The sequence below is a fragment of the Pseudomonas sp. ANT_H4 genome, from assembly GCF_008369295.1.
Lineage (GTDB): Bacteria > Pseudomonadota > Gammaproteobacteria > Pseudomonadales > Pseudomonadaceae > Aquipseudomonas.
Genome location: NZ_VOBG01000003.1, coordinates 55,204 through 112,645 on the forward strand (window position 1 = coordinate 55,204; position 57,442 = coordinate 112,645).

The 57,442-nt window shown below is 59.6% G+C and carries 49 protein-coding genes and 4 pseudogenes (1 of these 53 cut by a window edge); 35 read left to right on the top strand and 18 right to left on the bottom strand.

Annotation, left to right across the window (positions count from 1 at the left end; all coding sequences use genetic code 11):
• Positions 1-69: 69 nt before the first annotated feature.
• Entirely contained in the window at positions 70-1,596 is a 1,527-nt protein-coding gene (gene gpmI / locus FQ182_RS04875; protein WP_149411311.1) for a 2,3-bisphosphoglycerate-independent phosphoglycerate mutase, read from the bottom strand.
• 151 nt (positions 1,597-1,747) lie between these two features.
• On the opposite strand from gpmI, the gene FQ182_RS04880 reads away from it, so the two are divergent.
• From FQ182_RS04880 to secB, 3 genes are read left to right on the top strand one after another with little or no spacing between them, the layout of a single operon-like run.
• Positions 1,748-2,161, top strand: a complete 414-nt coding sequence (locus FQ182_RS04880; protein ID WP_149411310.1) for a rhodanese-like domain-containing protein — start codon at positions 1,748-1,750, stop codon at positions 2,159-2,161.
• A 1-nt stretch (position 2,162) separates the two neighbouring features.
• The gene (gene grxC, locus FQ182_RS04885) at positions 2,163-2,417 is read left to right on the top strand and encodes a glutaredoxin 3 (protein ID WP_133101258.1); all 255 of its coding nucleotides are present in this window, start codon (positions 2,163-2,165) and stop codon (positions 2,415-2,417) included.
• A gap of 42 nt (positions 2,418-2,459) precedes the next feature.
• Entirely contained in the window at positions 2,460-2,945 is a 486-nt protein-coding gene (gene secB / locus FQ182_RS04890) for a protein-export chaperone SecB (protein WP_133101259.1), read from the top strand.
• A 43-nt stretch (positions 2,946-2,988) separates the two neighbouring features.
• Here secB and FQ182_RS04895 read toward each other — a convergent pair whose 3' ends face one another.
• Positions 2,989-3,444, bottom strand: coding sequence for a tRNA (cytidine(34)-2'-O)-methyltransferase (locus FQ182_RS04895; protein ID WP_149411309.1), 456 nt, complete (start codon positions 3,442-3,444; stop codon positions 2,989-2,991).
• Here FQ182_RS04895 and FQ182_RS04900 point away from each other — a divergent pair.
• Positions 3,443-3,883, top strand: a complete 441-nt coding sequence (locus FQ182_RS04900) for a hypothetical protein (RefSeq protein WP_149411308.1) — start codon at positions 3,443-3,445, stop codon at positions 3,881-3,883. The genes FQ182_RS04895 and FQ182_RS04900 overlap by 2 nt on opposite strands.
• A 468-nt stretch (positions 3,884-4,351) precedes the next feature.
• On the opposite strand, the gene ntrC is transcribed toward FQ182_RS04900, so the two are convergent.
• From ntrC to glnA, 4 genes and pseudogenes are all read right to left on the bottom strand, one after another.
• On the bottom strand, positions 4,352-5,788 hold the full coding sequence (gene ntrC / locus FQ182_RS04910; protein WP_149411307.1) for a nitrogen regulation protein NR(I): 1,437 nt from the start codon (positions 5,786-5,788) through the stop codon (positions 4,352-4,354).
• Positions 5,785-6,870, bottom strand: a complete 1,086-nt coding sequence (gene glnL, locus FQ182_RS04915) for a nitrogen regulation protein NR(II) (RefSeq protein ID WP_149411306.1) — start codon at positions 6,868-6,870, stop codon at positions 5,785-5,787. The genes ntrC and glnL overlap by 4 nt, the downstream gene beginning before the upstream one ends.
• Positions 6,871-7,121: 251 nt before the next feature.
• Positions 7,122-7,558: pseudogene (locus FQ182_RS04920) on the bottom strand (chorismate mutase); the annotation flags it as partial.
• Between the two features lie 147 nt (positions 7,559-7,705).
• Positions 7,706-9,112, bottom strand: coding sequence for a glutamate--ammonia ligase (gene glnA, locus FQ182_RS04925; RefSeq protein ID WP_149411305.1), 1,407 nt, complete (start codon positions 9,110-9,112; stop codon positions 7,706-7,708).
• A 333-nt stretch (positions 9,113-9,445) separates the two neighbouring features.
• Between glnA and thiI the strand changes: the two genes are divergently transcribed.
• Together thiI and typA are read left to right on the top strand one after the other, a co-directional pair.
• Entirely contained in the window at positions 9,446-10,900 is a 1,455-nt protein-coding gene (thiI, locus tag FQ182_RS04935) for a tRNA uracil 4-sulfurtransferase ThiI (RefSeq protein WP_149411304.1), read from the top strand.
• 139 nt (positions 10,901-11,039) lie between these two features.
• On the top strand, positions 11,040-12,860 hold the full coding sequence (typA, locus tag FQ182_RS04940; protein WP_133101267.1) for a translational GTPase TypA: 1,821 nt from the start codon (positions 11,040-11,042) through the stop codon (positions 12,858-12,860).
• Between the two features lie 114 nt (positions 12,861-12,974).
• Here the strand turns inward: typA and FQ182_RS04945 are convergent, their stop codons facing one another.
• Entirely contained in the window at positions 12,975-13,409 is a 435-nt protein-coding gene (locus tag FQ182_RS04945; protein ID WP_133101268.1) for a YkgJ family cysteine cluster protein, read from the bottom strand.
• A gap of 223 nt (positions 13,410-13,632) precedes the next feature.
• On the opposite strand from FQ182_RS04945, the gene FQ182_RS04950 reads away from it, so the two are divergent.
• From FQ182_RS04950 to FQ182_RS04980, 6 genes are all read left to right on the top strand, one after another.
• A complete protein-coding gene (locus FQ182_RS04950) occupies positions 13,633-16,083 on the top strand; it encodes a glycogen/starch/alpha-glucan phosphorylase (RefSeq protein WP_149411303.1) in 2,451 nt (816 codons plus the stop codon).
• Positions 16,084-16,253: 170 nt separating this feature from the next.
• Complete coding sequence (locus FQ182_RS04960) at positions 16,254-19,790, top strand: DUF2339 domain-containing protein (protein ID WP_149411301.1); 3,537 nt, start codon at positions 16,254-16,256, stop codon at positions 19,788-19,790.
• Between the two features lie 35 nt (positions 19,791-19,825).
• Positions 19,826-21,133 carry a DUF3999 domain-containing protein gene (locus tag FQ182_RS04965; RefSeq protein ID WP_149411369.1) on the top strand — a complete coding sequence of 436 codons (1,308 nt, stop codon included), beginning with the start codon at positions 19,826-19,828 and terminating at the stop codon, positions 21,131-21,133.
• 113 nt (positions 21,134-21,246) lie between these two features.
• Complete coding sequence (locus FQ182_RS04970; RefSeq protein WP_149411300.1) at positions 21,247-22,257, top strand: class 1 fructose-bisphosphatase; 1,011 nt, start codon at positions 21,247-21,249, stop codon at positions 22,255-22,257.
• Positions 22,258-22,411: 154 nt separating this feature from the next.
• On the top strand, positions 22,412-22,666 hold the full coding sequence (locus FQ182_RS04975) for an outer membrane protein assembly factor BamE (RefSeq protein WP_149411299.1): 255 nt from the start codon (positions 22,412-22,414) through the stop codon (positions 22,664-22,666).
• 30 nt (positions 22,667-22,696) lie between these two features.
• Positions 22,697-23,266, top strand: a complete 570-nt coding sequence (locus FQ182_RS04980) for a lipocalin family protein (protein ID WP_149411298.1) — start codon at positions 22,697-22,699, stop codon at positions 23,264-23,266.
• Positions 23,267-23,302: 36 nt separating this feature from the next.
• Here the strand turns inward: FQ182_RS04980 and FQ182_RS04985 are convergent, their stop codons facing one another.
• Positions 23,303-24,667, bottom strand: a complete 1,365-nt coding sequence (locus FQ182_RS04985; RefSeq protein ID WP_149411297.1) for a formimidoylglutamate deiminase — start codon at positions 24,665-24,667, stop codon at positions 23,303-23,305.
• A 146-nt stretch (positions 24,668-24,813) separates the two neighbouring features.
• On the opposite strand from FQ182_RS04985, the gene hutC reads away from it, so the two are divergent.
• The 20 genes and pseudogenes from hutC (at position 24,814) to FQ182_RS05085 (ending at position 47,336) form a co-directional block, all read left to right on the top strand.
• Positions 24,814-25,524, top strand: a complete 711-nt coding sequence (hutC, locus tag FQ182_RS04990; RefSeq protein ID WP_178114394.1) for a histidine utilization repressor — start codon at positions 24,814-24,816, stop codon at positions 25,522-25,524.
• On the top strand, positions 25,521-26,081 hold the full coding sequence (locus FQ182_RS04995) for a HutD family protein (protein ID WP_149411295.1): 561 nt from the start codon (positions 25,521-25,523) through the stop codon (positions 26,079-26,081). The genes hutC and FQ182_RS04995 overlap by 4 nt, the downstream gene beginning before the upstream one ends.
• Positions 26,082-26,432: 351 nt before the next feature.
• Positions 26,433-28,118, top strand: coding sequence for a urocanate hydratase (gene hutU / locus FQ182_RS05000; RefSeq protein WP_149411294.1), 1,686 nt, complete (start codon positions 26,433-26,435; stop codon positions 28,116-28,118).
• Positions 28,119-28,279: 161 nt separating this feature from the next.
• The gene (locus FQ182_RS05005) at positions 28,280-29,248 is read left to right on the top strand and encodes an ABC transporter substrate-binding protein (RefSeq protein ID WP_149411293.1); all 969 of its coding nucleotides are present in this window, start codon (positions 28,280-28,282) and stop codon (positions 29,246-29,248) included.
• Positions 29,249-29,319: 71 nt separating this feature from the next.
• Entirely contained in the window at positions 29,320-30,171 is an 852-nt protein-coding gene (locus FQ182_RS05010) for a proline/glycine betaine ABC transporter permease (RefSeq protein WP_149411292.1), read from the top strand.
• Positions 30,168-30,992 carry a glycine betaine/L-proline ABC transporter ATP-binding protein gene (locus FQ182_RS05015; protein WP_149411291.1) on the top strand — a complete coding sequence of 275 codons (825 nt, stop codon included), beginning with the start codon at positions 30,168-30,170 and terminating at the stop codon, positions 30,990-30,992. Before FQ182_RS05010 ends, FQ182_RS05015 begins: the two co-directional genes overlap by 4 nt.
• Before the next feature lie 90 nt (positions 30,993-31,082).
• Positions 31,083-32,606: a histidine ammonia-lyase gene (gene hutH, locus FQ182_RS05020; protein WP_149411290.1), complete on the top strand. Its 1,524-nt coding sequence runs from the start codon at positions 31,083-31,085 to the stop codon at positions 32,604-32,606.
• Between the two features lie 127 nt (positions 32,607-32,733).
• Entirely contained in the window at positions 32,734-34,272 is a 1,539-nt protein-coding gene (hutH, locus tag FQ182_RS05025; protein ID WP_149411289.1) for a histidine ammonia-lyase, read from the top strand.
• 141 nt (positions 34,273-34,413) lie between these two features.
• Positions 34,414-35,820 (top strand): amino acid permease, encoded by a 1,407-nt coding sequence (locus FQ182_RS05030; protein WP_149411288.1) that lies wholly within the window; start codon positions 34,414-34,416, stop codon positions 35,818-35,820.
• 19 nt (positions 35,821-35,839) lie between these two features.
• Complete coding sequence (gene hutI, locus FQ182_RS05035; protein WP_149411287.1) at positions 35,840-37,045, top strand: imidazolonepropionase; 1,206 nt, start codon at positions 35,840-35,842, stop codon at positions 37,043-37,045.
• Positions 37,046-37,056: 11 nt separating this feature from the next.
• Positions 37,057-37,857 (top strand): N-formylglutamate deformylase, encoded by an 801-nt coding sequence (hutG, locus tag FQ182_RS05040; protein ID WP_149411286.1) that lies wholly within the window; start codon positions 37,057-37,059, stop codon positions 37,855-37,857.
• 19 nt (positions 37,858-37,876) lie between these two features.
• Positions 37,877-38,107, top strand: a pseudogene (locus FQ182_RS05045) (alpha/beta hydrolase fold domain-containing protein); the annotation flags it as partial.
• A gap of 103 nt (positions 38,108-38,210) precedes the next feature.
• On the top strand, positions 38,211-39,182 hold the full coding sequence (gene pip / locus FQ182_RS05050; RefSeq protein ID WP_149411285.1) for a prolyl aminopeptidase: 972 nt from the start codon (positions 38,211-38,213) through the stop codon (positions 39,180-39,182).
• Positions 39,179-39,616, top strand: a complete 438-nt coding sequence (dtd, locus tag FQ182_RS05055) for a D-aminoacyl-tRNA deacylase (protein WP_149411284.1) — start codon at positions 39,179-39,181, stop codon at positions 39,614-39,616. The genes pip and dtd overlap by 4 nt, the downstream gene beginning before the upstream one ends.
• Before the next feature lie 267 nt (positions 39,617-39,883).
• The gene (locus FQ182_RS05060) at positions 39,884-41,620 is read left to right on the top strand and encodes a glucan biosynthesis protein G (protein WP_149411283.1); all 1,737 of its coding nucleotides are present in this window, start codon (positions 39,884-39,886) and stop codon (positions 41,618-41,620) included.
• Positions 41,613-44,188 (top strand): annotated as a pseudogene (mdoH, locus tag FQ182_RS05065) (glucans biosynthesis glucosyltransferase MdoH). Before FQ182_RS05060 ends, mdoH begins: the two are co-directional and overlap by 8 nt.
• Before the next feature lie 72 nt (positions 44,189-44,260).
• Positions 44,261-44,452: pseudogene (locus FQ182_RS05070) on the top strand (transporter substrate-binding domain-containing protein); the annotation flags it as partial.
• A gap of 221 nt (positions 44,453-44,673) precedes the next feature.
• Positions 44,674-45,471: a transporter substrate-binding domain-containing protein gene (locus FQ182_RS05075; protein WP_133101290.1), complete on the top strand. Its 798-nt coding sequence runs from the start codon at positions 44,674-44,676 to the stop codon at positions 45,469-45,471.
• Positions 45,472-45,649: 178 nt separating this feature from the next.
• Complete coding sequence (locus FQ182_RS05080; RefSeq protein ID WP_149411281.1) at positions 45,650-46,609, top strand: amino acid ABC transporter permease; 960 nt, start codon at positions 45,650-45,652, stop codon at positions 46,607-46,609.
• Positions 46,602-47,336, top strand: coding sequence for an amino acid ABC transporter ATP-binding protein (locus tag FQ182_RS05085; protein WP_149411280.1), 735 nt, complete (start codon positions 46,602-46,604; stop codon positions 47,334-47,336). The genes FQ182_RS05080 and FQ182_RS05085 overlap by 8 nt, the downstream gene beginning before the upstream one ends.
• A 216-nt stretch (positions 47,337-47,552) precedes the next feature.
• Here the strand turns inward: FQ182_RS05085 and FQ182_RS05090 are convergent, their stop codons facing one another.
• The 10 genes from FQ182_RS05090 to ubiE all read right to left on the bottom strand — a co-directional run bounded on the left by FQ182_RS05090 (position 47,553) and on the right by ubiE (position 55,651).
• Positions 47,553-49,469 (bottom strand): methyl-accepting chemotaxis protein, encoded by a 1,917-nt coding sequence (locus FQ182_RS05090; RefSeq protein ID WP_149411279.1) that lies wholly within the window; start codon positions 49,467-49,469, stop codon positions 47,553-47,555.
• A 122-nt stretch (positions 49,470-49,591) separates the two neighbouring features.
• On the bottom strand, positions 49,592-50,299 hold the full coding sequence (locus tag FQ182_RS05095) for a 16S rRNA (uracil(1498)-N(3))-methyltransferase (protein ID WP_149411278.1): 708 nt from the start codon (positions 50,297-50,299) through the stop codon (positions 49,592-49,594).
• Positions 50,296-51,102: a twin-arginine translocase subunit TatC gene (gene tatC, locus FQ182_RS05100; protein ID WP_149493974.1), complete on the bottom strand. Its 807-nt coding sequence runs from the start codon at positions 51,100-51,102 to the stop codon at positions 50,296-50,298. Before tatC ends, FQ182_RS05095 begins: the two co-directional genes overlap by 4 nt.
• Positions 51,099-51,548 (bottom strand): Sec-independent protein translocase protein TatB, encoded by a 450-nt coding sequence (gene tatB / locus FQ182_RS05105; protein WP_149411276.1) that lies wholly within the window; start codon positions 51,546-51,548, stop codon positions 51,099-51,101. The genes tatC and tatB overlap by 4 nt, the downstream gene beginning before the upstream one ends.
• Positions 51,549-51,558: 10 nt before the next feature.
• Positions 51,559-51,837 carry a twin-arginine translocase TatA/TatE family subunit gene (locus tag FQ182_RS05110; protein ID WP_149411275.1) on the bottom strand — a complete coding sequence of 93 codons (279 nt, stop codon included), beginning with the start codon at positions 51,835-51,837 and terminating at the stop codon, positions 51,559-51,561.
• Between the two features lie 27 nt (positions 51,838-51,864).
• The gene (locus FQ182_RS05115; protein WP_149411274.1) at positions 51,865-52,197 is read right to left on the bottom strand and encodes a phosphoribosyl-ATP diphosphatase; all 333 of its coding nucleotides are present in this window, start codon (positions 52,195-52,197) and stop codon (positions 51,865-51,867) included.
• A gap of 2 nt (positions 52,198-52,199) precedes the next feature.
• The gene (hisI, locus tag FQ182_RS05120) at positions 52,200-52,592 is read right to left on the bottom strand and encodes a phosphoribosyl-AMP cyclohydrolase (protein ID WP_149411273.1); all 393 of its coding nucleotides are present in this window, start codon (positions 52,590-52,592) and stop codon (positions 52,200-52,202) included.
• Between the two features lie 64 nt (positions 52,593-52,656).
• The gene (gene ubiB / locus FQ182_RS05125) at positions 52,657-54,261 is read right to left on the bottom strand and encodes a ubiquinone biosynthesis regulatory protein kinase UbiB (RefSeq protein ID WP_149411272.1); all 1,605 of its coding nucleotides are present in this window, start codon (positions 54,259-54,261) and stop codon (positions 52,657-52,659) included.
• Positions 54,258-54,881: an SCP2 domain-containing protein gene (locus FQ182_RS05130; protein ID WP_149411271.1), complete on the bottom strand. Its 624-nt coding sequence runs from the start codon at positions 54,879-54,881 to the stop codon at positions 54,258-54,260. Before FQ182_RS05130 ends, ubiB begins: the two co-directional genes overlap by 4 nt.
• Positions 54,881-55,651 carry a bifunctional demethylmenaquinone methyltransferase/2-methoxy-6-polyprenyl-1,4-benzoquinol methylase UbiE gene (ubiE, locus tag FQ182_RS05135; protein ID WP_133101302.1) on the bottom strand — a complete coding sequence of 257 codons (771 nt, stop codon included), beginning with the start codon at positions 55,649-55,651 and terminating at the stop codon, positions 54,881-54,883. The genes FQ182_RS05130 and ubiE overlap by 1 nt, the downstream gene beginning before the upstream one ends.
• A 144-nt stretch (positions 55,652-55,795) precedes the next feature.
• Between ubiE and FQ182_RS05140 the strand changes: the two genes are divergently transcribed.
• From FQ182_RS05140 to FQ182_RS05150, 3 genes are all read left to right on the top strand, one after another.
• Positions 55,796-56,071 carry a polyhydroxyalkanoic acid system family protein gene (locus tag FQ182_RS05140; protein WP_149411270.1) on the top strand — a complete coding sequence of 92 codons (276 nt, stop codon included), beginning with the start codon at positions 55,796-55,798 and terminating at the stop codon, positions 56,069-56,071.
• A gap of 150 nt (positions 56,072-56,221) precedes the next feature.
• Positions 56,222-56,644: a phasin family protein gene (locus tag FQ182_RS05145; protein ID WP_149411269.1), complete on the top strand. Its 423-nt coding sequence runs from the start codon at positions 56,222-56,224 to the stop codon at positions 56,642-56,644.
• A gap of 12 nt (positions 56,645-56,656) precedes the next feature.
• Positions 56,657-57,442, top strand: partial view of a phasin family protein gene (locus FQ182_RS05150; RefSeq protein ID WP_149411268.1) — the 5' portion only. The gene runs 42 nt beyond the window's last position; the window shows 786 of its 828 coding nt (coding positions 1-786); the start codon lies at positions 56,657-56,659; its stop codon lies off the right edge, out of view.

Below are 57,442 nucleotides of genomic sequence, written 5' to 3' on the forward strand. Positions count from 1 at the left end.
AAAGCCAACTGCTTTGAGGCGTTCGTCATAAAAAGCCGTTTATGGCGGTTTCATCGGTCGGTTTTGCGGTTAAACCAATATCGAAGTGCCAGTCATCTCTTTCGGCTTCTCCAACCCCATCAACATCAGCATGGTCGGTGCCACGTCTGCCAACACGCCGCCTTCACGTACTTTCAGGTCGCGCTTGCCGACGTAGATGAACGGTACTGGCTCGGTGGTGTGGGCGGTATGTGCCTGGCCGGTGGATTCGTCGGACATTTGCTCGCAGTTGCCGTGGTCGGCGGTGATCAGCGCTTCGCCGCCGACTTTTTCCAGGGCCTCGACGATGCGACCCACGCACAGGTCCAGGCATTCCACTGCTTTGACTGCCGCTTCCAGGTTGCCGCTGTGGCCGACCATATCGCCGTTGGCGTAGTTGACGACGATCACGTCATAACGCTGGTGCTCGATGGCATCGACGATCTTGTCGGTGACTTCTGGTGCGCTCATTTCCGGCTGCAAGTCGTAGGTGGCGACTTTTGGCGACGGGATCAGGATGCGTTCTTCGCCCGGGAACGGTTCTTCGCGACCGCCGGAGAAGAAGAAGGTCACGTGGGCGTATTTCTCGGTTTCGGCGATACGCAGTTGGGTCTTGCCGTTTTTTGCCAGGTAATCACCCAGCACGTTCTCCAGGCTGCCTGGGGCAAAAGCCGACGGGGCCGGGATGTTGGCGGCGTATTGGGTCAGCATGACAAAGTGGGCTTTTGGCTGACGGGCGCGCTCGAAGTCCTTGAAGTGCTCATCGACAAACACATGGCTCAGCTCGCGGGCGCGGTCGGCGCGGAAGTTCATGAACACTACGGCGTCGCCGTCTTCCACTTTGACCGGCTCACCGATGGTGGTGGCCTTGACGAACTCGTCGCTCTCGCCACGGGCATAGGCGGCTTCCAGGCCTTCCTGGGCGGTGGCGGCGTTGAACTCGGCGTTGCCGTCGACAATCAGGTTGTAAGCCTGGGAGACGCGATCCCAGCGGTTATCACGGTCCATGGCAAAGTAACGGCCTACCAGGCTGGCAATACGGCCCTTGCCGAGGGTCTTGAAGGCTTCGTCCAGCAGTTCGATGGACGATTGCGCGCTTTTCGGTGGGGTATCGCGGCCGTCGAGGAAGGCGTGCAGGTAGATATTTTCGGCGCCGCGCTTGAAGGCTAGTTCGGCCATGGCGATGAGGTGGTCCTGATGACTGTGTACGCCACCGTCCGACAGCAGGCCCATGAAATGCACGGCTTTACCGGCAGCGACGGCTTTATCCACCGCTGCGCAGATGGTCGGGTTCTCGAAGAACTCACCGTCGCGGATGGATTTGGTCACTCGGGTGAAGTCCTGGTATACCACTCGTCCGGCGCCCAGGTTCATATGGCCGACTTCCGAATTGCCCATTTGACCGTCCGGCAGGCCTACATCCATGCCCGAACCCGAGATCAGGCCGTTCGGCACCGTGGCGCTTAGACGGTCCAGTACAGGCTTTTTGGCCGAGTACACGGCGTTGTCGTGGTGGCTTTCACTGTGTCCGAAGCCATCGAGAATTATCAGGACCAAAGGTTTAGGCGTGGTAGTCATAGATCCTCTCGCGGCGGTATTAAAGGAAGGCAATTGAAAAGGGAGTGGCAGTTTAAAGCGAAGTTCCGGTGGCGTCACCGCTTTACGGGGGTTGGCCGGCCATGGTGGCTGTGTATACTTACCGCCATTTTAACGCCCTGGAACCTCCTTGATGGTTGATCACCTGATTGCATTCGCCACTTCCCACTATTTGCTCGTCGGTGCCTTCGTCATATTGCTGGCGCTGCTGATCGCTCACGAAATGAGCCGCGGTGGCCGCAGCCTCAGTACTGCTGAGCTGACCGCGCTGGTCAACAAGGATGAGGGCGTTGTGGTCGACATTCGTCCGGCCAAGGATTTCGCCGCCGGTCACATTGTTGGCGCGCTGAACATTCCCCAGGACAAGCTGATTGCACGCCTCGGCGAACTGCAAAAGCACAAGGACAAGACCATCATCCTGGTCGACGCCCAGGGCCAGCACTCCGGTGGTCACGCCCGCGAGATGCTGAAATCCGGTCTCACCGCCGCCAAGCTGTCGGGCGGTATCTCCAGTTGGCGCGCCGATAACCTGCCATTGGTGAAGTGATATGAGCCAGGTTGTCGTGTATTCCAGCGATTGGTGCCCTTACTGCATGCGGGCCAAGGCCTTGCTGGAAAAGAAGGGCGTTGCCTTCGAAGAGATCAAGGTCGATGGCAAGCCACAGGTGCGCGCCGAAATGGTCCAGAAAGCGGGACGCACGTCCGTGCCGCAAATCTGGATCGGCGCCCGGCACATCGGTGGATGCGACGACCTGTTCGCCCTGGAGAGCGCTGGTAAATTGGATGCGCTGCTTCACGTCTGACTCCTAAACCCTAAAAGACCCCAAGATCAAGAAGGATCTGTGATGACTGACCAACAGAACACCGAAGCGGCAGCAGAAGAGGCTCAAGGCCCACAATTTTCCCTGCAGCGCATCTACGTGCGTGACTTGTCGTTCGAAGCGCCAAAAAGCCCGGCGATCTTCCGCCAGGAGTGGACGCCAAGCGTCGGCCTGGATCTGAACACCCGTCAAAAGGCACTGGAAGGCGACTTCCACGAAGTCGTACTGACCCTGTCGGTCACCGTCAAGAATGGCGAAGAAGTAGCCTTCATCGCTGAAGTGCAACAGGCCGGTATCTTCCTGATCCAGGGTCTGGACGAAGCATCCATGAGCCACACCCTGGGCGCGTTCTGCCCGAACATCCTGTTCCCGTATGCCCGAGAAACCCTGGACAGCCTGGTCACCCGTGGCTCGTTCCCGGCGTTGATGCTGGCTCCGGTGAACTTCGATGCCCTGTATGCGCAAGAGCTGCAGCGCATGCAACAGGAAGGCTCGCCGACGGTTCAGTAATACGTCGATGCAGCCAAAAAAAGCGCCGTTGCCGGCGCTTTTTTTATTTGAAGCCCAACTGCCGCCAACCTTCGTAGACGGCGATGGCTACGGTGTTGGACAGGTTCAGGCTGCGGCAGCCTTCGCGCATCGGCAGACGCAGGCGATGGCCATCGGGCAGGGCGTCGAGCACGTCCGCCGGCAGGCCCCGGCTTTCCGGGCCGAACAGGAAGGCATCGCCTTCGGCAAAGCTGGCATCATGAAATGGCCGCGAGCCCTTGGTGGTGAAGGCGAACAGTCGCGGATGGTTCAGGCTTTCCAGGCAGCTGGCGAGGTCTGCGTGGCGTTGCAGGGTGGCGTACTCGTGGTAGTCCAGGCCCGCCCGACGCAGGCGCTTGTCGTCCATGTCAAAGCCCAAGGGTTCGATCAAATGCAGGTGGCAGCCACTGTTGGCGCACAGCCTGATAACGTTGCCGGTATTCGGCGGAATTTCTGGTTGAAAAAGGATGACGTGAAACATGCACGGCTCCGAAGGCAAAGATGCGCTGCATTCTACCCCTGAAGAAGATCCCAGGCCGAAGCTATTGCCACGGGTTTTGGGTTCGTTGGCGATTGTCGGGTTGATGGTGGGTTTGATGATTGGTCGTTTGACCACTGCGGACCCTGTTGAGCTGCAACAGGTGGAGCCGACGGCCGATGGTCTGCTGGTATGGTTCAACAGCGAACCCAAGCTCCATGGCGAACACATTGATGGCACCGTGGCGCTGTTGTTCGACGCGCTGGGCAAGGCTCAGGGCGGACAACTGAAGGTCAGCGACAAGGATGTGAACTGGCGGGTACGCAAGACCGACGGTGGCTTGCTGCTGAACCTGGTGGCGGCTCGGCCATTGCGCGGTGAATGGTCGGGAGAGAAGGTCGATGGCCGCTGGCGGCTCAAGATCCATCTCCAGGAGCAATAAAAGAGGGAATCCCCGGCCTGCCTGTACCAAGGTTCCCAAAACGGGCTGGGGCTACGGGCGAGTCGCCTCATAAGCCCCGGGTGTAAAGAAGGGAGTTCCCGGCCTGCCTGTACCAGGGCTCCCAAAACGGTTTGAAGCGCGACGCGGATCGCATCAAGCACCCCGGATGTAAAGAAGGGGATTCTCGGCCTGCCTGTACCAAGGTCCCCGAAACTGGGTAGTGATAGAGGTATTGCAGGGGGCGTGCCAACGTTGTTCAGGTGTGCCAAAAAAACTCAGCAAGAAGCGAAAAGCCCCGGGTTACGGGGCTTTTGCGTTTTCAGCGCTTAAGAGTTTTTAAGCAGTGCAGGCGTTTAACGCCTGGGGTTTGTGCGCGGTGCTGGATCGTGGTGCATTGAAGCGGTGCACGTTTTGATCGCGGGCAAGCCCGGCTCCACACTGGATCTTCGGTGTGTTGGAGGGCGCAAATCAGCCCTCGTCGCCCTCGTCATCATCCCCGCCATCGACCTTCATCCCCAGCTCCTTGATCTTGCGGGTCAAGGTATTGCGGCCCCAACCCAGCAATACGGCGGCGTCGCGACGGCGGCCGGCAGTATGCTTGAGGGCGGTTTCGATCATGATCCGCTCAAAGGCCGGCACGGCACTGTCCAGCAGGTTCGACTGGCCGCGTGCCAGCGCCTGGTCAGCCCATTGGCGCAGCGCCTGCTCCCAGTTGGTCACGGGTGCTGAATCCTGCGGTAGGCTCAGCAGTTCCGGCGGCAGGTCGCTGATGTGCACTTCGCGCCCGGACGCCATCACCGTGATCCAGCGGCAGGTGTTTTCCAGCTGACGCACGTTGCCCGGCCATGGCAGGTTCTTCAGGTATTCCTCGGTTTCGGTCTTCAGCAGCTTCGGTTCGACTGCCAGCTCCTGCGCGGCGCGGGCGAGGAAGTGGCGGGCCAGGGTCGGGATGTCTTCGCGGCGGTCCGACATCCGTGGGATATGGATGCGGATCACGTTGAGGCGGTGGAACAAGTCTTCACGGAATTTCCCGGCCTGCACCAGGGCTTCCAGGTTTTGGTGAGTCGCGGCGATGATCCGCACATCGACCTTGACCGGCGTATGCCCGCCGACCCGATAGAACTCGCCGTCCGCCAATACTCGCAGCAAGCGGGTCTGGGTATCGGCCGGCATGTCGCCGATTTCATCGAGAAACAGCGTGCCGCCATCCGCCTGTTCAAAACGGCCACGACGCAGGTTGGCCGCACCTGTGAACGCGCCTTTTTCATGGCCGAACAGCTCGGACTCCATCAAGTCCTTCGGGATCGCCGCCATGTTCAAGGCGATGAACGGCGAAGCCGCCCGTGGGCTGTGCCGGTGCAGGGCGTGGGCCACCAGTTCTTTACCGGTACCGGACTCGCCGTTGATCAGCACGGTGATGTTGGAATGGCTCAAGCGCCCGATGGCGCGAAACACTTCCTGCATTGCCGGCGCTTCACCGATGATTTCCGGGGTGCGGGTCAGGGTTGGCACAACCTCTTGGCCTTGCTGTTCCTGGGCGTGCTGGTTGGCGCGCTTGACCAGCGCGACGGCTTCGTCGACGTCAAACGGCTTGGGCAGGTATTCAAAGGCGCCGCCCTGATAGGAGGCGACAGCGCTGTCCAGGTCCGAATGCGCGGTCATGATGATCACCGGCAAGCGCGGGTGCTGCTCGCGAATTCGCGCCAGCAAGTCCAGGCCACTGGCGCCGGGCATGCGGATGTCGGAGATGATCACGTCGGGCTGTTGGCGGACCAGGCGGCTCATCACCCCGTCGGCGCTGTCGAAGCTCTGGGTGGTCATGCCTTCCTGTTGCAAGGCTTTCTCAAGGACCCAGCGGATGGAGCGGTCGTCATCGACGATCCAGACAGTTTCACTACGGCTCATGTCGATGGGGCTCCTTGTTCCAGTGGCAGGAAGATCGAGAACGTGGTGTGGCCAGGATGGCTTTCACATTCGATCAGGCCCTGGTGCTGGCTGATGATGTTCTGGGTAATGGCCAGGCCCAGCCCGGTACCGTCCGGGCGGCCGCTGACCATGGGGAAGAAGATGGTTTCCTGCAATTGGGCAGGAATGCCTGGACCGTTGTCGATGATCTCGACCTTGGTCACCAGGCGATGGCGCACATGGCCGATGGTGAACTGGCGCAGGGCGCGGGTGCGCAGGCTGATGCGGCCCAGGCGCAGCTCGTTCTGGCTGCTGATGGCCTGCATGGCGTTGCGCACGATATTGAGCACCGCCTGGATCATCTGTTCGCGGTCGATCAAGACGTCGGGAATACTCGGGTCATAGTCGCGCACCAAGGTGATGCAGCCCTGGCTTTCAGCTTCTACCAGATGGCAGACGCGCTCCAGCACTTCATGGACGTTGGTCATCGCAAGCGACGGTAGCTTGTTGGAGCCGAGCATGCGGTCCACCAGGTTACGCAGACGGTCAGCCTCTTCGATGATGACGTTGGTGTAGTCCTTGAGGCTCTCGTCCGGCAGCTCACGGGCCAGCAACTGGGCGGCCCCGCGAATCCCGCCCAGTGGGTTTTTGATCTCATGGGCCAGGCCGCGCACCAGCATTTTGCTGGTTTCCTGCTTGGACAGTTGCGCCTCCTCCTTGGTGATCCGCAGCAGGCGGTCACGAGGATGGACTTCCAGCAGCAGCAAGGTAGTGCCGTTGCTCAGGATGGGTGTAACCGCGTAGTCGACCGTCAGGGTCTGGCCGGTGAGGGCGGTGAGCATCGCTTCGCGTTTGGTGAACGGGTGCGCCTGCTCCACGGCCTGACGCAAGGAACTCAGGGCCTCAGCCGACTCAGTGAACAATTCGCTGATGAACTGCCCATGGCTGCGCTGACCGCTGATGGCCAGCAGCATCTCTGCCGCGGGGTTCATGTACTCAAGACGCAGTTCGTCGTTGAGCAGGATGGTCGCGGTGGTCAGGTTGTCGAGTAGCAAACGGTGCAGTGCGTCGCTGATGGTCATTAGGACCTCTTTTGGAGCAAGGCGCAGGCTTGAGGCATGCGCTGATACAAGGAAAATGCAAAAACCAAACCAAGGCTCCGAAAAGAAGCGTTAAAGCCCTGAAATAAGGGTTTAAGGCGCGAAACTGTAGCGTTCTGCCAACCTAGGCGGGAAGTTTCGAACCAAAATGGGCTGGTCATGTGGGAAGAGTGCAGGGCATCGCACCAATATAGTGCGATTTTGTGAGGGCTGCATGAGGTGTCTACGGGTACTTATCCTTTGTAGATACACAATTGCGCGGTGGCGCGGATCATTGCCAGTTGCCGTAATGGATCAAGGGGTTGATGAACAGCCTTTGCCAGCCACTGTGGGCATTGTGGATCGCTACGCTGGGGGGTGAAGTCTGCCAGTTGTTGCAGCAGGCGCTTTTGCAGTTGATCCAGTTGCGGGCGAATCTGCCCGACCAAGTCCGGACGCGGCGCGTTGGGCGCGTTGCCCTGCAACTGCCAATCGGACAAGTGGGCGTACTGCACCAGTTTGTTCGCCTCAATCTGTGCCGAGAAAAATTGCTCGGCCTGCGCCGGCGCCAGTTTGTAGCCTGCTCCCGTGGACGGTCCTCGACGGGCTTGTGGCTGTCCCATTTGCTCAAGGCCACCTGGTCGGCAATCGCCAGACGTTCGGCGATGCTGTCGAGCAGTGGCGCGATGGTCGTTAACGATAACGCGTAAATATTGAAGAAATGCGGCGTCCTTGAGTTTTTCGTGGGCAAGCCTGCTCCCACAGGGTTTTCGGGCAAAAAAAAGACCTCCCGAAGGAGGCCTTTTTTCGTCACGCCACGTTAAGCAGCGCTACCGGATCAGCAGCTGTAGTACAGCTCATATTCCAGTGGGTGTACGAAGGTACGGACCTTGATTTCTTCTTCGCTTTTCAGGGCGATGTAGGCATCGATAAAGTCGTCGCTGAACACGCCGCCTTTGGTCAGGAACGCACGGCCCTTGTCCAACTCTTCCAGGGCTTCTTTCAGGCTGCCGCACACTTGTGGGATCTCTTTGGCCTCTTCAGGCGGCAGGTCGTACAAGTTTTTGTCGGCGGCGTCGCCTGGGTGGATCTTGTTCTGGATACCGTCCAGGCCGGCCATTACCAGGGCAGCGAAGGCCAGGTATGGGTTGGCTGCTGGATCCGGGAAGCGAGCTTCGATACGGCGAGCGCGAGGGCTGGACACGTAAGGAATACGGATCGAAGCGGAACGGTTGCGAGCCGAGTAGGCCAGCATTACTGGAGCTTCGAAACCTGGGACCAGACGCTTGTAGGAGTTGGTCGACGGGTTGGTGAAGCCGTTCAGGGCCTTACCGTGCTTGATGATGCCGCCGATGAAGTACAGGGCAGTGTCAGACAGGCCGGCATAACCTTCGCCAGCGAAGGTGTTCTTGCCATCTTTGGCGATGGACAGGTGAACGTGCATACCCGAACCGTTATCGCCGTATAGCGGCTTAGGCATGAAGGTAGCGGTACGGCCGTAGGCATCAGCCACGTTGTGTACGCAGTACTTCAGGGTCTGAACTTCGTCAGCCTTGGCAACCAGGGTGTTGAACTTCACACCGATTTCGTTCTGGCCGGCAGTTGCCACTTCGTGGTGGTGAACTTCGATGACCAGGCCCATTTCTTCCATGGCGTTGCACATGGAGGTACGGATTTCGTGGTCGTGGTCGAACGGCGGAACCGGGAAGTAGCCGCCTTTGACGCCTGGACGGTGGCCTTTGTTGCCGCCTTCCACGTCCTGGTCGGACATCCACGAACCTTGTTCGGAGTAGATCTTGAACATCGAGCCCGAGATGTCGGACTTGAACTTCACTTGGTCGAAAATGAAGAATTCTGGCTCCGGGCCTACGAATACGGTGTCACCGATACCGGTCGACTTCAGGTATTCCTCGGCACGCTTGGCGATCGCACGTGGGTCACGGTCATAGCCTTGCATGGTCGAAGGCTCGATCACGTCGCAAACCAGGATCAGGGTTGGCTCTTCGGTGAACGGGTCGAGTACGGCGGTGCTGTCGTCCGGCATCAGGATCATGTCGGAAGCTTCAATGCCTTTCCAGCCAGCAATGGAGGAGCCGTCGAACATTTTGCCTTCTTCGAAGAAGGCGTCATCCAGCGCGTCGCGAGCCGGCATGGTCACGTGGTGCTGAGTGCCTTTGGTGTCCGTGAAGCGCAGATCAATCCATTTGACGTCATGATCTTTGATGAGTTGAACCGACTTCGACATAGTGTCCTCCGGGTGGCTTCGGGCTGGGTAGTGGAGTTAGCCCTTAAATGTGGGTGATGCCGGCGCGAATACTCTGCCAAGGCAACCTGCCTCACAAGAGAGCAAATTGCATGCCAGTGCCCCGCCATGGTTTTTTTACCTCAAAAAGGCCCCTATAAAGGTGCAAAGGGCCAAAGCGGGGGGAAATAACGCACTGCAATGTAGCGCATGAAATCACAAATGCACTTATTTGGTGCGCTAAAAGCCGGCTGCATATTAACTGGTTAAACCTTGAGCGATTTCCGCTATAATCCGCGCCCCCCTTTTTCGGCTGGGCCTGCGCGCACTGTTTTCATGAAATTAATCGTTAAAGTCTTCCCTGAGATCATCATCAAGAGCCGACCGGTACGGATGCGTTTCATCCGTCAATTGGCCAAAAATATCCGTGCCGTGCTCCGCGATCTGGACCCGGCGGTGGTGGTGAGCGGTGTGTGGGACAATATCGAACTGGAAACCCGCATTACAGACCCAAAAGCCTTGAAGGACATGACCGAGCGCCTGAGCTGTGTGCCGGGCATCGCGCATTTCCTGCAGGTCGACGAGTACCCGCTGGGCGACTTCGACGACATCACGGCCAAGTGCAAGCAGCACTACGGCGATGTGTTGGCGGGCAAGGTTTTTTCCGTGCGTTGCAAGCGTGCTGGCAAGCACACCTTCAGCTCCATGGATGTCGAGAAATACGTTGGCAGCCAGCTGCGTCGTCAGTGCGGCGCCGCCGGAATTTCCCTGAAAGAGCCGCAAATCGAAGTGCGGATGGAAATTCGCGACCAACGGTTGTTTGTGATTCACAGCCAGCACGACAGCATCGGCGGTTACCCGCTGGGCGCCCTGGAACAGACCCTGGTATTGATGTCTGGCGGTTTCGATTCCACGGTGGCGGCCTACCAGATCATGCGGCGCGGGCTTATGAGCCACTTCTGCTTCTTTAACCTGGGCGGGCGTGCACATGAACTGGGCGTGATGGAAGTCGCGCATTACATCTGGAAAAAATACGGCAGCTCCCAGCGTGTGCTGTTTGTCAGCGTTCCTTTCGAGGAAGTCCTGGGAGAAATTCTCGGGAAAGTCGATAACAGTCATATGGGCGTAGTATTGAAGCGTATGATGTTGCGCGCTGCGTCCCGAATCGCGGATCGGCTGGAAATCGATGCACTGGTTACCGGTGAAGTGATTTCCCAGGTGTCCAGCCAGACCCTGCCAAACCTGTCGTTGATAGACTCTGTGACCGAAAAGCTGGTGTTGCGCCCGCTGATCGCCAGTCACAAGCAGGACATCATCGACCTGGCGACCCAGATCGGCACGGCGGATTTCGCCAAGCACATGCCGGAATACTGCGGGGTCATTTCGGTGAACCCCAAGACCCACGCCAAGCGCAACCGCGTGGAGTACGAAGAACAACAGTTTGATATGGCGATTCTCGAGCGTGCGCTTGAGAACGCTAAACTGGTGCCGATCGATCGCGTAATCGACGAGTTGGGCCAGGATTTGCAGATCGAAGAAGTCAGCGAGGCTCTAGCCGGTCACATCGTCATCGACATCCGTCACCCGGATGCTGCTGAGGACGAGCCGCTGGAAATCGCTGGCATCGACGTACAAACGTTGCCGTTCTATGCATTGAACGCACGTTTCAAGGAACTGGATGACAGCCGTCAGTACCTGTTGTATTGCGACAAAGGCGTGATGAGTCGCCTGCATGCCCACCATTTGCTCAGTGAGGGGCATGCCAATGTGCGCGTTTATCGACCGAGCTAAGAGCCCGGGGCTGTTCGCCTGTGGTCTGCGTCACCGGCCCCCCGACTCTGCCGTCAAGCTGTAACGGCAAGGCCTGACTCTACTGTTAATCGCTGCCACGACCTGTCAGCACACCGAATCCTCTGATCGAGATACACAAGTGATCGAAAATCTACGCAACATCGCCATCATTGCTCACGTTGACCATGGTAAAACCACCCTGGTAGACAAACTCTTGCGTCAATCCGGCACCCTGGAGCGCAACGAGCTTAACGACGAGCGCGTGATGGACTCCAACGACCAGGAGAAAGAGCGCGGTATTACCATTTTGGCGAAAAACACCGCCATCAACTGGAACGGCTACCACATCAACATCGTGGACACCCCGGGCCACGCCGACTTCGGCGGCGAAGTTGAACGCGTAATGTCGATGGTTGACTCCGTTCTGCTGCTGGTTGACGCTCAAGACGGCCCTATGCCGCAAACCCGTTTCGTGACCAAGAAGGCTTTCGAAGCCGGCCTGCGTCCAATCGTGGTGATCAACAAGGTTGACCGTCCAGGCGCACGTCCGGACTGGGTTCTGGACCAGATTTTTGACCTGTTCGACAACCTTGGTGCTACCGAAGAACAGTTGGACTTCAAAGTTGTCTACGCCTCGGCCCTGAACGGCATTGCCGGTCTGGAACACACCGACATGGCTGAAGACATGACCCCGCTGTATCAGGCCATTGTTGACCACGTCCCGGCTCCACAAGTTGACCGTGACGGCCCGTTCCAGATGCAAATCTCGGCACTGGACTACAACAGCTTCCTGGGTGTTATCGGCGTTGGCCGTATCGCTCGTGGTCGCGTCAAGCCGAACACTCAAGTTGTGGCTATCGACATGGACGGCAAGCGCCGTAACGGTCGTATCCTGAAGTTGATGGGTCACCACGGTCTGCACCGTATCGACGTTGAAGAAGCAGCTGCCGGCGACATCGTCTGCATCAGCGGCTTCGACCAGCTGTTCATCTCCGACACTCTGTGCGACCCACTGAATGTTGAAGCGATGAAGCCGCTGACCGTTGACGAACCAACCGTTTCGATGACCTTCCAGGTAAACGACTCACCTTTCTGCGGTAAAGAAGGCAAGTTCGTCACCAGCCGTAACATCAAGGAACGTCTGGACAAGGAATTGCTGTTCAACGTTGCTCTGCGCGTTGAAGAAGGCGATACCGCCGACAAGTTCAAAGTCTCCGGCCGTGGTGAGCTGCACCTCTCGGTACTGATCGAAACCATGCGTCGCGAAGGCTTCGAAATGGGTGTTGGTCGTCCGGAAGTGATCATTCGTCTGGTTGACGGCGTTAAGCACGAACCGTACGAAAACGTGACCATCGACCTGCCGGAAGAATCCCAGGGCGCGATCATGGAACAGATCGGTATCCGTAAAGGCGACCTGACCAACATGGTTCCGGATGGCAAGGGCCGTGTGCGCCTTGAGTACAACATCCCAGCTCGTGGCCTGATCGGTTTCCGTAACGAGTTCCTGACCCTGACCTCCGGTGCAGGCATCCTGACCTCGATCTTCGACCGTTACGACGTGATGAAGTCCGGCGACATGTCCGGCCGTCAAAACGGCGTGCTGGTTTCGGTTGCTACCGGTAAGGCTCTGACTTACTCGCTGGAAACCCTGCAAGCTCGCGGCAAACTGTTCCTGGGTCACGGTGAAGACGTGTACGAAGGTCAAATCGTCGGCATCAACAGCCGCGACAACGACCTGGGCGTTAACCCAACCAAAGGCAAGAAGCTCGACAACATGCGTGCTTCGGGTAAAGACGAAACCATCGCTCTGGTTCCGCCTATCCGCTTCACCCTGGAGCAGGCTCTGGAATTCGTTCAAGAAGACGAATTGTGCGAAGTCACTCCTAAGTCCATCCGTCTTCGCAAGAAGATCCTGGGCGAAAGCGAGCGTACCCGCGCTGCGAAGAAGTCCGGTAACTAAGTTATTTAGTTAGCGGGCAAAAAAAACGCCCCCGACCGCAAGGTCGGGGGCGTTTTTGTTTGTCTGGGCTTTATGGTCGGTGAATACCTTGATCCCTCGCCACAAGGTATCGGTTTAGAACTTTTCCAGAACCCGAACCTTGGTATCGCGCACCACTTCCTTGGGCTTGTACGCACAATACCCAGGCCGCGGGCCAATCTTGGGGTGATTGCGGCAAGTATCCGGACGCTTGTCATAAATAGTACAAAAGCGGCTTTTACGATCCAGGTACAGGCAATCGTTATTGCTCATGCGCTGCAGGGTGAAGATCTCGGACTTCTGGTTATAGCGCTCGACGATCCCTTCCTTCTGCAAACGCTTGGCGATGTTCTTTGGCGGATCACCGCGCTCGAACTCATCGACGATGCCAATGCGGATCAAATCCTTGATCTTCACCTCAACTGGCAGCGTGCAGCAGCTGGACACGCAGCCGCCGCACATATGGCTGGAGTACTTCTGCCAAGTCTCGAGACGGTCGAGTTCGGCGGCGGCAATCAGTTGAGGCTTCATCAGGTTTCCAAGAGGGGCTTTGTCCGGGCGCGGGATCATACCGGCATTGGTGGTTTTTTGAACAATATTTCGAAGCTTTCGGCTCAAAGGGCGTTCGGGCACGGCCCCTGCATCCTTTTCGGTAAATGCGAATGAATTAAAAAACTGCCGAACCAGAGCGTCTGCGGTGGGTCAGACCGACTAGGCTCTAGCAACTCCTTCTATCTCGCCCGAGGTCGCATCAATGTCTCAGGAACCGCTTGTACGAGAAGCAGAGGTAGCCGCATTCCGCGATGCTGTCTTGACCAAACTCACCTACGCGGTGGGCAAGGACCCGGATCACGCGTTCGATCATGACTGGTTTGAAGCCATTGCCCTGGCTGCCCGGGACCATATGGTGGAACACTGGATGGATCACACCCGCAACATTTACCGCAAGGGCCAGAAGCGGGTCTATTACCTCTCCCTCGAATTCCTTATCGGCCGCCTGCTCTACGATAGCCTGAGCAACCTCGGCCTGCTGGACGTGGCGCGCGAAGCGATGAGCGAGTTGGGCGTGGACATGGAGCGCATTCGCCTGCTGGAGCCCGATGCGGCCCTTGGCAACGGTGGTCTTGGCCGTCTGGCGGCGTGCTTTATGGAAAGCATGTCGACCCTGGGCATTGCTGGCCACGGTTATGGCATTCGTTATGAACACGGCTTGTTCCGCCAGGCGATTGTCGATGGCTGGCAGCAGGAACAGACCGAGCGCTGGCTGGATTTTGGCAACCCTTGGGAGTTCGAGCGGGCGGAAGTGATTTACCCCATTGGTTTTGGTGGCAGCGTGGAAACGGTGCTGGACGCGTCCGGCAAGTCGATCCAGGTCTGGTCGCCCAATGAGACCGTGCGCGCGGTGGCTTACGACACGCCAGTGGTCGGCTGGCGTGGTGCCAGCGTCAACACCCTGAGGCTGTGGCGTGCGCGAGCGGTGGAAGATTTGCACCTTGAGCGCTTCAACGCGGGCGACCACCTGGGTGCTGTCGCTGAAGTGGCGCGGGCCGAAAGCATCTCCCGAGTGCTCTACCCGGCAGACAGCACCGAGGCGGGGCAGGAACTGCGCCTGCGCCAGGAATACTTTTTCGTCTCCGCCTCGCTGCAGGACCTGCTGCGCCGCCACAAGAACATGCACGGCTCGGTACTGAGCCTGGGCGAACACGCGGCGATCCAACTCAATGACACCCACCCGTCCATCGCCGTGGCCGAGTTGATGCGCCAACTGGTGGACTTGCACGACATAGCCTGGGATGCGGCCTGGCAGGTCACCGTCGAAACGCTGTCTTACACCAACCATACCTTGCTTCCCGAAGCCCTGGAAACCTGGCCCGTGGGCCTGATGGAACGCATGCTGCCTCGGCACATGCAGATCATTTACCTGATCAACGCCCAGCACATCGACTCGCTGCGGGCCAAGGGCATCCACGATTTCGACGTGCTGCGCGCTGTCTCACTGATCGAAGAAGACAACGGCCGCCGCGTGCGCATGGGCAACCTGGCGTTTCTGGGTTCCCACAGCGTTAATGGCGTATCCGGTTTGCACACGCAATTGATGCGCAGCACGGTGTTTTCCGAGATGCACAAGCTTTACCCGGACCGGATCAACAACAAGACCAACGGCATCACCTTTCGCCGCTGGTTGTACCAGGCCAACCCCAAGCTCACGGCGATGTTGGTCGAGGCATTAGGCCCGGATATTCTCGACACTTGCGAGCAGCGCCTGGTGGAGTTGGAAACCTTCGCCGAGAAACAAGCGTTTCGCAAAGCCTTCGCCGAACAGCGCCTGCACAGTAAAAGGGCATTGGCCGACATCATTCATGAGCGCCTGGGGATTTCGGTCAACCCGGCGGCGATGTTCGATGTGCAGGTCAAGCGCATCCACGAATACAAGCGCCAACTGTTGAACCTGCTGCACACCGTCGCTCTGTACCAGGCGATCCGTGCCGAGCCGGAAACCGACTGGGTGCCACGGGTGAAGATCTTCGCCGGCAAGGCGGCGGCCAGTTATCACCAGGCCAAGTTGATCATCAAGCTGACCAACGACATCGCCCGTACCGTCAACAACGACCCGACCGTGCGCGGCCTGCTCAAGGTGGTGTTCCTGCCCAACTACAACGTCAGCCTGGCGGAAAGCATCATTCCCGCTGCCGACCTGTCGGAGCAGATATCCACCGCCGGCTTCGAGGCGTCGGGCACCAGTAACATGAAGTTTGGCCTCAACGGCGCGCTGACCATCGGCACGATGGATGGTGCCAACGTCGAGATGCACGAGCGTGTGGGTGCCGAACACATGTTTATCTTCGGCCTCAGCGCCCAGCAGGTAGAAGCGCGCAAACACGCCGGCGAGTTCAGCGCAGGGCCGGAAATTGCCGCGTCCCATCGCTTGAGCGATGTGCTGCAAGCGATCCGTGGCGGGGTATTCTCGCCGGATGATCCGGGTCGTTATGCCGGCTTGATCGATTCTTTGATCGACTACGACCGCTTCCTGGTATGCGCCGACTTCGATTCCTATTGGGATGCTCAGGCGCGAGTCGAGGCCCATTGGCACGACTCCAAGGAATGGTGGCGCTCGGCGGTGCTTAATACCTCGCGGATGGGCTGGTTCTCATCCGACCGGACCATCAGGGAGTACGCAACAGATATCTGGAAAGCGTTGGATTAGCCTCCTTGTGGAGCGAGGGGACGCCTAGTTCTTGCTCGCGAAAAACGTTAACGATTATGCGTGCATTCTGAATAAACGTGTCGTCCTCAGGTTCTTCGCGAGCAAGCTCGCTCCTACAGATATACTAAGCGCCAGCTTTGCCCGCCTCGGGCTGCTTAGGGATATCGACCATGCAATGGATTTTCATGCTGATTGGCCTGGTGCTCGGCTGGACACTCGATGAGTCGTTCAGTGATGCGGGCATTGGTGCGCTGCTGGGGTTGGGTATTGGCCAGGCGATTCGCCTGTCGATGCTGGCTTCGCGCACCGACGAGCAGGGCCGTCAGTTGGAGACCTCCCAAAAGGCGTTTGAGTCTCTGGAACAACGCCTGGCGCAGTTGGAAAAACCTGAGGCTGTGCTGGTTGCACCCAGTGTATTGGTTGAACCCTCGATTTCCGAGCCGCCACCTTTGCCGACAGCTCCCGAGCTGGTCTGGGAACTGCCCATCGAGTTGGAGCCGGTCTATTCAGCGGCGGCTGAGCCAAGCCGTCCGTTGCCGGATGATGCCTGGAAACCTGCGCCGGCGATGCAACCTGCTGCGCCCGTCATCTCCCGTGGCCCCAACCTGATCGAGCGCGCCATCAGCGGCGCGCGCAGCTGGCTGTTTGGCGGCAATACGGTGCTGCGGGTCGGCGTGGTGTTGTTGTTCCTTGGCCTGGCCTTTTTGCTGCGCTACGCCACCGAAGGCATGGTCGTCCCGGTGGAGCTGCGCTACGCCGGGGTTGCCGCCTGTGCCGTGGGCCTGCTCGGCCTGGGTTGGTGGCTGCGGCTGCGCAACAGCAACTACGGGTTGATGCTGCAAGGCACCGGCATCGCCGTGTTGTACCTGACGGTGTTCGCCGCCATGCGTTTGCATCCGCTGCTCGATCCCGGTGCCGCACTCGGTTTGCTGGTCGCGGTGACCGTGTTCTCGGCGATTCTGGCAATCACCCAGGACGCCCTCGGCCTGGCCTGCGCTGCTGCCCTTGGCGGGTTTGCCGCGCCGATCCTCACCTCGACCGGCGCCGGCAACCATGTGGCATTGTTCAGCTACTTCGCCCTGCTCAACGCCGGCATCCTCGCCATTGCCTGGTTCAAGGCCTGGCGCTTGCTCAACCTGATTGGCTTTGTCGGCACCTTCGGCATTGGCTTCGCCTGGGGCATGCGCTCCTATACGCCTGAGCTGCTGTGGAGCACCGAACCGTTCCTGATTCTATTTTTCCTGATGTACCTGGCCATCGGCCTGTTGTTCGCCCGGCGCAAATTGCTGGAGATGACCGACGCTCCCGAGGATGAAAGCCGTGGCGCGTTGCTGCGTTGGTCGGCGGCCAAGGGTGACTATGTTGACGGCAGCATGCTGTTTGGTCCGCCGCTGGTGGGCTTTGGCTTGCAGTTTGCGCTGGTGCAGCACCAGGAATTTGCCGCCGCCTTCAGCGCGTTGGCGTTGGGCATTATTTATATGGGGTTGGCGCGTCTGCTCAGCGGCGGCCGCGCCTTGCTGCTGGCGCAAACCTGCCTGGCGCTGGGGGTGATCTTTGCCAGCCTGGCGATTCCTCTCGGGCTGGATGCGCGTTGGACGGCAGCGGCTTGGGCTGTCGAGGGCGCTGGGATTTTCTGGCTCGGCTTGCGCCAGCAACGACCATTGGCGCGGGTGTTTGGCTTGCTGTTGCAGATCGGTTCGGCGGTGGCGTTCCTCAGTGAACTACGGGTCGGCGACAACAGCCTACTGGACGGTGCGCCATTGGGTGCATTGCTGTTGGGGGCGGCGTTGTTGTTCAGTTTCTATCAACTGCGCAAGGCCCCGTTGGAGCAGGCTTCAGGTTGGGAGCGTCAGGGTTTGCCGGTACTGGCCAGTGTCGGCCTGGGCTTTGTGTATTTGCTCGCGCCACTGCTGCTGTCGACCCACGGTACTGCCATCAGTTGGGCGCTGGCCGGCCTGGTGACGTTGTTTGTGGGCCTGCGCATTGGCTCGCGCACGTTCCTGTTCAGCGCATTTGCCGTGCAACTGCTGGGCGGCGCACTGTTTTTGCTGCGCCTGCAAGGCGCCAGCGCAGACTCGGCGGCAGTGTTCAATGCCGGTTGGAGCGGATTACTCACGGCCTCGCTGATCGGCCTGGCCCTGGTGGGCGGCATGCTGCTGGCGGCGCGTGACGATAGGGTGCGCAGCGATGTGCGTTTGTTGCGAGGCCTGTCGGTGGTGCTGTTGGCCGGATTGGTGCTGATCAATCTGGCGGTGCTATTTGTATTGCCATGGCAGACCGCCAGCGGCGTGTGGGCGGCTAGCGGTTTGTTGATCATTTGGTTGAGCCTGTACCTGCAACAGCGGGTCAGCTTTGTCTTCGGGCTGTTGCTGCAAGTGATTGGCGGTGGATCGTTTCTGTTGGCGGCGCCGGACCTGCTCGGACCGTTGACCAGCGAAGGCTTGCGGCCTCTGGGCCATAGCGGTTTCTGGACGCCGATGGTGCTGGGGCTGGCGGCGCTGGTGGGCGCCTGGCGTTTGCAGCGCGGCCTGCATGCGCCGGTGTTCGAGGCATTGAAGTTGCAGCGCCTGTCGGACCTGCTACTGGTGTGGGGTGCGGCCTGGTGGGCGTTGGCGTTGATCGGCGAAGTGCTGCGCTTCGCGCCGCTGGCGCTGCAAGGCACCTTGCTGTTGGCTGTAGCGGCGCTGAGCGTGGCGATCTGGGCGGTGTTGGCCTTGCGTCTGCAATGGGCCTCGCTGGGATGGTTGTGCACGCTGCTGATTCCAGCAGCCGGCGTGGTGTTGCTGGCGTCCTGGCATTCGCGCTATCACCCGGCTGCGGATTTTGCCTGGCTTGCCTGGGTCGCGGTGTTCGCCGTGCACTTTGTCTCGCTGCGGCGCCTGGCGCTGACACTGCCGGAAAAAGCCCTGGGCGCGGCACATGTGCTTGGCTGCTGGTTGCTGATCGGCGTGCTGGCGCTGGAGCTGCGTTACGGTCTGTTGCTACTGTCCGAGCAGTACAACGCCTGGCGCTGGCTGGGTTGGGCGATCCTGCCGAGTCTGTATCTGGTGCTGGCCGCCGCGCCGCGCAGTTGGCCGTGGCCGGTGTCGGCTTATCCTCGCCAATACCGTTTCTACGCGGCGCTGCCTCTGGCGGTGCTGATGCTTGGCTGGTTCTGGCTGGCCAATATCTTCAGCGACGGGACTGCCGAGCCGCTGCCTTACGTGCCGTTGCTCAATCCGCTGGATTTGGGCCTGCTGTTTGCGCTGCTGGGCGTCTACCTGTGGGCACGCAGCGCGGTTCCACACATGGGGCCACGTGGCGAGCAGATTGCCCAGGGAATCGCTGGAGTCTCGCTGTTCGCCTTCTTCACCGCGCTGGTGATGCGCACCGCTCACCATTGGAGTGGTGTGCCGTTCCATCTGGATGTGTTGCTGGAGTCGATGCTGGTCCAGGCCGGCTTGTCGATTGTCTGGACCCTGATTGCTCTGAGCCTGATGATCGGCGGCCACCTGCGCCATCGCCGGGAAGTCTGGCTGATCGGCGCGGCGCTGATTGCCGTGGTGGTCGCCAAATTGTTCTTCGTCGAACTGAGCAACCGTGGCGGTCTGGCGCGGATCGTGTCGTTTATCGGTGTGGGTGGGCTGTTACTGGTGGTGGGTTATTTCGCACCGCTGCCGCCCAAGCGCGCCGAACCTGTGATTGAAACTCAAGGAGCTTCCTCTTGATCGGTAAGCTGAGCGTGGCGGTATTGGGCCTGTGTATGACGTTATCCGCATGGGCTCGGGAAGCGCCCGCCGACTTCACCACCCAGGTGCCGCTAACCGTCAGCGGCGAAGGCCCATGGTATCGACTTGAATTACCGCTGGCAGTGCAACTGAGCGCCCGGCAGGTCGACCTCAGCGATATGCGTGTATTCAACGCTGCCGGCGAACCCCAGGCCTACGCCCTGGCACGGGAGTCTGCGCAACGCAGCGAAAGTCGCAGCCTCACCAATGTGAAGTGGTTCCCGCTGTATGCCTTGGCCGATGCCAGCGAAACGGTACCCAGCGTACGCGTGCAGTCGAGCGCCAGCGGCACTCTGGTGGAGGTGCAACCCGCGAGCCAGGTGGAAGCCGGCGAAGAAGTGCTGCGCGGCTGGTTGCTCGACGCCAGTGCGATCAAGAGGCCGTTGCAGCAATTGATCCTCGACTGGACCAGCGAGCGCGACGGCTTTCAGCGTTTCAGCATCGAAGCCAGTGATGATTTGCAGCACTGGCAATCCTGGGGCGAAGGGCAGGTGGCACGGCTGGCGTTTGCCGACGAACGGGTCGAGCAGCATGAAGTCGGCTTGCCGGGGCAATCGGCCCGTTATCTTCGGTTGTTGTGGAAAGGCCAGGCGGCGCCGACGTTGACGTCTGTCCAACTGCAAAGCACCAGCAGCCTGCCCTTGCCCTTGGTGTGGTCCCAGCCTCTGGCGGGCAACCGCCTGAAGACGGGCGAATACAGCTGGCAGTTACCCGCCGGGCTGAACGTTGAGCGCTTGCGCATTCAACTGCGTCAGTCCAACAGCCTGGCGCCCGTGACCTTGTACGGGCGCCGTGAAAGCAGTCAGGCCTGGCAGCCATTGAGCAGCGGCTTGCTCTACCGGCTGACGCAGAATGGCCAGGAAGTGGTGCAGGACGAGTTGCAGTTACCGGGGCAGACCGTTCAACAGCTCAAGCTTGAAGTGGACGAGCGGGGCGGTGGCCTGGGCGCTGAGGCGCCAGCGTTGACCTTTGCGGTGAGGGCCACGCAATTGGTGTTCCTGGCGCGGGGCGAGCCGCCGTTTACCCTGATGCTGGGCAACCCTTCAGTGAAAGCGGCCAACTTGCCGTTGTCGACGCTGATTCCCGATTACAGCGCAAAGCGCCTGGCCAGTTTGGGTCAGGCCAGGATGGTTGGGGAGCTGGTAGTCAACTCCACTGTCGCACCTGCGCCAACGGGGACGAACTGGAAGAAGATAGGCTTATGGGCCGTGCTGCTGCTGGGCGTGGCGGCTCTGGGGGCGATGGCCAACAGTTTGTTGCGCAAGCCTCCGGCCAAGTCTTGACGCAGGCTCTGCATGAACTCTATCGGCGTTATCTCGTCTGATAGGAGGAAATACGCCCCGACTCGCGCTAAACTGCGCGGGTTTTTAGCCCCCCCCATTCTCCGGAGCCGTCCATGTCCCGCGTTACCCTGAGTCGCTATTTGATCGAGCAGACCCGCAGCAACAACACGCCTGCCGATCTGCGCTTCCTTATCGAAGTGGTGGCGCGTGCTTGCAAGGAAATCAGCCACGCCGTCTCCAAAGGCGCGCTGGACGGCGTCCTGGGCAGCATGGGCACTGAAAACGTACAAGGCGAAGTGCAGAAGAAGCTCGACGTGATTTCCAACGAAATCCTGCTTGAAGCCAACGAATGGGGTGGTCACCTGGCCGGCATGGCGTCCGAAGAAATGGACAATGCCTACCAGATCCCGGGCAAATACCCGAAAGGCGCCTACCTGCTGGTGTTCGACCCATTGGACGGCTCGTCGAACATTGACGTCAACGTGTCGGTCGGCACCATCTTCTCGGTACTGCGTTGCCCGAACGAATACCTGACCCAGAACGAAAACCTCAACGAAAAAGCCTTCCTGCAGCCAGGCACCCAGCAAGTGTGTGCCGGTTACGCGATCTACGGCCCGCAGACGATGCTGGTGCTGACCCTGGGCGACGGCGTCAAAGGTTTCACCCTGGACCGCGAAATGGGTAGCTTCGTACTGACCCACGAAGACATCAAGATTCCGGAAGACACCCAGGAATTCGCGATCAACATGTCCAACCAGCGTCATTGGGAAGCGCCGGTGCAGCGTTACGTCAAGGAGCTACTGGAAGGCGAAACTGGCCCGCTGAAAAAGGACTTCAACATGCGTTGGGTCGCCGCCATGGTTGCCGATGTACACCGTATCCTGACCCGTGGCGGCCTGTTTATGTACCCGCGCGACAGCCGCGAGCCGTCCAAGCCAGGCAAACTGCGCCTGATGTACGAAGCTAACCCGATGTCGTTCCTGGTCGAGCAGGCTGGTGGTGTCTCCACCGACGGCCATCAGCGCATTCTCGACATCCAGCCGGAGGGCCTGCACCAGCGTGTGGCGGTATTCCTCGGTTCGAAAGAAGAAGTGGAACGTGTGACCGGTTACCACAAGGACTGATTTTTAAGGTCGGTCTTGAGCTAACAAAAAGCCCCGAAACGTTTCAGCGTTTTCGGGGCTTTTTTGTTTTTGCTTGTCGGGAACCAGATACCCCTTTTCCCTTCTAAGCTTCTGGCAGATACCCACGCTGCTTCGTCTCTCCAGGAGTTATTCCATGTCGTTACGCCGTCTCGCCCTGTTGTGTTTTTGCGTGCTGCTGGCCGCTTGCAGCAAGGTCACCCAGGAAAATTACGCGAAGCTGTCGGCAGGAATGCCCAAGGCCGAGGTGGAATCGCTGCTGGGTAAGCCGACTGATTGTTCCGGCGCGCTGGGCATGTCCAGCTGCACATGGGGCGACAAAAACAGCTTTATCAGCGTGCAATACGCCGGTGACAAAGCTCTGATGTTTTCCGGGCAAGGCCTGAAGTAAACCGGGGCGCAAGCCTGCGGGAGAAAAACAATGATGCGTTTTGTTCTATACCTCTGCGCCAGCCTGTTTTTGGCGGGCTGCGCCAGCCATTCTGGCGATGATCTTCAACCCAAGACCGTTGGCAGCGTCAACCTCAAGCGTTACCAGGGCACCTGGTATGAGCTGGCTCGATTGCCGATGTATTTCCAGCGTAACTGTGCGCAGTCCGAAGCCCGTTACTCCCTGCTGCCCGACGGCAATATGGCGGTGTATAACCGTTGCCTGACCGAAGACTGGAAGTGGGAAGAAGCCAAGGGCACAGCCACGCCGCAGGTCGAAGGCAAGACTGACAAGCTTTGGGTCGAGTTCAATAACTGGTTTACCGCACTGCTACCGGGCATCGCCAAGGGTGATTACTGGGTGCTGTACATCAGCGATGACTACAAGACTGCCATCGTCGGTAGCCCGAGCCGGCGCTACATGTGGCTGCTGTCACGCACACCGACGGTCAGCGCCGAAACCCGTGAAGACCTGCTGAGCAGGGCACGGCAACAGGGTTACGACACCACCCGCTTGATCTGGCGCACGTCGGACAAGCAGATGGCGAAGACTTCGCAGTAAATAAAAAAACGCCGCCTGATTCAGGCGGCGTTTTTTTCAGCCCAGTAAATCCCGCAACACCTGGGTAAATGCCCGGCTGCTGTCTTCTTCGCCAGCATGGCGCCCGTCGCGAATCACCCACTGGCCGTTGACCAGCACATCCCGCACTTGCCGATCACCGCCGGCAAACAACCAACGATTGAGAATCGCGTCTTCATGGGCTGTCGCCAGGTACGGGTCGTTGCCGTCCAGCACCAGCCAATCGGCACGTTTGCCGACTTGCAGTTTGCCAATCGGCTGCCCCAGTGCCTCGGCGCCGCCGTCCAGCGCGGCCTCGTAAAGCGTGCGGCCGACCATCGGCTGATCACTGCGGTACAGCCGGTTACGCCGCTGATCTCGAAGGCGCTGGCCATATTCCAGCCAACGCAATTCTTCCACTACGCTCAGCGAGACATGGCTGTCGGAGCCAATGCCCATGCGCCCACCCTGAGCGAGGAAGTCCACCGCCGGAAAAACCCCATCGCCCAGGTTGGCTTCGGTAGTCAGGCACAAACCGGCAATCGCCCGGCTCCTGGCCATCAATGTCACTTCTTCCGGGTTGGCGTGGGTAGCGTGTACCAGGCACCAGCGTTGATCGACTTCGGTGTTTTCATACAGCCATTGCAGAGGGCGGCGACCGCTCCAGCTCAGGCAGTCGTCGACTTCCTTCTGCTGTTCGGCGATGTGGATATGCACCGGGCACGCCTTGTTGCTGGCGGCCAATACGTCGCTGATTTGTTGTGGTGTTACCGCACGCAACGAGTGGAAGCACAGGCCCAGGTGCTGCGCCGGTTGTGCCGCCAGTTGCGATTGCAGGCGCGCTTGCAGCTGCAGGTAATTCTCGGTGCTGTTGATAAAACGGCGCTGGCCTTCATTGGGTGCCTGGCCGCCAAAACCGGAATGGCTGTACAGCACCGGCAGCAAGGTCAGGCCGATGCCCGCGCTTGCCGCTGCCTGGCTGATCTGCAGCGCCAGTTCAGCCGGGTCGGCGTAGGGCCGGCCGTCGACATCGTGGTGGACGTAATGAAATTCGGCCACCGAGGTGTAACCGGCCTTGAGCATCTCGATATACAACTGGCGGGCGATGATCTGCAACTGATCGGGGCTGATCTTGCCGACCATCCGATACATCAGGTCGCGCCAGGTCCAGAAGCTGTCATTGGGGTTGCCGGCCACTTCCGCCAGCCCGGCCATGGCCCGCTGGAACGCATGGGAGTGCAGGTTCGGCATGCCCGGCAACAGCGGGCCTCTGAGCCGCTCGGCGCCGTCTGCGCTGGCGTTGGCCTCAACTTTTGTCAGCAGGCCATCGGTGCTGACTTCAAGACGTACATCATTGGCCCATCCATTAGGCAGCAGCGCGCGCTCGGCAAAGAAAGCGGACATGGTTCAAGCACCCCATCGTGTGTTATTTGTATATACATATACAGACGTTTGCCTGCTCGGTAAACTCCGGCAAGCTAGGCTTCTTTTTTCACCTGCAAGGATTTCCTGTGCCGACTCCGCCCGCCAAGTCTCCGCTGGCTGCCCACATGGACGAAAGTCCGGCGCCCTTGTATGCCCGCGTCAAACAGATGATCAGCCAACAGATCCTCAGCGGAAACTGGCCGCCGCACTACCGCGTTCCGTCTGAAAGCGAGCTGGTGAGCCAATTGGGTTTCAGCCGCATGACCATCAACCGTGCCCTGCGGGAAATGACCGTCGAAGGCCTGCTGGTGCGCATGCAGGGCGTCGGCACCTTTGTCGCCGAGCCCAAGAGCCAGTCGGCCTTGTTTGAAGTGCACAACATTGCCGATGAAATCGCCTCCCGCGGCCACCGCCACACCTGCAAGGTCATCACCTTGGGCGAAGAGGCCGCCGGTTCCGAACGTGCCGTGGCCCTGGATATGCGCGAAGGGCAGAAGGTCTTCCACTCGCTGATCGTGCATTACGAAAACGATATTCCGGTGCAAATCGAAGATCGTTTCGTCAACGCCCAGGTGGCGCCGGACTACCTGGCCCAGGATTTCACCTTGCAAACCCCTTACGCGTACCTCAACCAGGTGGCGCCGCTGACCGAAGGCGAGCACGTGGTCGAAGCGATCCTCGCTGATGCCCAGGAATGCAAGCTGCTGCAGATCGAAGCTGGCGAGCCGTGCCTGCTGATCCGCCGTCGCACCTGGTCCGGCCGCCAGCCGGTGACCGCCGCCCGTTTGATCCACCCCGGCTCTCGTCACCGCCTGGAAGGACGTTTCAGTAAATGAGTTCGATGAAAGTCTGGCGCGCCACTGATTACGTACGCATGCCGTGGAAGAACGGCGGCGGTAGCACCGAAGAGATCACCCGTGATGCGGGTGAGGGTCTGGACGGTTTTGGCTGGCGCCTGTCGATTGCCGATATCGGTGAGTCGGGCGGGTTCTCCACCTATGCCGGGTATCAGCGGATCATTACGGTGCTGCAAGGAGCGGGCATGGTGCTGACGGTGGATGGCCAGGATACGCATGGGTTGTTACCGCTTGATCCGTTCCCGTTCAAGGGTGAAAGCCAGGTGTCCTGCAAGTTGGTGGGCGGGCCGATCCGCGATTTCAACCTGATCTATTCACCGCAGCGCTATCAGGCGCGGTTGCAGTGGATGGATGGGGCGCAGCGCTTCTTTAGTGAGGCGCAGACCGTGCTGGTGTTCAGTGTGGCGGATGAAGTGGCGGTGCTTGGTGAGGTGTTGGGCCGGCACGATTGCCTGCAATTGGACGGTAACGCTGGCCTGTTGGACGTCAGCGTCGCCGGCCGCTGCTGCGTCATCGAACTGACTGCACGCGGTTAAAAATGTGGGAGCGAGCAAGCCCGCTCCCACAGTTGCTTTCCGTTGGTCTCTCGATCTGTTTCCAGGCTCCGCACCAACTTGTTACCGAATGCCCCAGCATGGCGCAAAGCCCTGCCCTGGTAACAATCCTCCCTCGCTTTAAAAAGTCACTGTAAAAAACTTCATCAAGCCGCCAAGCCTTATTTTCCAAGGCTTGCGCGGCTGTTCGAAAAAAATCTACAACCCTCCCCATCCAAGTTGGCCGCTTGATTGCATATGCTTGTATGTACAAGTAAAGATGTGTGCGTAAGAGTCCATGAACATCCTCTTCGCACCAATCATGTTCGCGCATTGATCGTTGAGGAGTTTTTCGTGACTGATTTTTCCGAGGCTAAGCCTACAAAGTACCGTGACGTCGAAATCCGCGCTGCTCGCGGTAACACGCTCACCGCCAAAAGCTGGCTGACCGAAGCGCCGCTGCGCATGCTGATGAATAACCTTGACCCGCAAGTGGCCGAAAACCCGAAAGAGCTGGTGGTATACGGCGGCATCGGCCGTGCGGCGCGCAACTGGGAATGCTACGACCAGATCGTCGAAAGCCTGACCAACCTCAATGACGACGAAACCCTGCTGGTGCAATCCGGCAAACCGGTTGGCGTATTCAAGACCCACAGCAACGCCCCACGCGTACTGATCGCCAACTCCAACCTGGTGCCGCACTGGGCCAGTTGGGAACACTTCAACGAACTGGATGCCAAGGGTCTGGCCATGTACGGCCAGATGACTGCGGGCAGCTGGATCTACATCGGCAGCCAGGGCATCGTCCAGGGCACTTACGAAACCTTCGTCGAAGCCGGTCGCCAGCATTACAACAATGACCTCAAGGGTCGTTGGGTTCTGACCGCAGGCCTTGGTGGCATGGGCGGCGCTCAGCCTCTGGCTGCAACCCTGGCCGGCGCTTGCTCGCTGAACATTGAATGCCAGCAGGTCAGCATCGATTTCCGTTTGAACAGCCGCTATGTCGACGAGCAAGCCACTGACCTCGACGATGCTCTGGCCCGTATCGCCAAATACACCAAGGAAGGCAAGGCAATTTCCATTGCCCTGCTCGGCAACGCGGCTGAAATTCTGCCGGAGCTGGTCAAGCGTGGCGTGCGTCCAGACATGGTTACCGACCAGACCAGCGCCCACGATCCGCTCAACGGTTACCTGCCGGCTGGCTGGACTTGGGACGAATACCGCGCTCGCGCCAAGACCGAGCCTGCTGCTGTGATCAAAGCCGCCAAGCAATCGATGGCCGTGCACGTTAAAGCGATGTTGGACTTCCAGAAAATGGGCGTACCGACTTTCGACTACGGCAACAACATCCGTCAGATGGCGCAAGAAGAAGGCGTGGAAAACGCTTTCGACTTCCCGGGTTTCGTACCGGCTTACATCCGTCCGCTGTTCTGCCGTGGCATCGGCCCGTTCCGTTGGGCTGCACTGTCGGGTGATCCGCAAGACATCTACAAAACCGATGCCAAAGTAAAAGAGCTGATCCCCGACGACGCTCACCTGCACAACTGGTTGGACATGGCCCGCGAGCGCATTGCGTTCCAGGGGCTGCCGGCGCGTATCTGCTGGGTTGGCCTGGGCCAGCGTGCCAAGTTGGGTCTGGCATTCAACGAAATGGTGCGCAGCGGTGAGCTGTCGGCGCCTGTCGTAATCGGTCGCGACCACCTGGACTCTGGCTCGGTTGCAAGCCCGAACCGTGAAACCGAATCCATGCAGGACGGTTCCGACGCTGTGTCCGACTGGCCACTGCTCAACGCTTTGCTCAACACCGCCAGCGGTGCGACCTGGGTCTCACTGCACCACGGCGGCGGCGTCGGCATGGGCTTCTCCCAGCACTCGGGGATGGTGATTGTTTGTGACGGTACCGATGAAGCGGCTGAGCGTATTGCCCGCGTACTGCACAACGACCCGGCCACCGGGGTGATGCGTCACGCCGACGCTGGTTACCAGATCGCTATTGATTGCGCCAAGGAGCAGGGCCTGAACCTGCCGATGATCAAGTAACCAAAGTGGCATAGCCCGTTTTCTGAACACTTGATCCTGCCGGTAGAGCAGGGCGCTGCACCAACAACAAGCGGGCTGCTGGCACAAGCCTGATGGGACGTGGACAAGGCAGGATGCCTTTTGACTGCCGTAATCCATTTCATGATTGGGAGCGTCACACAATGAAAATGAATAAGACCCTGCTGACCACGTTGTTCGCCACAAGCTTGTTGGCCAGCGCTGGTGCCACTCAGGCAGCAGGCTGGTGCGAGTCGGGCAAGCCGGTGAAATTCGCCGGCCTGAACTGGGAAAGCGGCATGTTGCTGACCGATGTCCTGCAAATCGTCCTGGAAAAAGGCTACAACTGCAAAACCGACAGCCTGCCGGGCAACTCCATCACCATGGAAAACGCCCTCGGCAGCAATGACATTCAGATCTTCGCTGAGGAGTGGGTAGGCCGTAGCGAAGTCTGGAACAAGGCCGAGAAGGCCGGCAAAGTCGTCGGCGTCGGCGCTCCGGTAGTGGGCGCCATCGAAGGCTGGTACGTGCCGCGTTATGTGATCGAAGGCGACGCCAAGCGCAAGCTCGAAGCCAAGGCGCCAGACCTGAAAACCATCGCCGACCTGGCCAAGTATTCCGCCGTGTTCAAGGACCAGGAAGAGCCGGCCAAGGGCCGCTTCTACAACTGTCCGGCCGGCTGGACCTGCGAGCTGGATAACAGCGAAATGCTCAAAAGCTACGGGCTGGAAAGCACCTACACCAACTTCCGCCCAGGCACAGGCCCGGCGCTGGATGCGGCGGTGTTGTCCAGCTACAAGCGTGGCGAGCCGATCCTGTTCTACTACTGGTCGCCTACCCCGCTCATGGGCCAGGTGGATCTGGTGAAGCTGGAAGAAAAACCGGGTGTGAATAAAAGCGTGACCATCAAAGTAGGCCTGTCCAAGGTGTTCCACGAGCAAGCGCCGGAATTGGTAGCGGTACTGGAGAAGGTCAATCTGCCGATCGACCTGCTCAACCAGAACCTGGCCCGTATGACTAAAGAGCGAATCGAATCGCCAAAACTGGCGAAAATTTTCCTCAAGGAACATCCTGAAATCTGGCACGCATGGGTGAGCGACGACGCAGCCAAGAAAATCGACGCGGCCTTGTAGGTTGAGCGTTCCCGGTTGCCCCAACAGGTAACCGGGCGCTTGGCCACAACCCACTGGATCGAGAGCACGATATGTTTCCTGAGAGTTTTACGTTTTCCATCGCTGACTGGGTCAACGGTTGGGTTGATTCGCTGGTGACCAACTACGGTGATGTGTTCCGGCAGATCTCCGACACCTTGTTATGGGCCATCGTCAACCTGGAAGGGTTGCTGCGCGCGGCGCCCTGGTGGTTGATGCTGGCGATTGTCGGTGGCATTGCCTGGCACGCCACCCGCAAGGTCGTAATGACTGCGGTGATCGTCGGCTTGCTGTTTTTGGTGGGCGCGGTCGGGCTGTGGGACAAGCTGATGCAAACCCTGGCGCTGATGATGGTGGCCACGGTGATCTCGGTGTTGATTGGCATCCCCCTGGGGATTCTCTCGGCCCGCAGCAATCGCCTGCGTTCGGTGCTGATGCCGCTGCTGGACATCATGCAAACCATGCCCAGCTTCGTGTACTTGATTCCGGTGCTGATGCTGTTCGGCCTGGGCAAGGTCCCGGCGATTTTCGCCACGGTGATCTACGCCGCACCACCGCTGATTCGCCTGACCGACCTGGGCATTCGCCAGGTCGATGGCGAAGTCATGGAAGCCATCAACGCCTTTGGTGCAAACCGCTGGCAGCAACTGTTTGGTGTGCAATTGCCCCTGGCCCTGCCGAGCATCATGGCCGGGATCAACCAGACCACCATGATGGCCTTGTCGATGGTGGTGATCGCCTCGATGATCGGCGCTCGTGGCTTGGGTGAAGACGTGCTGGTGGGCATCCAGACCCTCAACGTTGGGCGCGGCCTTGAAGCCGGCCTGGCGATCGTGATTCTCGCAGTGGTCATCGACCGCATCACCCAGGCCTATGGTCGTCCACTGCATGAGGCGAGCAAATGACTACCGTCAGCAAGATTGAAGTCAAAAACGTATTCAAGATCTTCGGTTCCCGTTCCAAGGAAGCGCTGGCTCTTATTGGCCAGGGTAAGACCAAGGATCAGGTACTGGCCGAGACCGGTTGCGTGGTGGGTGTGAACGACCTGTCGCTGAGCATCAACACTGGCGAGATCTTCGTGATCATGGGCCTGTCGGGTTCCGGCAAGTCGACCCTGGTACGCCACTTCAACCGCTTGATCGACCCTACCAGTGGCGCGATCCTGGTGGACGGCGAAGACATCCTGCAATTGGACATGGAAGCCCTGCGCCAATTTCGTCGGCACAAGATCAGCATGGTGTTCCAGAGCTTCGGCCTGCTGCCCCACAAGAGCGTGCTGGACAACGTCGCCTACGGTTTGAAAGTGCGCGGCGAGACCAAGCAAGTGTGTGCCGAACGGGCGCTGCACTGGATCGAAATCGTGGGCCTCAAGGGCTACGAGAACAAGTATCCGCACCAGCTATCCGGCGGCATGCGCCAACGGGTGGGCCTGGCCCGCGCACTGGCGGCCGACACCGACATCATCCTGATGGACGAAGCCTTCAGCGCCCTCGACCCGCTGATCCGCGCCGAGATGCAGGACCAGTTGCTGGAACTGCAAAAGACCCTGCACAAGACCATCGTTTTCATCACCCACGACCTCGACGAGGCCGTACGCATTGGCAACCGCATTGCGATCCTCAAGGACGGCAAGCTGATCCAGGTCGGCACGCCCAGGGAGATCCTGCATTCACCGGCGGATGAGTATGTGGACCGCTTTGTTAAACGGCGGGCTGCGGTGGTTTGATCCGATTTTTTTGGTGAGGGCGCTTGTTGTGGCAAGCCCGCTGGCCACAGGGATAGTCATAAATTCAAGATTTGTATGAAGAGGTCAACGATGTCCCAGGCTGAAAAAATCATCATCGCCGACACCCCATTGCGCTGGCAGGACGTGGTCGCCGTGGCTCGCCACGGTGCTGTCCTCGAACTGTCGGGCCAAGCCTGGGCGCGGATCGATAATGCCCAGGCTATCGTCCAGTGCATTGTCAGCAGTGGCGAACGGGCCTATGGCGTCAACACCGGCCTGGGCGCCTTGTGCAATGTTTCCCTCAAAGGCGAGCAACTGAGCCAACTGTCGCGCAACACCTTGCTCAGCCACGCCTGCGGCGTCGGTGCGCCGCTGAGCAACGAGCAAACCCGCGCGATCATCTGCGCCGCCATTATCAACTACAGCCAGGGCAAGTCTGGCCTGCATCCGCAGGTGGTGCATTCGCTGCTGGCCCTGCTCAACCACGGTATCACCCCGCAAGTGCCGTCCCAGGGTTCAGTGGGTTACCTCACCCACATGGCCCATATCAGCATCGCCTTGCTCGGGGTCGGCAACGTCAACTACCGGGGCCAGATCGTCTCGGCGCACGAGGCCCTGGCCGCCGAAAACTTGCAGCCGGTGGTGCTGGGTGCCAAGGACGGGTTGTGCCTGGTCAACGGCACGCCGTGCATGAGCGGCCTGAGCTGCCTGGCCCTGGCCGATGCCCATCGCCTGCTGCAATGGGCCGACGTGATTGGCGCCATGAGCTTCGAGGCGCAGCGCGGTCAGATCGACGCGTTCGACAAAGAAATCATCGCCCTCAAGCCGCATCCGGGCATGCAGCAAGTGGGCAGCAACCTGCGGGCACTACTGGACGGCAGTGAAGTGATCGCTGCAAGCAAAGGCATTCGCACCCAGGATGCCTTGAGCATTCGCTCGATTCCTCAGGTCCACGGTGCGGCGCGCGATCAACTGGAACACGCCACACGGCAGATCGAAACCGAACTCAACGGCGCCACCGACAACCCATTGCTGCTCGGCACCCCGGACAACTACCGCGTGGTGTCCCAGGCCAATCCCCATGGGCAATCGGTGGCACTGGCAGCGGACATGCTGGCCATTGCCCTGGCAGAGATAGGCTCCATCGCCGAGCGTCGCCTTGATCGCCTCATCAACCCCCATGTCAGCGGGCTGCCGGCGTTTCTGGTGAGCAACCCCGGCGTCAATTCGGGGATGATGATCGTGCAGTACGTCGCCGCGTCCCTCTGCGGGCAAAACCGCCAACTGGCGCAACCGGCGGTGCTCGACAACTTCGTCACCTCCGGCTTGCAGGAAGATCACCTGAGCATGGGCACTAACGCCGCGCTGAAGTTGCACCAAGTGCTGGAAAACGTCACCCAGATTCTCGCCATCGAGTACCTGCTGGCGGCCCAGGCTTTCGAATTTCTCCAGGAGCAACGCTTCGGTGCAGGCACCCACACCGCCTGGCGTCTGCTGCGCGAACAGGTTCCGGCCTACGACCAGGACCGCTGGCTGGCGCCGGACATCACGGCGGCCGCAACGCTGCTCAAGAACGCCGACTTGCTGCACAACGCACTACCGAATTTGCGCTGAGCAGATTTGTAATAAAAAATCCCAACAATAACCAGCGTGCCAAGCCGTCAGTCATCTAAAAGAGGACAACGGCGGATAACGGAAGCATCCGGAGCGACTGGTAGTTAACAACACTCTCAAAAGGAGCATGAATGTGACTGCGCTAAACCTGATTCCAGGCCAACTGAGCCTTGCCCAACTGCGTGATATCTACCAGCAGCCGGTCACCCTCACCCTGGATGACAGCGCCTCGGCCCAGATCGAAGCCAGCGTCGCCTGTGTGGAGCAGATTCTCGCCGAGAACCGCACCGCTTATGGCATCAATACCGGTTTTGGCCTGCTGGCCTCCACCCGTATCGCCAGTGAAGACCTGGAAAACCTCCAGCGCTCCCTGGTGCTGTCCCACGCCGCCGGTGTGGGTAAGCCCATCAGTGATGCGTTGGTGCGGTTGGTCATGGTGCTCAAGGTCAACAGCTTGAGCCGGGGTTTCTCCGGGATTCGCCGGCAGGTGATCGACGCGTTAATCGCCCTGATCAATGCCGAGGTTTACCCGCACATTCCACTGAAAGGCTCGGTGGGTGCCTCCGGTGACTTGGCGCCATTGGCGCACATGTCCCTGGTACTGCTTGGCGAAGGCAAGGCTCGTTACAAAGGCGAATGGCTGGAGGCGACGCAAGCGCTGAAAGTCGCCGGCCTGACCCCGCTGACCCTGGCTGCGAAAGAAGGCTTGGCGCTGCTTAACGGTACCCAGGTTTCCACTGCTTATGCCTTGCGCGGCCTATTTGAGGGCGAAGATCTGTTTGCCGGTGCCCTGGCCTGTGGCGGCCTGACGGTGGAAGCGGTGTTGGGCTCGCGCTCGCCGTTTGACGCGCGCATTCATGCCGCTCGCGGTCAGCGCGGCCAGATCGATTCGGCTGCGGCCTATCGTGATTTGTTGGGGGAGAGCAGCGAAGTCTCGCAATCCCACCAGAACTGCGACAAGGTCCAGGACCCGTACTCCCTGCGCTGCCAGCCGCAAGTCATGGGCGCCTGCTTGACCCAACTCCGCCAGGCGGCAGAGGTGTTGGTGGTCGAAGCCAACGCCGTGTCCGATAACCCGTTGGTGTTCGCCGCTGAAGGCGACGTGATTTCCGGCGGCAACTTCCACGCCGAGCCGGTGGCCATGGCCGCTGACAACATGGCTTTGGCCATCGCTGAAATCGGCTCCCTGAGCGAGCGCCGCATCTCGTTGATGATGGACAAGCACATGTCGCAACTGCCGCCGTTTTTGGTAGCCAACGGTGGTGTTAACTCCGGCTTCATGATCGCCCAAGTGACTGCAGCGGCCCTGGCCAGTGAGAACAAGGCGCTGGCCCATCCCCATAGCGTTGACAGCTTGCCGACGTCCGCCAACCAGGAAGACCACGTTTCCATGGCCCCGGCTGCGGGCAAGCGCCTGTGGGAAATGGCCGAGAACGTGCGCGGCATTCTCGCTGTGGAATGGCTGGCGGCCTGCCAGGGGCTGGATCTGCGCGACGGCCTGAAAACTTCGCCGAAGCTGGAAAAAGCCCGTGGCATCCTGCGCGGCAAAGTGCCGTTCTATGAGAAGGACCGCTTCTTTGCACCGGACATCAACGCCGCCACAGAGTTGCTGGCCACGCGCTGCCTGAATGAGTTGGTACCGGCGAAACTGTTGCCGAGCCTGTAACCCGCAATACCCCCTGTAGGAGCGAGCTTGCTCGCGATGGACGTTAACGATGACACAGGGAGCCAGAAGAAACGCGGTGTCCTTGGGTTCTTCGCGAGCAAGCTCGCTCCTACAGAAAACAAGAACAATTAGGGACGAGAAATGCACCAGCAAGAAACGGGTTTGAAACGCGGGCTCTCCGCCCGCCATATTCGCTTCATGGCACTGGGGTCGGCGATCGGCACCGGGCTGTTTTACGGTTCTGCCTCAGCCATCCAGATGGCCGGCCCCGCCGTGCTGCTGGCCTACCTGATCGGTGGCGCCGCGGTGTTCATGGTCATGCGCGCCCTGGGCGAAATGGCTGTGCACAACCCGGTGTCCGGCTCCTTCGGCCAGTACGCCAGCACCTACCTGGTTCCCATGGCCGGTTTTGTCCTCGGCTGGACCTACGCCTTCGAGATGATCATCGTCTGCCTGGCCGACGTCACCGCCTTTGGCATCTATATGGGCTTTTGGTTTCCCGAAGTGGCGCGCTGGATCTGGGTGCTGGGCATCGTGCTCCTGATCGGCGGCCTGAACCTGTGCAGCGTCAAAGTCTTTGGCGAAATGGAGTTCTGGCTATCGCTGCTCAAAGTCGGCGCCATTGTCGCAATGATCCTCGGCGGTTTCGGCATCATGCTGTTCGGCATTCACTCAGCGGGTGACGCACCGGCTACCGGCCTGAGCAACTTGTGGGCCCACGGTGGCTTTATGCCCAACGGCGTCGGTGGTTTGATCGCTTCCTTTGCGGTGGTGATGTTCGCCTTTGGCGGCATCGAAATCATCGGCATCACTGCCGGCGAAGCCAAGGACCCGCAGCGGGTCATTCCCAAGGCGATTAACGCCGTACCGCTGCGCATCCTGCTGTTCTACGTGCTGACCCTGTTTGTGCTGATGGCGATCTACCCATGGCCGCAGATCGGCAGCCAGGGCAGCCCGTTCGTGCAGATCTTCAGCAACCTGGGCATCGGCTCGGCGGCGACCATCCTTAATATCGTGGTGATCTCGGCAGCCGTTTCGGCCATCAATAGCGACATCTTCGGCGCCGGCCGCATGATGTACGGCCTGGCCCAGCAAGGGCAGGCACCCAAAGGCTTTGCGCAACTGTCCCGCCAGGGCGTGCCGTGGATGACCGTGGTGGTGATGGGCGCGGCGCTGCTGGGCGGCGTGGTGTTGAACTACCTGATCCCGGAAAACGTATTCCTGGTGATCGCCTCCATTGCCACCTTCGCCACGGTCTGGGTCTGGCTGATGATCCTCATCACACAAGTGGCGATGCGGCGCTCCATGACCAAAGAGCAAATAGCCGAACTGAAGTTCCCGGTGCCGTTCTGGCCCTACGCGCCGGCAGCAGCCATCGTGTTCATGCTGTTTATTTTCGGCGTGCTGGGGTATTTCCTGGACACTCAGGCAGCCCTTATGGTCGGTGTTGCATGGATCGCCTTGCTGGTCGTTGCCTATTTGTTGTGGGTAAAACCCGCCGCCGGGCAAGCAGCCAAGGTCCATTACGAGCCAGCTTTGTCTCATTGATAACCAACGCAGGTGTTGAATGAAAACGCTTTGGCAACACTGCCACGTCGCAACCATGGCCCAGGGCAAGTACTCGATTATCGAGGACGCCGCCATCGTGACATCAGGCACGCTCATCGAGTGGATCGGCCCTCGCGGCGAACTGCCGGGTGCTGACTATGCGAAGACTCATGACCTGCAAGGCGCATGGGTCACGCCGGGGTTGATCGATTGCCACACCCACACGGTGTTTGGTGGCAATCGCAGCGGTGAGTTCGAGCAGCGGCTGCAAGGCGTGAGTTACGCCGAGATCGCAGCTGCCGGTGGCGGTATTGCCAGCACCGTGCGCGCCACCCGCGCAGCCACGGAAGATGAACTGTTTGCCAGCGCCCACAAGCGTCTGCGCAGCTTGCTGCGTGACGGCGTGACCACGGTGGAGATCAAGTCCGGCTACGGCCTGGATTTGGCCAGCGAACGCAAGATCCTGCGGGTGATCCGTCGCCTGGGCACCGAGCTTCCCGTTAGTGTGCGCAGCACCTGCCTGGCGGCCCACGCCTTGCCGCCGGAATACGTCGATCGTGCCGACGCCTACATCGAACACATCTGCAGTGAAATGCTCCCGACCCTGGCGGCCGAAGGGCTGGTGGACGCGGTGGACGCCTTCTGCGAATACCTGGCGTTCTCCCCGGAACAAGTGGAACGGGTGTTTATCGCCGCGCAGCAACTTGGCTTGCCGGTGAAACTGCACGCCGAGCAACTGTCGTCCCTGCACGGCTCCAGCCTGGCGGCGCGTTATCAGGCGTTGTCGGCGGACCATCTGGAGTTCATGACCGAAGACGATGCCATCGCCATGGCCGCCTCGGGCACCGTCGCGGTGTTGCTGCCGGGAGCGTTCTACTTCCTGCGCGAAACCCAACTGCCGCCCATGGACGTCCTGCGCAAACACGGGGTGAAGATCGCCATCGCCAGCGATCTAAACCCAGGCACCTCGCCAGCGTTGTCGGTGCGGCTGATGTTGAACATGGCGTGCACCTTATTCCGAATGACCCCCGAGGAAGCGCTGGCTGGCGCGACCCAACATGCGGCTACCGCTTTGGGCATGGGTGATACCCATGGTTCGCTGGAAGTGGGCAAGGTGGCGGACTTTGTCGCCTGGCAGATCGATCGCCCCGCCGACCTGGCTTACTGGCTGGGCGGCGAGTTGGATAAACGCGTCGTGCGCCACGGCGTCGACGTCACTGTTTAAGGAGCACCGTTGTGGATAAGGTTTTGAGCTTCAAACAAGGCAGCACACCGCTGCTGATCAGCATGCCCCACGCTGGTTTGCGCCTGACCCCTGTGGTCGAGGCCGGGTTGATCCCCGAGGCGCAAAGCCTGCCGGACACCGACTGGCATATCCCCACGCTTTATGACTTCGCCAAAGAACTGGGCGCCAGCACCCTGGCCGCGGAGTATTCGCGCTTTGTCATCGACCTCAACCGGCCGTCCGACGACAAACCGCTGTACGTCGGCGCCACCACCGGCCTGTACCCGGCGACGCTGTTCGACGGCGTGCCGTTGTTCCGCGAAGGCCTGGAGCCCTCAAAGGCCGAGCGCGCGACCTATCTGGAACAGATCTGGACGCCGTATCACCGCACCCTGCAAGAAGAGTTGGCCCGCCTCAAGGCCGAGTTCGGCTACGCGCTGCTGTTTGATGCCCACTCGATCCGCTCAGTGATCGCGCACCTGTTCGACGGCAAACTGCCCGATTTCAACCTCGGCACCTTCAACGGCGCCGCCTGCGATCCTCAACTGGCGAGCCAACTGGAAGCCATCTGCGCCGCACATCCACAGTACAGCCATGTGCTTAATGGTCGCTTCAAGGGCGGGCATATCACCCGCCATTACGGCAACCCGGCAGACAATATCCATGCGGTGCAGCTGGAGTTGGGGCAGTGCACATATATGGAAGAGTTTGAGCCGTTCCGGTATCGGGCGGACGTGGCTGAGCCGACACGGGTGGTGTTGAAGGAATTGCTGGAAGGGTTCCTGACGTGGGGGCAGAAGCATTATCGGTGACTTGCGGCAGCCATGGGTATTTACACAGCTCTTGAGGTTGCTGATTGCCGTGGCGCAGTTCGACCCATTGCGCGATGACGGCATGCTTTACGCCGAGCGCCTGCAAGCGGCCGGGGTGGCTGCCACGCTGTACCCGGGCAAAGGCCTGATTCACGGTTGTTTGCGGGCGCGGGGCCAGGTGGCCGAGGTGGATCGCCTGTACGAATACCTGCTCAGCTACCTGCGGGAGGTTCTGTTGACCGAGGTCTGATTCGTCAAGGACATGCTCATTGCACCATTCGGGTTTATGATGCCAGACGGCAAAATAATAGATGTCCCACCAGGGATGAACTCGACCCCTTACGGAGCGCGCAATGCAGACTTTGTACCCGCAGATCAAACCCTACGCCCGGCACGATCTGGCCGTCGATGAACCCCATGTGTTGTACGTCGACGAAAGCGGTTCCCCGCAAGGCCTGCCCGTTGTGTTCATCCATGGTGGCCCTGGCGCCGGGTGCGATGCCCAGAGCCGGTGTTATTTTGACCCGAACATGTATCGGATCATTACTTTCGACCAGCGCGGCTGCGGTCGCTCCACGCCTCACGCCAACCTGGAAAACAACACTACCTGGGATCTGGTGGCCGACCTTGAGCGGATTCGCCAACACCTGGGCATCGACAAATGGGTGCTGTTCGGCGGTTCCTGGGGTTCAACCCTGGCCCTGGCCTACGCACAAACCCACCCCGAGCGTGTCCACGGTTTGATCGTGCGGGGCATCTTCCTCGCCCGTCCCCAGGAAATCGAATGGTTCTATCAGGCCGGTGCCAGCCGCCTGTTCCCCGACTACTGGCAGGACTACATCGCGCCGATCCCACAGGACGAGCGTCACGACCTGCTTACCGCCTTCCACAAGCGCCTGATCGGCAGCGACCAGATTGCCCAGATGCACGCCGCCAAGGCCTGGTCGACCTGGGAAGGCCGTACTGCCACCCTGCGTCCAAATTCGTTGGTGGTTGATCGTTTCAGCGAGCCGCAGCGCGCGCTGTCCATTGCCCGTATTGAATGCCACTACTTCACCAACAACGCCTTCCTTGAGCCCAACCAACTGATTCGCGACATGCACAAGATCGCCCACCTGCCTGGCGTCATCGTCCACGGCCGCTACGATGTGATCTGCCCGCTGGATAACGCGTGGGCGTTGCATCAGGCTTGGCCCAACAGCGAACTGCAGGTGATCCGTGATGCTGGCCATGCCGCTTCCGAGCCAGGTATTACTGACGCGTTGGTGCGTGCGGCGAGCCAAATGGCACGACGTCTGCTTGATTTACCTCCAGAAGAAGCATGAAGGGGCTTTTGCAGCGGGTGCGAGGCGCCCGGGTCGAAGTAGCGGGGGAAGTAGTCGGCGCAATAGGCCAGGGTTTGCTGGTGCTCGTGGCCGTCGAGCCTTCAGATACCCAGGCAAGTGCCGACAAGCTCTTGCATAAGCTGCTTAACTATCGGGTGTTCAGCGACGACGAGGGCAAGATGAACCTGTCGTTGAAGGACATCGGCGGCGGGTTGCTGCTGGTTTCACAGTTCACCCTGGCGGCGGATACCAAAAGTGGCCTGCGCCCCAGCTTCTCCACGGCGGCCCCTCCGGCGCTGGCAGAGGCGCTTTTTGAGCACTTGTTGTTACAAGCGCAACAATTGCATGGCACGGTGGCGGCGGGGCGTTTTGGCGCGGATATGCAGGTGCATTTGGTCAATGACGGGCCGGTCACCTTCCTGTTACAGACCTGAATGTACTGAAAACGACTTTTAATGCCCAAAAACACAGGTTTTCACTACAAATACTTCGTTGCCCCTGATGCGTTGTCTTGCGGGCTACTAGATAATCGCGCGCTACGGGGATCAGCGTTAATTGGTCCATTTTTGACTTAGGTAGAGACTTGTCCGATAGCCATTGGGGAATCATTTAGCCCCGTGGGAGTCGGAACAATGCTCGCCAACCTGGCATATAGATAGCTGGCCGTTGGTTTTTTGATCTGTTTTCGGCGAGGGTTGCTCGTGATTGTTAGTCCCTGTAATGCACCAAAATTGTCTGCCAAGCGGTTACGAAACGCACTGGTAACGGGCTCCGCCCTGTTTTGCCTGCTCGGCGCGGGTCAACTGTGGGCATTCAGTCTGGATGATGTGTCGGCCAAGGCAAAAGAGCTGGCCGGGCAGAAATACCAAGCCCCGCGCAGCAATCTGCCAAACGAATTTCGCGAAATGAAATTCGCTGATTACCAGAAAATTCGTTTTCGCCATGAAAAAGCCGAGTGGGCCGATCAGAAAACTCCGTTCAAGCTGTCCTTCTATCACCAGGGTATGCACTTCGATACACCGGTAAAGATCAATGAAGTCACCGCCACTGACGTCCAGGAAATCAAGTACGACCCGGCTCGTTTCGATTTCGGCGACGTCAAGGTTGATCCCAAGGCTACCGAACAGCTGGGTTATGCCGGCTTTCGTGTCCTGTACCCGATCAACAAGGACGACAAGCAAGACGAAATCATGACCATGCTCGGCGCCAGCTACTTCCGCGTCGTTGGCAAGGATCAGGTCTACGGTTTGTCTGCCCGCGGCATGGCCATCGACACCGCGCTGCCGTCTGGCGAAGAATTCCCGCGTTTCACCGAGTTCTGGATTGAGCGTCCAAAACCGGATGACAAGCACTTGGTGATCTTCGCCCTGCTGGATTCGCCACGGGCTACCGGCGCCTACCGCCTGATCCTGCGTCCGGGTACCGACACCATCGTCGATGTCAAATCCCAGATGTTCCTGCGCGACAAAGTCACCAAGCTGGGCATTGCCCCGCTGACCAGCATGTACCTGTTCGGCGCCAATCAGCCGTCCAAGGTCCTCAACTACCGCCGTGAGCTGCACGACTCCAGCGGCCTGTCGATCCATGCCGGTAACGGCGAGTGGATCTGGCGTCCGCTGAACAACCCTAAACACCTGTCGGTCAGCAACTTCAGCGTGGAAAACCCGCGTGGTTTCGGCCTGCTGCAACGCGGTCGCAACTTCAGCCAGTACGAAGACCTCGACGACAACTACGACAAGCGCCCAAGCGCCTGGATCGAGCCTGAGGGCGACTGGGGCAAGGGTTCCGTCGACCTGGTAGAGATCCCGACTGCCGATGAAACCAACGACAACATCGTTGCCTTCTGGAGCCCGGAAAAGCTGCCAGAGCCCGGCCAGCCGCTGGACGTCAGCTACCGCCTGCACTGGACCCTCAATGACGCACCGTTCCATTCCCCTGACAGTGCTTGGGTCAAGCAGACCTTGCGCTCTACGGGTGATGTGAAACAGTCCAACCTGATCCGTCAGCCAGATGGCAGCGTTGCCTACCTGGTGGACTTCGAGGGCCCGTCCCTCAAGGCCCTGCTGCCAGATGCCCAGGTTCGCAGCCAGGTCAGCGTCGGCGACAATGCCGAGTTGGTGGAAAACAGCGTTCGCTACAACCCGCACACAAAAGGCTGGCGCCTGACCCTGCGCATGAAGATCAAGGACGCGGGCAAGCCAACCGAGATGCGTGCGGCCCTGGTCCAGGACGTTGCAGTGCCGGAACCGGAAAAGGCTTCGACCCAAGTGTTGAAAGCGGACAAAGTACTGGCCAAGCAACATGAGAAACAGGCCAAGAAAGACGCCAAAGATAAGGAAGCCAAGCAGCCAGAAGCTGCCCCAGCCACACCGGAGCCGGTCAAAACTGAACAAGTCCTGACCGAAACCTGGAGCTATCAGTTGCCTGCCGATGAGTAACTCTCAAGCCCAGCCAGAGACGCTTGCCGAGTATCTGGCGCATCTTCCGATGACTGATGAGCAGCGCGCCGAACTCGTGGGCTGCAACTCCTTCGCCGAACTGCACGAGCGCCTCTCGTCTTCGACCTTCGACGCCCCGGCCGACGCTGCCCAAGCGTCGGTAGGTCGGCGACTGACCCTCAACACGGCCGAAGAGCTGCAAGATGCTGAGATGCTCGCGCTCGACGCCAGCGGTCGCGTCTGCCTCAAGGCCACGCCGCCGATCCGTCGGACCAAGGTGGTGCCTGAACCTTGGCGCACCAATATCCTGGTACGCGGCTGGCGCCGGCTGACCGGTCGCTCCAATCCTCCGGCACCGCCGAAGGACGAGCGCGTGCTGCCCGCTGCCCGCTGGCGCACGGTCGGTTCGATCCGTCGTTACATCCTGTTGACACTGATGCTCGGCCAGACGATCGTCGCCGGCTGGTACATGAAAGGCATCATGCCGTATCAGGGCTGGTCCTTCGTCGACATGGACGAGATCCGCAACCAGACCCTGATGGCGACCGCTACCCAGGTCCTGCCTTACGCCCTGCAAACCAGCATCCTGATTCTGTTCGGGATACTGTTTTGCTGGGTCTCGGCCGGTTTCTGGACCGCGCTGATGGGTTTCCTGGAACTGCTGACCGGCCACGACAAGTACCGTATTTCCGGGAAAAGCGCTGGCGATGAGCCAATTCCCAAGGAAGCTCGTACCGCCCTGGTCATGCCGATCTGCAACGAAGACGTGCCACGGGTATTCGCTGGCCTGCGGGCGACTTTCGAGTCGGTTGCCGCGACCGGTGACCTGGATCGCTTCGACTTCTTCGTCCTCAGTGACAGTAACGACGCCGATATCTGCATCGCCGAACAGCAAGCCTGGCTTGACGTGTGCCGCGACGCGGGTGGCTTCGGCAAAATTTTCTATCGCCGCCGTCGCCGTCGCGTCAAACGCAAGAGCGGCAACCTCGACGACTTCTGCCGTCGCTGGGGCGGTGACTACAAGTACATGGTGGTGCTCGACGCCGACAGCGTGATGAGCGGCGAATGCCTGACCAGCCTGGTGCGCTTGATGGAAGCCACGCCGGACGCCGGTATCATCCAGACCGCGCCACGGGCGTCGGGCATGGACACGCTGTATGCGCGCATGCAGCAGTTCGCTACCCGCGTCTACGGCCCGCTATTTACTGCCGGCCTGCACTTCTGGCAGTTGGGTGAATCCCACTACTGGGGTCACAACGCAATCATCCGCATGAAGCCGTTTATCGAGCACTGCGCCCTGGCGCCATTGCCCGGTAAAGGCGCGTTTGCCGGTGCCATCCTCTCTCACGACTTCGTTGAAGCGGCGCTGATGCGTCGTGCCGGCTGGGGCGTGTGGATTGCCTACGATTTGCCCGGCAGCTACGAAGAATTGCCGCCCAACCTGCTGGACGAACTCAAGCGTGACCGTCGCTGGTGCCACGGCAACCTGATGAACTTCCGCCTGTTCCTGGTCAAGGGCATGCACCCGGTGCACCGTGCGGTGTTCCTTACCGGCGTGATGTCGTACCTGTCGGCGCCGTTGTGGTTCTTCTTCCTGGTGCTGTCGACCGCTCTGCTGGCGGTCAACACCCTGATGGAGCCGCAGTACTTCATGGCGCCACGCCAGTTGTACCCGCTGTGGCCGCAATGGCATCCGGACAAGGCGGTAGCGCTGTTCTCCACCACCATCGTGCTGCTGTTCCTGCCCAAGCTGTTGAGCATCATCCTGATCTGGGCCAAGGGCGCGAAAGAGTTCGGCGGCAAGTTCAAGGTGACCCTGTCGATGCTGCTGGAGATGCTGTTCTCCGTGCTGCTGGCGCCGGTGCGGATGATTTTCCACACCCGCTTCGTGCTCGCCGCGTTCCTCGGCTGGGCCGCGACCTGGAACTCGCCGCAGCGTGACGACGACTCCACACCGTGGAGCGAGGCGGTCAAGCGTCACGGTCCGCAAACGTTGCTCGGCTTTTTCTGGGCGCTGCTGGTGGTGTGGTTGAACCCAAGCTTCCTGTGGTGGCTGGTGCCGATTGTCGGTTCGCTGATGCTGTCGATCCCGGTTTCGGTGATTTCAAGCCGGGTCAAGCTGGGCCTCAAGTCGCGCGACGAAAGCCTGTTCCTGATCCCTGAGGAATACAATCCGCCCCAGGCACTGCTGTCGACCGACCAGTACACCCACGAAAACCGTTGGCACGCGCTCAATGACGGTTTCGTGCGGGCCGTGGTCGATCCTCAGCAGAACGCTCTGGCCTGTGCCCTGGCGACCTCTCGGCATGGTCACGCGGAGCCGATTGAGTTGCTGCGTATCGAACGTGTTCGTCATGCATTGAGCGTCGGCCCAGCCGGCCTCAATAACGGCGAACGCCTGGCCTTGCTCAGTGATCCAGTCGCCCTGGGACGCTTGCATGAGCAGGTCTGGAGCGAAGGTCACGCGGAATGGCTAGGTGCCTGGCGTGAATCGGTCAAGTCCGACCCCCACGCGCCGTTGCTGCCTTTGCAACCGCTGTCGTCCCAGGCTCAACCAGCCTGATTTAGACGCCCCCGAGGCTAGTCTCGGGGGCATTTGAAACGCCCTTCCTGCAGTGTTTTTCCCTTCTGTCACATTGCGACAACGCCTTGTTATTTCGACACAAAAGACCCTTTACCTACGAACCCCTGGCGTTTGGTTTGAAGAAAGGTGATTACGACAGCCTCAACTGGATCAATCACTTCCTCAATCAAATCGCTCAGGACGGCACCTACGATCGCTTGCATGACAAGTGGTTCAGGGACTCGGACTGGTTGGTGGGAATTGAGTGAAGGTCATAACTGCTTACACATCTAAGGAGTGCCTGGCTCCCGCAGCAGGCGGTCTACCTGTGCTGTTCGCGCAGCCTTTATGGGTTTTTTCTGTCATATCCGCCAACAAATTCCGCCTAGACCTATGTGCCGGTGGGCGAGTGGGTTAGCATCGCTCCCCGAAATGGTGCAGCCCTTTTGCGCACCGACCTCACAATAAAATGAGTTCAGGGGACTTGATGATGAAAAAGTATCTCTCGATGCTGTTGCTTGGCGTTACGGCGCTGGTAGCAGTCAATGCTGCCCAGGCCGGTGCCATCGATGATGCGGTCAAGCGCGGAACGCTGAAAGTCGGGATGGACCCGACCTACATGCCGTTCCAGATGACCAACAAGCGCGGTGAAATCATCGGGTTTGAAGTCGACATCCTCAAGGCCATGGCTAAGTCCATGGGCGTCAAGCTGGAGACGGTCTCCACCGGTTATGACGGCATCATCCCGGCGCTGCTGACCAACAAGTTCGATATGATCGGCAGCGGCATGACCCTGACTCAGGAGCGTAACCTGCGCCTGAACTTCAGCGAACCCTTCATTGTCGTCGGCCAAACCCTGCTGATCCGCAAGGAGCTGGAAGGCACCATCAAGTCTTATAAAGACCTGAATGACGAGAAATATCGCCTGACTTCCAAGCTCGGTACGACTGGCGAGATGGTTGCCAAGAAACTGATCTCCAAGGCCAAGTACCACGGCTACGACAACGAGCAGGAAGGTGTGCTCGACGTGGTCAACGGTAAGGCCGATGCATTCGTCTATGACGCGCCTTACAACGTGGTAGCAGAGAAAAAGGTCGGCAACGGCAAGCTGGTGTACCTCGACCAGCCGTTCACCTTTGAACCCCTGGCGTTCGGCTTGAAGAAAGGCGACTACGACAGCATCAACTTCATCAATAACTTCCTGCACCAGATCCGCAACGACGGCACCTACGATCGCATCCATGACAAGTGGTTCAAGAGCAGTGATTGGCTCAAGGACATGGAATAAGGCTGACTTGTGGCGAGGGGGCTTGCCCCCCGTTGGCCTGCGAAGCAGGCCTAGTCAGGCAGTGAAGTTTTCAGAAATATTGCGGTGACTGGCTTTCAGGGCTGCTTCTCAGCCCAACGGGGGACAAGCCCCCTCGCCACAGAAGGGCATGCCCTCCGATCTTGATGGATGTTAAGCAATGAAACAGAAAAAAGCCCAATGGCCCTGGCACCTGCTGACAATGCTGGTTCTGGTCGGCCTGGCTGGGGCGTTGTACTACGCCACCTCGCTGATGTCCTACGAATGGCGCTGGAACCGCGTGCCGCAATACTTCGCCTACCAGGCCGAGGAATCCCAGCGAGCGGCAGATATTTCCACAGTCGTTGAACTGGTGCGCAAAGGCGATACTGCCGAAGTAACCCTGCGCAATGGCGCCGGTGACGAGCAACATCTCACTGTTGCAGATAACAGCGTGCAAGTGGCTCGCGGCGATGATGTGGCCGAGGGCGATGTGATCGGCGTAACTCGGCATTGGGCGTTGGGCCCGCTGATGTGGGGCTTGTGGACCACCCTGTGGCTGTCGCTGGTGTCAGGCATTCTGGGCCTGGCCATTGGCTTGGCAACCGGCTTGTGCCGGCTGTCGAACAACCCGACCTTGCGGGATCTGTCGACGATCTACGTCGAACTGGTACGCGGTACGCCGCTATTAGTGCAGATCTTCATTTTCTACTTCTTTATTGGCACGGTGCTCAACCTGTCCCGGGAATTCGCCGGTATCGCCGCCTTGTCGCTGTTTACTGGCGCCTATGTGGCGGAAATCGTTCGCTCCGGGGTGCAGTCGATTGCCCGTGGCCAGGGCGAAGCTGCCCGTTCCCTGGGCTTGAGCGCTGGCCAATCGATGCGCCATGTGGTGTTGCCGCAAGCCTTCAAACGAGTGCTGCCGCCCCTGGCCGGGCAATTTATCAGCCTGGTCAAGGACACGTCCCTGGTGTCGGTGATCGCCATTACCGAGCTGCTCAAGAGCGGTCGCGAAGTGATCACCACCTCGTTCTCGCCGTTTGAAATCCTGTTCTGCGTCGCAGGCCTGTACCTACTGATCAACCTGCCGCTGTCGAAAGTCGCCAGCCGGCTTGAGCGGAGGCTCGCGCAAAGTGATTGAAGTCCGCGATCTGGTAAAAGTTTTTGACTCTCGTGGGCACGTGGTCCGCGCGGTGGATAACGTCACCACCCAAGTGGCCAAGGGCGAAGTGTTGGTGGTAATCGGCCCGTCCGGCTCTGGCAAGTCGACGTTTCTGCGTTGCCTCAACGGCCTGGAAGAGTTCGATTCTGGTTCGGTCAGCATCGACGGCCTGCAACTGGCCGACCCGAAGACCGACGTGAACGCCTACCGGCGTGAAGTCGGTATGGTGTTCCAGCACTTCAACTTGTTTCCCCACATGACTGTTTTGGAAAACCTGTGCCTGGCGCAGAAAGTCGTGCGCAAGCGTGGCAAAAAGGAGCGCGAGGCCAAAGCCTTGGCACTACTGGAAAAGGTCGGTATTGCCCAGAAAGCCAACGAGTTCCCGTCGCGGCTGTCCGGTGGCCAGCAGCAGCGCGTGGCAATTGCCCGGGCGCTGGCCATGGAACCCAAGGTAATGCTGTTTGATGAACCCACCTCGGCGCTGGACCCGGAAATGGTCGGCGAAGTGTTGGATGTCATGAAGACCCTGGCCCTGGAAGGCATGACGATGGTCTGTGTGACCCACGAAATGGGCTTTGCCCGGGAAGTGGCGGATCGGGTGTTGTTTTTCGATCATGGAAAGCTGCTGGAGGATGCCGCTCCGGCGCAATTCTTCGATGCGCCCAAGGACCCGCGGGCCCAGGCGTTTTTGCGCCAGGTCTTGTAGACGATGATCGTTCCCATGCGCTGCGTGGGAGCGATCTGGATGCGGGTCTGCCGGTTCATACCTTGACCTTCCCCACCCGCATCTGCAAATCGATTCCCAACCTTGCCAGCTCAATACTCGCCGCCGCTGCCTGCTCACTGGCCGGCTGAAAGTCGCGTAGGAACTTTCCCAAGTTCACAAAGCGCGACGGCCATGATTGGCCGCCGCAGGGGAAGGTCAGATCCGGAAGCGGCCTACCAGGGTTTGCAGGTAAACCCCAAGGCGCGCCAATTCGGCACTGGACGCAGCAGTTTCTTCGCTGGCCGCCGAGGTTTGTTCGGAGACGTCGCGCACGTTCAGCACGCTGCGGTTGATCTCTTCGGCGACCGCGCTTTGTTGCTCAGCGGCAGTGGCAATCTGCTGGTTCATCGCCTGAATGGTCGAGACCGTGCGGGTGATGTTTTCCAGGGCGGTGCCAGCCCGGCGGGTTAGCTCGACGCTACTGTCGGTAAGGCTGCGGCTATTGTCCATGATGGTCGCTACCTGCTGTGTGCCGCTTTGCAGGCCAACGATCAGCTCTTCGATTTCTTCGGTGGACTTCTGGGTGCGTTGGGCCAGGCTGCGTACCTCATCGGCGACCACCGCAAATCCACGTCCAGCTTCCCCGGCGCGAGCGGCTTCGATGGCCGCGTTGAGAGCCAGCAGATTGGTTTGCTGGGCCACGGACTTGATCACGTCCAGCACGCTGCCGATCTTGTCGCTTTCGCGCTTGAGGTGGCCCATGGCTTCGGTAGAGTTGCCGACTTCGTGAGCCAAACGCTCGATTTGGGTGATGGCTTCGCCGACCACCTTGTCGCCTTCGCGAGCCTGCTGGTCAGCGGCAACGGCCGCTTCTGAGGCTTGCTCGGCGTTGCGTGCGACTTCCTGTACGGTGGCAGCCATTTCGTTCATGGCGGTGGCCACCTGGTCGGTCTCGACCTTTTGGCTGTTGACTCCGGCACTCGTCTGTTCGGTAACGGCGGACAGTTCCTCGGCTGCGCTGGCGATCTGGGTGACGCCGTCGCTGATGCCACCGATCAGTTCACGCAGGCCGACGGTCATATTTTGCATGGCCCGTTGCAGTTGGCCCAGTTCGTCCTGTCGTTCTGAAATCAGGTTGTGGGTCAGGTCGCCAGCGGCGACGCGTTCGGCGACTTTCAGCGTCTGGCTCAGCGGGATGACGATTTGCCGGGTGATGGCCCAGGCTGCCACCAGGCCGCAGATCAAGGCCAGGGCTGTAGCGAACAGCAGCAGTTGCTTGGCCTGCGCGGCATCGATGTCGCGGACTACGGTTTGCGAGGTGGTCAGCTTCTTACTGCGGTCCAGCAGGATATCGCCTTGCTCGGCCATGGTTTTCACTGCTGCAGTACTGGCCTCCTGGGAGTCGCGATACTGGCTGACGGCCGCGCGGTAGGCTTGTAGCGAAACGCTGGCCTGCTGCAGGTTGGTCTGGTATTGCTCCGGCAACTGGCCGTTGAGGTTAGTGATCTGTTTCAGCGCGTTGTCAATGGCATCCAGGGCGGGCTGTTGCGCTTCAAGCTTGCCACTGTAGGTGTAGCCGCGTACCTGGAAGCGCGCCTGTTGGATCAGTTTGCTCAGGTCGACCACGCTGTTGAACTGGGTAACGCTGTCGCCTTGCAGCAGCGTCTTCTCGACTTCGCCGACCTTGACCACGGCATTGTCGGCGGTATCGCCGAGCTTGCTGCGCGCATCTTCGCGGTTGGCACCGGCCTGGGTCATGGTGATGAACGAGCGCTTGTACTGGTCTACTGCGGCCAATTGCTCATCGATCATGGCGATGCCGGCAGGCTGTTCGATCAGCGTGCGGGCGGTTTTCAGCCCTGTGTCCAGCTGGCCGAGTAAGTCATTGACAGCTGCTGGGCCTTGTTCGCCATGGCGCATTTCGTAGGCCAAACGCGCCAGACGCAGATCCTTGGTTAGCTCATTGAGGCTGGAAATAAACCCCAGCTTGTCACCTCGACTGATCACGCCACTCAGCCCGGTCCAGCCGGTAAAGGTGATCAATAACGTCAGGATCAGCACCAGGCCAAAGCCTACGCCCAGCTTGCGATTGACGCTTACATTCCCCAATTTCTCGGCTAACCAACGGTACATGCTGCGAACTCCCCTGAAACAAGGCTTGGACTTATTCAGAGCGTATCGGCTCGCAATGCGAATTCTGTAGGCGAGAAGGTTTTGTGGCGAGCGGGCTTAGTTGTAACAGTGAGGTTGCGGGGTCAGAACAGGCGTGAGAGCAGGGCGGTGACGGCGGTTTCAACCCGCAATATCCGCGCGCCAAGCTGCACCGGCTGCAACCCGGCCTTGGCCAGCAAGTCCACTTCATAAGGAATCCAGCCACCTTCCGGGCCGATGGCCAAGGTTACCGGCTCATCCAGGCCGCGAGGGCAGGGCGGATAGTCGCCGGGGTGGCCAACCAGGCCGAGGGTGTCTTGCGCCAAGGTGGGCAAGCGGTCTTCGACAAAGGGCTTGAAGCGTTTTTCGATGATGATCTCAGGCAACACAGTATCTCGTGCCTGTTCCAGGCCGAGTATCAGTTGCTGGCGGACCGCTTCCGGTTCCAGGAATGGCGTCTGCCAGAAGCTCTTTTCTACCCTGTAACTGTTGACCAATACCACCCGTGGCACGCCCATGGACGCTACAGTTTGCAGCACCCGACGGAGCATTTTTGGGCGCGGCAAGGCCAACAGCAGGGTCAGTGGCAGTTTGGCCGGTGGTGGCTGATCGAGGGTGACTTGCAGTTCTGCTTCATGGGATTCCAGGCGCAGCAGCTCGGCACTGCCCATCAACCCACCAATGCGCCCGACCCGCAGACTGTCGCCCACCGCAGCGCGGTGGACTTCCTGCATGTGCACCAGGCGCCGATCACGCAGGATCACCCGGTCGGCCGCGATAAAATCGGCCTCTTCAAGCAGCAGCAGGTTCACGGCTGGGTCGCTGGCGGCTGGTCGTCCGGGCCTTGGTCGGCGTCGGCGGGTTGATCGTCCGGGTGTTCGCCGCGTTTGCTCACCAGGCTGGCAAACAGGATGCCGATTTCAAACAGCATCCACATCGGTACGGCCAGCAAGGTTTGCGAGAAGATGTCCGGTGGCGTCAGAATCATGCCGACCACGAAGCAGCCGATGATCACGTACGGGCGGATCTTGCGCAGGTATTTGACGTCGACCACGCCGATCCACACCAGTAGCACCACCGCCACCGGGATCTCGAAGGCCACGCCAAAGGCGAAGAACAGCGTCATCACGAAGTCGAGGTAGCTGGTGATATCGGTCATCATCTCCACTCCGGCCGGGGTGGCAGCAGCGAAGAATTTGAAGATCAGCGGGAACACCAGGAAGTAGGCGAAGGCCATGCCGGTGTAGAACAGCATGATGCTGGATACCAGCAGCGGTACCGCGATGCGCTTTTCATGCTTGTACAGGCCCGGCGCGATAAAACCCCAGATCTGGTGCAGGATCACCGGGATCGCCAGGAACAGCGAAACCATCATCGTCAGCTTCAACGGCGTGAGGAACGGCGAAGACACGTCGGTGGCGATCATGGTCGCGCCCACCGGCAGGTAATCGCGCAGCGGCGTCGAGACGAAGGTGTAGATCTGCTGGGTAAAGGCAAACAGTCCGGCAAAGATCACGAAGATTGCCGCGACACAACGCAGCAGGCGGGTGCGCAACTCGGTGAGGTGCGAGACCAGCGGCATGTGCTGGTCGTTTTCCGGTTTATCAGCGCTCATGGGGCTCGCGGCGGCAATGTAGGGTCGTGGGGAGCGGGCGACGCAGCGGGCGTCGGCGCGGGTTCTGTCGGGGCAACGGCTGGAGCGGCGGGCGTGAGCTCCACGACGGGCACGGTATCGACTACGGTGGTCAATATTGGCGCGGCGGGTGGCGCGATGCTCTGCTCGGCGACAGGCTCAACCGGGGTAGCAGCCTGCTGTTGCGGCGCGAGAATTTTCCGCGCCTCCTGCTCCAAAGACAGAATGTGTTCGTTGTGCAGTTGCCGGCGAATCTCGTCGGCGCCTATTTCCCGTTCAACTTCCTGTTTGATGGCGTTGAAACTGCGTTTCAGGCGCCCGATCCACAGGCCGGCCGTACGTGCGGCGCCGGGCAGGCGTTCAGGCCCGAGCACCAACAGGGCGATGAGACCGACGAGCAACAGTTCAGAGAAGCTGATACCAAACATTAGTCAGTGCTCACGAGTCTTTGCGGATAGGCTCTTCGACTTTCTCTGCCTGGACGTCGAAGGTGCGACGTTCAGTGATCGGCTGAGTGGCCTGTGGGTGAACAGGCTGCGCCGGTGGAGCCGGGTTGGCGGCAGGGTCGGCCGGTTTTTCGTCGTCGTTCATGGCCTTGCGAAAGCCCTTGATGGATTCGCCGACATCGGTGCCCAGGTTTTTCAGTTTCTTGGTGCCGAACACCAGCACAACCACTACCAGAATGACGATCCAGTGTTTCCAGTCAAAAATGCCCATGCTGCAATTCCTCTGTCAAAAAATTATTCAGGCGGACGGGCGCGAGGCCTTTTCGGTGTGTCCGGACAAGCCGAAGCGACGGTCCAGTTCATCAAGCACGGCCTGCGGATGCTGCCCCAGTTGGGCGAGCATCACCAGGCTGTGAAACCACAGATCGGCGGTTTCGTAGATCACATCGCTGCAGTCGCCGCTGATCTGGGCGTCCTTGGCAGCAATAATCGTCTCGACGGATTCTTCGCCGAGTTTTTCGAGAATCTTGTTCAAGCCCTTGTGATACAGGCTGGCAACGTAGGAGCTATCGGCGGCCGCACCTTTGCGGTCTTCCAGCACCTGGGCCAGACGGTTGAGTGTATCTGTCATGTTCAGTGTCCTGGCGAATAGATAGCGTGCGGGTCTTTGAGCACGGGCTCGACGGTCTTCCACTCGCCGTTTTCAAACACGCGGTAGAAGCAGCTGTGACGGCCGGTGTGACAGGCGATGTCGCCGATCTGCTCGACCTTGAGGATCACCACGTCGGCGTCGCAGTCGATGCGCATCTCGTGCAAGGTTTGCACGTGCCCGGACTCTTCACCCTTGCGCCACAGTTTGCCACGGGAACGTGACCAGTAAATGGCACGCTGCTCGGCGGCAGTCAGGCTCAGGGCCTCGCGGTTCATCCAGGCCATCATCAGTACGCGCCCGGTCTTGTAGTCCTGGGCAATGGCCGGCACCAGGCCGTCACTGTCCCATTTGATCTCGTCCAGCCAGTCTTTCATCTTCGACTCCGACAACCGGGCGTTACCCGCCTCGGCAATTTGCAACAGTGTATAACCGGACTGGCTATCGACGCACGATCAGATACACACCCACGGCGACCATGATGCCAGCCGGCCAGTGACCTAGTTCATTCAATGGACCGCCGGCTGCCAGCACTGCGCCACCGGCCAGGTGCCCGGAGCCCAGCAGGCGCAGGAACCAGTCGTCCTTGCGTTTGTGCCACGGCGCCGCCGTGTCCTTGGCGTGGGGCTGGGACATGCGCTCCAGTAAATCGCGGGTCATGTTGGCCAGGTGCGGCAGCTGTTCGACCTGGCTTTGCAGGTTGCCCAGCAGGGTTTTCGGGCTGACCCGCTCGCGCATCCAGCGTTCCAGGAACGGCTGGGCGGTGTTCCACAGGTCCAGGTCCGGGTACAGCTGGCGGCCCAGGCCTTCGATGTTCAGCAGGGTTTTCTGCAGTAGCACCAACTGCGGTTGCACTTCCATATTGAAGCGCCGGGCAGTCTGGAACAGGCGCATCAGCACCTGGCCGAAAGAAATATCTTTTAACGGTTTTTCGAAGATCGGCTCGCAGACGGTGCGGATCGCCGCTTCGAATTCGTTGAGTTTGGTTTCCGCTGGCACCCAGCCCGAGTCGATATGCAGTTGCGCCACACGGCGGTAGTCGCGCTTGAAGAAAGCGAACAGGTTGCGGGCCAGGTAATCCTGATCTTCCGGGGTCAGGCTGCCGACGATGCCGCAGTCGATCGCAATGTACTGCGGGCTCCACGGGTTCACGGTACTGACGAAGATGTTGCCGGGGTGCATGTCGGCGTGGAAAAAACTGTCGCGGAACACCTGGGTGAAGAAGATCTCCACACCGCGCTCGGCAAGCATTTTCATGTCGGTGCGCTGGTCGGCCAGGGTGGCCAGGTCGGTGACCTGAATCCCGTAGATGCGCTCCATCACCAGCACTTTCGGCCGGCACCAGTCCCAATACACTTGGGGCACGTACAACAGCTGTGAGCCTTCGAAGTTGCGCTTGAGCTGGCTAGCGTTGGCGGCTTCGCGCAGCAGGTCGAGTTCGTCGTAGATTGTTTTTTCGTAGTCCTGGACCACGTCCACCGGGTGCAGCAGGCGTGCATCTGCAGAGAAGTGCTCGGCGGCGCGGGCGAGGATGAACAGCCACGCCAGGTCCTGGCCGATGATGGGCTTGAGGCCGGGGCGGATCACCTTGACCACCACTTCTTCACCGCTTTTGAGCTGCGCGGCATGAACCTGGGCTACCGAGGCCGAGGCCAGTGGCTCAATGTCGAAACGGCTGAACACTTCGCTGATCTTCTTGCCCAACTGTTCTTCGATCAGTTTCACCGCCACCTGTGAATCAAACGGCGGTACGCGGTCCTGCAATAACATCAGTTCGTCGGCGATGTCTTCGGGCAGCAGGTCGCGGCGGGTGGACAGGATCTGTCCGAACTTGATGAAGATCGGGCCCAGGTCCTGCAGCGCCAGGCGCAGGCGGGCGCCACGGGTAAGTGTAAGGGGCTTGCGCGGGAACCAGCGCCACGGCAGCACATAACGCACCGCCAGCAGGAACCACGGCAGAGGCAGGGCGAACAGCAGGTCATCGAGGCGGTAGCGGATTACGACGCGCTGGATACGAAACAAACGGCGGACGGCGAGCAGCTTCATGCGTTATCGCTTGAATCAAGGGATTGGCTCAGGCGCTCGAAGCGCGCCTCAAGACGTTCCAGGTCGAGTTTGGCCTGATCGAGTTCACGAAAGCGCGCTTCGGCTTCCCGTTGTCCGACCAAGGTGCGCGATTCTTCGCTCAGGTATTCGGCGAGGTTCTGGTTCAGGCTGGCGAAGCCCTGCTGGTACCAGCGCGTGCGGCTGCGCAGGTGGCCGCTGATCAACTGCGTGGCCACCGGGCCGACCCAGCGGGACAGCTCGTATTCCCAATCCAGTTCCAGGTCTTGCAGCACGGCGGCCAGGTCCATCAGCACCGCGCTGTCGCCCTCAAGCTCAACGTCAGGGCCGTGGAGGATCGCTGTCTTGTCCCGGCTCAACGCCAGGCGCAGCAGGCTGGAAGCAGGGGCGCGCAGGGTGCAGTCGGAATCGGCGGCCCAATGGGATGCCAGCAGCAGGCCTTCATCGCTGGGCAGGATAAACAGCTGCAAGGCGGGGCTTGTGCAGTCGACGGCAATGATCTTGCCGTTCAAGTGCGCCAGTCGCGCCAGGGCGGTGCTGTCCAGGCGCAGGACACGGTTGAGGCCGTGTTCGACGCTGGCGAGAAGGCCTGTGAACAGCATCAGGGCTTGATGCCGCGGTGCAGGGCGACGATACCAGAAGTCATGTTGTGGTAAGTCACGCGGTCGAAACCGGCTTCTACCATCATCGACTTCAGGGTTTCCTGGTTGGGGTGCATGCGGATCGATTCGGCCAGGTAGCGGTAGCTCTCGGCGTCATTGGTGATCAGCTTGCCCATCAACGGCATGAAGGCGAACGAGTAGGTGTCGTAGACCTTGGACATTAGCGCGTTGGTGGGCTTGGAGAACTCCAGCACCAACAGGCGGCCGCCGGGCTTGAGCACCCGCAGCATGGAGCGCAGGGCGTCTTCCTTGTGGGTGACGTTACGCAGGCCGAAGGCGATGGTCACGCAGTCGAAGTGGTTGTCGGGGAACGGCAGCTTTTCAGCGTCGGCCTGGACGAACTCGACATTGCCGGCCACGCCTTTATCCAGCAGGCGATCGCGCCCCACCTTGAGCATCGAACCGTTGATGTCGGCCAATACCACTTGGCCAGTAGGGCCAACCAGTTTGGAGAACTTTGCCGCCAGATCGCCCGTGCCGCCGGCAATGTCCAGCACGCGGTTGCCGGTGCGTACGCCGGATAGCTCGATGGTGAAGCGCTTCCACAGGCGATGCATGCCGCCGGACAGCACGTCGTTCATCAGGTCGTACTTGGCGGCCACGGAGTGGAACACCTCAGCGACTTTTTCCGCTTTCTGGCTTTCCGGGACGTTCTTGAAACCGAAGTGAGTGGTGGGTTCGGCATCGCTGCCTTTGCGCTGATCAGTCATATCGCTGTCACCAAAAGAGAATGCGGGACATTCTAATCCCCAAGGCATGCTTTGTCTTGGCAAGGGTGAAGGTAAGATAGGTGGCCACCGAGACCTTTTGCCGCATGGGTGGTCAATAAGTCTCTATAAGGAGGAGTCATTCAAATGGCCCGTATACAGGTTGAGCGTGCTCACACTCTCGGTAAGGAAGCTGCCCGGGAAAAGGCTGACAAGTTGGCGCACAAACTCAAGGAACAATATGGCCTGGAGCCGTCCTGGTCCGGCGACACGCTGAACCTCAAGCGCTCCGGCGTCAAAGGCACCGTGAAAGTGGGTGAAGATTCCCTCAGGATTGAGGTTGAACTGGGCCTGTTGATGTCGGCCATGAGTGGCACTATCAAATCTGAAATCGAGAAGGCACTGGATAAGGCGCTGGCCTGATTCACGACGTGTAGTCGCAGTTGATGACTGTGGCTATAAGCGCTTTCGTGCTGTTCTTAGGGTGCCGATTCTAATTTTTATGCCTACTTTGTGCCCAAGCCCTCAACTCCTGTGGGCAGTTCCTCCACCCTTTTATGCGTGAGGTGCACCATGGCCAAAGTTATTTTGAAGAAAAAAATCGACGCTTCGACTAACACCCTGAGCGACGTTAAAACCTATGCCCGCAAGATTTGGCTGGCCGGCTTGGGGGCTTATGCCAAGGTCGGTAGTGAGGGCGGCGAGTACTTCAAAGAACTCATCAAGACTGGTCAACATGTTGAAAGCAAAGGCAAAAAAGTTGCGATTGAACAACTTGATGCGGCCAACAGTCAGATTGATCAAGTCAAAAGTAATGTCTTCAGCGTCAAAGGTCGTGTCGAAGTGCAACTGGATAAAGTCGAGAAGGCTTTTGATACTCGTGTTGCAAGTGCCTTGAATCGAATCGGCATTGCGTCTAAACATGACGTGGAGACAGTCTCTGCTAAGCTCGATGAGCTGACGGCATTGCTCGAACGTGTCGCGCGTAAACATTAAGGAGATAACGGGATGGCTGGTAAAAAGAATACTGAGAAAGAAGGCAACTCGTGGATTGGGGAAGTCGAAAAATACTCCCGCAAGATCTGGCTTGCTGGTTTAGGCGTGTACTCGAAGGTCAGCAGTGACGGCGGTAAATACTTCGAGACCTTGGTTAAAGACGGCGAGAAAGCCGAGAAGTTGACCAAGAGCACAGTGGGTAAACAAGTAGATGCGGCAAAGGCAACTGCAGGTTCTGCCAAGTCTCGCATCAATGCGGTTAAAAACCAGGCACTGGGCAAGTGGGATGAGTTGGAAGGCGCTTTCGACAAGCGTCTGAACAGTGCCATTTCGCGACTGGGCGTACCCAGCCGCAATGAAGTGAAGGCGCTGCACAGCAAGGTCGATACCTTGACCAAGCAAATCGAAAAACTAACAGGCGCCAAAGTGGCTCCAGTGGCGGCGAAAACCGCAGCCGCAAAGCCTGCTGCCAAGCCTGCCGCCAAAACCGCTGCCGCCAAACCAGCAGCGAAAAGCCCGGCCAAACCGTTGGTCAAAGCCGCCGCCAAACTGGCAGCCAAGCCAGCGGCCAAGGTTCCAGCAAAAACAGCGGCTAAACCTGCTGCCAAGCCAGCGGCCAAAACCACAGCGGCCAAGCCTGCTGCTAAACCTGTCGCGGCTAAAGCTGCTGCAAAACCAGCCGCAGCGAAGAAACCTGCCGTAGCCAAGAAGCCAGCCGCTCCAAAGCCAGTCATTGCGGCCAAACCGGCACCCGCGACCAACTCGGCCACCGCGCCGACGCAGACCGCTGCTACCCCG

Bases quoted from the DNA above. Each gene is read 5' to 3' on its own strand.
- FQ182_RS05090 (WP_149411279.1), bottom strand. From the start codon at position 49,469: ATGTACCGTTGGTTAGCCGAGAAATTGGGGAATGTAAGCGTCAATCGC.
- dtd (WP_149411284.1), top strand. From the start codon at position 39,179: ATGAAGGGGCTTTTGCAGCGGGTGCGAGGCGCCCGGGTCGAAGTAGCG.
- FQ182_RS05005 (WP_149411293.1), top strand. From the start codon at position 28,280: ATGAAAATGAATAAGACCCTGCTGACCACGTTGTTCGCCACAAGCTTG.
- FQ182_RS04960 (WP_149411301.1), top strand. From the start codon at position 16,254: ATGCAATGGATTTTCATGCTGATTGGCCTGGTGCTCGGCTGGACACTC.
- hutH (WP_149411290.1), top strand. From the start codon at position 31,083: ATGTCCCAGGCTGAAAAAATCATCATCGCCGACACCCCATTGCGCTGG.
- FQ182_RS04895 (WP_149411309.1), bottom strand. From the start codon at position 3,444: ATGTTTCACGTCATCCTTTTTCAACCAGAAATTCCGCCGAATACCGGC.
- ubiB (WP_149411272.1), bottom strand. From the start codon at position 54,261: ATGAAGCTGCTCGCCGTCCGCCGTTTGTTTCGTATCCAGCGCGTCGTA.
- FQ182_RS05115 (WP_149411274.1), bottom strand. From the start codon at position 52,197: ATGACAGATACACTCAACCGTCTGGCCCAGGTGCTGGAAGACCGCAAA.
- hutI (WP_149411287.1), top strand. From the start codon at position 35,840: ATGAAAACGCTTTGGCAACACTGCCACGTCGCAACCATGGCCCAGGGC.
- FQ182_RS04980 (WP_149411298.1), top strand. From the start codon at position 22,697: ATGATGCGTTTTGTTCTATACCTCTGCGCCAGCCTGTTTTTGGCGGGC.
- ubiE (WP_133101302.1), bottom strand. From the start codon at position 55,651: ATGACTGATCAGCGCAAAGGCAGCGATGCCGAACCCACCACTCACTTC.
- hutH (WP_149411289.1), top strand. From the start codon at position 32,734: ATGAATGTGACTGCGCTAAACCTGATTCCAGGCCAACTGAGCCTTGCC.
- FQ182_RS04985 (WP_149411297.1), bottom strand. From the start codon at position 24,667: ATGTCCGCTTTCTTTGCCGAGCGCGCGCTGCTGCCTAATGGATGGGCC.
- FQ182_RS04900 (WP_149411308.1), top strand. From the start codon at position 3,443: ATGCACGGCTCCGAAGGCAAAGATGCGCTGCATTCTACCCCTGAAGAA.
- FQ182_RS05130 (WP_149411271.1), bottom strand. From the start codon at position 54,881: ATGCTGTTCACAGGCCTTCTCGCCAGCGTCGAACACGGCCTCAACCGT.
- pip (WP_149411285.1), top strand. From the start codon at position 38,211: ATGCAGACTTTGTACCCGCAGATCAAACCCTACGCCCGGCACGATCTG.
- tatC (WP_149493974.1), bottom strand. From the start codon at position 51,102: ATGAGCGCTGATAAACCGGAAAACGACCAGCACATGCCGCTGGTCTCG.
- FQ182_RS05140 (WP_149411270.1), top strand. From the start codon at position 55,796: ATGGCCCGTATACAGGTTGAGCGTGCTCACACTCTCGGTAAGGAAGCT.
- FQ182_RS04880 (WP_149411310.1), top strand. From the start codon at position 1,748: ATGGTTGATCACCTGATTGCATTCGCCACTTCCCACTATTTGCTCGTC.
- FQ182_RS05030 (WP_149411288.1), top strand. From the start codon at position 34,414: ATGCACCAGCAAGAAACGGGTTTGAAACGCGGGCTCTCCGCCCGCCAT.
- FQ182_RS05015 (WP_149411291.1), top strand. From the start codon at position 30,168: ATGACTACCGTCAGCAAGATTGAAGTCAAAAACGTATTCAAGATCTTC.
- tatB (WP_149411276.1), bottom strand. From the start codon at position 51,548: ATGTTTGGTATCAGCTTCTCTGAACTGTTGCTCGTCGGTCTCATCGCC.
- FQ182_RS05110 (WP_149411275.1), bottom strand. From the start codon at position 51,837: ATGGGCATTTTTGACTGGAAACACTGGATCGTCATTCTGGTAGTGGTT.
- glnL (WP_149411306.1), bottom strand. From the start codon at position 6,870: ATGACCATCAGCGACGCACTGCACCGTTTGCTACTCGACAACCTGACC.
- FQ182_RS05145 (WP_149411269.1), top strand. From the start codon at position 56,222: ATGGCCAAAGTTATTTTGAAGAAAAAAATCGACGCTTCGACTAACACC.
- FQ182_RS04965 (WP_149411369.1), top strand. From the start codon at position 19,826: ATGACGTTATCCGCATGGGCTCGGGAAGCGCCCGCCGACTTCACCACC.
- FQ182_RS04945 (WP_133101268.1), bottom strand. From the start codon at position 13,409: ATGAAGCCTCAACTGATTGCCGCCGCCGAACTCGACCGTCTCGAGACT.
- FQ182_RS05010 (WP_149411292.1), top strand. From the start codon at position 29,320: ATGTTTCCTGAGAGTTTTACGTTTTCCATCGCTGACTGGGTCAACGGT.
- FQ182_RS04975 (WP_149411299.1), top strand. From the start codon at position 22,412: ATGTCGTTACGCCGTCTCGCCCTGTTGTGTTTTTGCGTGCTGCTGGCC.
- secB (WP_133101259.1), top strand. From the start codon at position 2,460: ATGACTGACCAACAGAACACCGAAGCGGCAGCAGAAGAGGCTCAAGGC.
- hutC (WP_178114394.1), top strand. From the start codon at position 24,814: ATGGACGAAAGTCCGGCGCCCTTGTATGCCCGCGTCAAACAGATGATC.
- hisI (WP_149411273.1), bottom strand. From the start codon at position 52,592: ATGAAAGACTGGCTGGACGAGATCAAATGGGACAGTGACGGCCTGGTG.
- FQ182_RS05080 (WP_149411281.1), top strand. From the start codon at position 45,650: ATGAAACAGAAAAAAGCCCAATGGCCCTGGCACCTGCTGACAATGCTG.
- ntrC (WP_149411307.1), bottom strand. From the start codon at position 5,788: ATGAGCCGTAGTGAAACTGTCTGGATCGTCGATGACGACCGCTCCATC.
- glnA (WP_149411305.1), bottom strand. From the start codon at position 9,112: ATGTCGAAGTCGGTTCAACTCATCAAAGATCATGACGTCAAATGGATT.
- grxC (WP_133101258.1), top strand. From the start codon at position 2,163: ATGAGCCAGGTTGTCGTGTATTCCAGCGATTGGTGCCCTTACTGCATG.
- thiI (WP_149411304.1), top strand. From the start codon at position 9,446: ATGAAATTAATCGTTAAAGTCTTCCCTGAGATCATCATCAAGAGCCGA.
- FQ182_RS04995 (WP_149411295.1), top strand. From the start codon at position 25,521: ATGAGTTCGATGAAAGTCTGGCGCGCCACTGATTACGTACGCATGCCG.
- FQ182_RS04950 (WP_149411303.1), top strand. From the start codon at position 13,633: ATGTCTCAGGAACCGCTTGTACGAGAAGCAGAGGTAGCCGCATTCCGC.
- FQ182_RS04970 (WP_149411300.1), top strand. From the start codon at position 21,247: ATGTCCCGCGTTACCCTGAGTCGCTATTTGATCGAGCAGACCCGCAGC.
- FQ182_RS05075 (WP_133101290.1), top strand. From the start codon at position 44,674: ATGAAAAAGTATCTCTCGATGCTGTTGCTTGGCGTTACGGCGCTGGTA.
- gpmI (WP_149411311.1), bottom strand. From the start codon at position 1,596: ATGACTACCACGCCTAAACCTTTGGTCCTGATAATTCTCGATGGCTTC.